Source organism: Specibacter sp. RAF43, from assembly GCF_052114065.1.
GTDB lineage: Bacteria > Actinomycetota > Actinomycetes > Actinomycetales > Micrococcaceae > Specibacter.
This window is the reverse complement of sequence record NZ_JBFREA010000001.1, coordinates 115,343-171,895: the sequence shown is the minus strand read 5'-3', so window position 1 is coordinate 171,895 and position 56,553 is coordinate 115,343. Positions and strand designations below refer to the sequence as shown.

The following is a 56,553-nucleotide window of genomic DNA, read 5'->3' as shown; positions in this document are numbered from 1 at the left end:
CACCACGCCCAGCCGCTTGGCCTCGGCCACGGCGGCGGCGGCCTCGGCCTCGGAACTGCCCGGGGCGTCCGGGATCTGGTCGGCATCGGCCACGAGGGACACCTGTTCCAGGAACCCGCCCAGGGTGCCGTCGGGATTGTCGCGCTCGTATTCGCGCACGACGGCGACCAGCTCGGCCAGGTTCTCCACGCGCGACTCGTCCTGGGGGTCGGTGCTTTTCCGCAGCGCCTCGAGGTAGCCGGTTTGTTCCAGCACGGCCTCCAGGGAGGTTGCCGCCCCGGTCGTGGCCGCAATCTCGCCCAGGTCCCCCATCATCTTGGCAAAGGCGTTGACCGCGTTCAGCGAGCGGGTGGCCATCCCCGGGGCGTCCCCGGCCCGGGCCAGGGCGGCGGAGAAGGAAATCCGTTCCCGCCCGGCCAGGGCGGCCAGGGCGCCCTCGGCCCGGTCGCCGATGCCGCGCTTGGGTTCGTTGAGGATCCTGCGCAGGTTCACGTCGTCGTCCGGGTTGACCAGGGCGCGCAGGTAGGCGAGGGCGTCCTTGATCTCCTTGCGCTCGTAGAAGCGGGTGCCGCCCACCACGCGGTAGGGCAGGCCGACGCGGACCAGGATGTCCTCGATGGCCCGGGATTGGGCGTTGGTGCGGTAGAAGATGGCGACGTCGCCGGGGCGGATGTCCATCTCGTCCTGCAGGCGGTCGATCTCCTCGGCGATGAAGCGGGCTTCCTCGTGCTCGGATTCGGCAACGTAGCCGACGATCTTCTCGCCGTCGCCCTCCGCCGTCCACAGCCGCTTTTCGCGTCGGTTCGGGTTCCGGGCGATGACGGCGTTGGCGGCGCTGAGGATGTTCTGGGTGGAGCGGTAGTTTTGCTCAAGCTTGATGGTTTCCGCGCTCGGGTAGTCCTTTTCAAACTCCACGATGTTGCGGATGTCCGCCCCGCGGAACGCGTAGATCGACTGGTCGGAGTCGCCCACCACGGTCAGCTCCGCCGGCGCCAAGGTCTCCCACCCGGCGGTTGCGGCTCCCAGGTCCGCGGGCTGCCCTCCGACGATCTCGCGCACCAGCGCGTACTGGGCGTGGTTGGTGTCCTGGTATTCGTCGACCAGCACGTGCCGGAAGCGGCGGCGGTAGGAGTCCGCCACGCCCGGGAACGCCCGGAACATGTAGACGGTCTGGGCGATGAGGTCGTCAAAGTCCATGGCGTTGGCTTGGCGCAGGCGCGAGGCGTAGCCCTTGTACACCTGCGCGACCGCCGCCTCGAAGGGCTCGTTGTGATTGGCGGTGCCGGAAAAATCGTCCTCGTCGATGAGGTCGTTCTTCAAGGCGGAAATCTTGTGCATGATGGCCTTGGGCGCGAACTTCTTCGGATCCAGGTCCAGGCCCTTGGACACCAGGGTGATCAGGCGCAGCGAGTCGGCGGCGTCATAGATGGAGAAGTTGGAATTTAGCCCGATGGTCTTGGCCTCCCGGCGCAGGATGCGCACGCACGAGGAGTGGAAGGTGGAAATCCACATGCTCTTGGCGGCGTCGCCAATGAGCGCGCCGATGCGTTCGCGCATTTCCGCGGCAGCCTTGTTGGTAAACGTGATGGCCAGGATCTGCCCCGGATGCGCCCGTCCGGTGGCCAGCAGGTAGGCGATCCGGTGGCTGAGCACCCGGGTCTTGCCGGAGCCGGCCCCGGCGACGATCAGCAACGGCCCCCCGGCGTGGACCACGGCGGCCTCCTGCTGCGGGTTCAGTCCCTCCAGCAGCCCGGCCGCATCCGGCCAGCGGCCGCGCCCGGAGCCGGATTCGGGCATGTCCTGGCCGGGGTCCTCCGCGCCGCCGTCGGGCTGCCACGCGGGGAGCCCGGGCGCCCGGTTCGCGACGGTGGGAGACTTCTTGGGGTACGGGTCAAACAACATATCCATGGTCCCTCCAGTCTAGTTGCCCCGGCCGACACTCTTCCCTCGGGCGCCGGCCCCTGTGCACAAACGGGGGCTACAGGCGCCCGGCCCGCAGCGCCGCCGAGATCGCGGCCACCGCCCCGGCGGGACCGGCCACAAACCAGTCCAGGTCATTGACGCGCACGACGCCGGTGTCCCCGCCCGCCGCGCGCACGATCCCCTTCCCGGGGAGCCAGTCCCAGGCCGGGCAGCTGTGCTGGAACCAGGCGCCCAATTCGCCCTGGCCCACCCGGCCCAGGTCGCACGACCCGGAGCCGAACATGCGCAAGGTGGCCGGAAGCTCCGCGGCGCGCTGCCACGGCACCGCCGCCCGGGGCTCCGCCAGCCACCCCGGGTGGATGTAGGTTCCGACGGACAGCAGCCCGATGTCGCCGCGGCTTTCAACCCTGATGGGCGAGCCGTTGAGGGTGGCCGGGTGCGACGTCCCGCCCAGCCACAGCCGGTCCTCCTGCGGTTGGTACACGGCGCCGAGCAGCACCTCGGCGTCGGCCAGGTGCCCGCCGCCGGAGGCTGCGCCGTCGGGCCCGCCGCCGGCCAGGGCCAGCGCGGAGCACCAGTAGGCGGAGCCGGAGAAAAAGTTCCACGTCCCGTCGACCGGGTCGATCACCCAGGTGCGTCCGCTGGTGCCGGTGAAGGCCGCGCCCTCCTCCCCGACGATGGAGTCGGCGGGGCGGAGGTGGCGCAGCTGTGCCACAACGTACGCCTCGGCGGCGGTGTCGGCCGCGGTGACGACGTCGGCCACGCCCGTCTTGCGCTCGGCCGTGCCCCGCAGCGCCGCCAGGCCCCGTTCACGCACCGCCAGCGCCAGGCCGGCGGCGTTTTTCACCAGGGCGGCGGCGAGCTCGGGATCGGAAAGTCGGGAATCCAGGTCTTTAGCCACACAACCACCCTAGTATCGGCGATAATGGGCGCATGGCTAAAACTCCCGCCCAGCGCGCCGCAAAGCACGGCAACCACCCCGTTCCGCCGAGCTCCGGGGTGGTCAACACCAGCACCACGCGCACCCCGCAAAAGGCGCAGGGGAACGCAAACCTGATCCTGATTGCCGGGGCCGTGGCCAGCCTGCTCCTGTTTTGGTACTTTCACCTGCTCACGCTGAACCAGCTGACGCAGCTCTCCGACGGGCTGGCCATGCCCGATTCCCTCGTGTTCGGCTTCGGCCAGGGGCATGTGGAGTCGTTGCGGGCGGCCATGGACGCCGACGCCCTCGGGCAGCTGCAATTTGTGCACAAGACGGCCGGGACGCTTTTCCCGCTGGTATTCGGCATCACGGCCATGACGCTGATTGCCATGAATGTGGCGAAAAAGGCACTGCGCCGGATCTTGTGGGTGTTCCCGGTCCTCTTTGCCGGCATCCAGCTGTGGGCCAACGTGACCATCGACGGGATGCTCTCGGCCGAGACCCTCGACCCCGGGGCGGTCACCCTGGCCTCGGTGCTGGTGGTTGCCTCATGGATCCTGCTGCTCGCCTCCCTGGTCGCCATGGGTGCGGCGCTGTTCCTGAGCCGGCGGCGAAAGGCCGCACCGGCGTCGGACGCGCCGTGAGCCGTTCCGACGGGATCGTTTTCCATCCTGGTATCCGGTTCCGCTAGGCTGGATCACGCGCCTCTGTAGTCCAATGGATAAGACAGCCCTCTCCTAAAGGGCTAATCCGGGTTCGATCCCCGGCGGGGGCACTTTTTCCTTGCCCGGCGGGCGCCGCTGCGGTGCGGTGTTCCGAACCCCGGGAATTCGCGTCCCGCGTGCCGGGGCTTTTTCGTTGAAGTGAGGGCCGGTTGATGAGCACCCGCGGCGCGGGGCGGGGCACGGCCGTCTCGATCGGGGCGTCGGCCCTCTTCGCCATCATCTTCCTGGTCGCCGGCCTGCTGTCCGGGTGGGGCGCCGGAGAGATCTTTGGCTGGCGGGTGGTGCTGACCCTGGCCACGCTGGCCCTCGTCTTGCCGTTGACGGTGTGGGGGCGGGAGGAGATCCGCACCATCCTGCGGCGCATCCGCCGCCGCCCAACCCTGGGGCTGCTGGGCATCCCGGCCGCCGGACTCGTTGGCGTCCAGCTGTGGCTGTTCATGTGGGCCCCGCTGAACAACATGGCCCTCTCCGTCTCCTTTGGGTACTTCCTGCTGCCGCTGACCATGGTGCTGGCGGGGGGCCTGTTCTTCCGCGACCGGCTGAGCCTGCTGCGCAAACTCGCCGTGGCGGCGGCCGCCGTGGGCGTCCTGCACGAGTCCCTGGCGGCCGGCGGGCTGGCGTGGCCCACCCTGGTGGTTTGCCTGGGCTACCCCGTGTACTTTGTGCTCCGGCGCAAGGCCGGCTTCGACACCCTGGGTGCCTTTGCCGCCGAGCTCGTCGTGCTCCTGCCGCTGGGCGTGCTGCTCATCCTCGCCGGTCCACACGGTCCCGGCGGGAGCGGGCCGGCCAGCGGCTATTGGGGCGCCGGCGCCATTGGGGTGCTTGGCGCCTTTGCGATGCTGCTGTACCTGTTGGCGAGCAAGTGGCTGCCGCTCTCCCTGTTCGGGCTGCTGGGCTATGTGGAACCGGTGTTGCTGTTGGGGGTCTCGCTGCTGCTCGGCGAAGTGCTGGGGTGGTCGGCGATGCTGACCTACGGGCCCATCCTGCTGGCCTTGATCTTCCTGGCCGCGGACGGCCGTCGCACCGCCTCCCCGGACCTCTTGAACTGACCCGCATTAGATGTCGGAAAAGGGGCGATTTCGCCCCTTTTCCGACATCTAATGCGGGTCAGTCGGCGGGTCAGGGGGTGGGGGCGGCGTCCTCGGCCGCGGCAACGGCCTGGGCAAACTGGGTGTCGTGCAATTCGGCGTAGCGGCCGCCAGCGGCCAGCAGTTCCTCGTGCGTGCCGCGCTCGATGATCTGCCCGGCCTCGACGACCAGGATGGCATCGGCGGAGCGGATCGTGGACAGCCGGTGGGCGATGACCAGGGCGGTCCGTCCCACCAGGGCCTCGGCCAGGGCGGCCTGCACGGCGGCCTCGTTCGTGGAGTCAAGGGCCGCCGTCGCCTCGTCCAGGATCACGACCGCCGGCTGCACCAGCAGCAGGCGCGCAATGGTCAGGCGCTGGCGCTCCCCGCCCGAGAGCCGGTAGCCGCGCTCCCCCACGACCGTGTCGAGCCCGTCGGGCAGGGCCCGGGCAAACGCCTCCAGCCGGGCCCGGCGCAGCACATCCCACAGCTCGGCGTCCGTGGCCGTGGGCTTGGCCAGGCGCAGGTTGGAGCGGATGGACTCATGGAAGAGGTGCCCGTCCTGGGTCACCATGCCGACGCCGGCGCGGAGCCCGTCGAAGGAAAGTTCGCGCACGTCGATGCCGCCGATCCGCACGGCGCCGGAGTCGACGTCGTACAGGCGGGACAGGAGCTGGGCGATGGTTGACTTGCCCGCGCCGGAGGAGCCGACCAGGGCGATGGTCTGGCCGGGTTCGGCCCGGAAGGACACACCGTGCAGCACGGTCTCGCCGCCGCGGGTGTCCAGCACGGCCACATCCTCCAGGGACGCCAGGGAGACCTTGTCGGCGGACGGGTAGGCGAAGCGGACGTCGGAGAATTCAACGCTCAGCGGCCCGCGCGGCACGGGCATGGCGCCGGGCTTCTCGGCGATCAGCGGCTTCAGGTCCAAAATCTCAAACACCCGGTCAAAGCTGACCAGGGCGCTCATGATGTCCACCCGCGCGTTGGCCAGCGCGGTGAGCGGGGCGTACAGGCGGGTCAGCAGCAGGGCCAGGACGACGACGTCGCCGGCGTTAAGCGTCCCGCCAATGGCGAGCGCGCCGCCCAGCCCGTAGACGAGCGCCAGGGCCAGGGAGGAGACCAGCATCAGGGCCGTGAAGAACACAAACTGCATGATGGCGGTGCGCACCCCGATGTCCCGGACCCGGTTGGCGCGGGCGGCAAACTCGCGTGATTCATCGGCCGGCCGGCCAAACAGCTTCACCAGCGTGGCGCCGGGGGCGGAAAACCGCTCGGTCATCTGCGTGCTCATGTCCGCGTTCAGGTTGGCCGCCTCACGCCGCAGCCCGGCCAGCCGGGTGCCGAAGCGGCGCGCCGGGACCAGGAAGACCGGCAGCAGCACCAACGCCAGCAGCGTGACCAGCCAGGAGGTGTTCAGCATGACGATCAGCGTCAGCACCAGCTGCACCGAGTTGGACACGATGCCCGAGAGCGTGCCGCTGAAGGCCTGCTGCGCGCCGATGACGTCGCTGTTCAGCCGGCTGACGAGCGCACCCGTGCGGGTGCGGGTGAAGAACGCGATCGGCATGCGCTGCACGTGGTCAAACACGGCGGTGCGCAGGTCCAGGATGACGCCCTCGCCCAGGTTCGCCGAAATCCAGCGGATCACCAGGTTCAGCCCGGCATCCAGGACGGCCACGACGGCAATGAGCAGGGCCAGGTTCAGCACCACGTCCACCGCGGTCTTCGCCACGATCGCGTCCACAACCTTGCCGGCGAGCACCGGGGTGGCCACGGCCAGCCCGGCCGAGACGACGGACAGCACCACGAACACCAGCAGCTTGCGGCTGTAGGGCCGGGCGAATTTGACGGTCCGGCGCAGCGTGTCCTTGGAGATGCCGTTGTTGCTTTTGTCCGAGCGCATGGAGCTCCACAGGGAGCTCCAAGCCGCGCCTTCCATGCTCATGCGTGAGGTCCTTTAATTGTTTGCGGGCAAGCTACCAGCTTAGGCCCGCCGCGGCCCGACCGGAACCCGCCGCCGGGTGGGAATCCGGGGTGAGCTATCGCACGGCGGCGGCGTGAGTCAAATCACTCCCGTCACAACCGCGTCATGTAGGGAAATACGCTCTCGGCGTTGGCCCGTGGCCGGTGGTAGCGTCACTGGTGATGCGGCCCGGCCAAACCACCGCGCCGTCGTAATATTCACAGCTAAGGAATTCGTCATGAACCGTCGTACTTTTGGTCTTGTTGGCATGCTCGCCGCGGCATCGATCGCCCTGGCGGCGTGCGGCGGCAGCACCGGCACCAGCACCAGCACCGCCGACGGCGACACGTCCCTGAGCAGCATCAAGTCGGCCGGGCAGATCGTCTTTGCCACCGAAGGCACGTACAAGCCGTTCAGCTTCCACGCCAACGGCGCGGGCGAACTGACCGGGTACGACGTCGAGGTGTCCAAGGCGGTGGCGGACAAGCTGGGCGTCAAGGCCAAGTTCGAGGAGACCCAGTGGGATTCCATTTTCGCCGGCCTGGAGGCCAAGCGCTTTGACGCGATCGGCAACCAGGTCACCGTCAACCCGGAACGGCAGCAAAAGTACAGTCTGTCCGCCCCGTACACCGTCTCCCAGGGCGTGATCGTCACGAAGGACGCCAACACGGCGATCAAGTCCTTCGAGGACCTCAAGGGCAAGACCACCGCCCAGTCGCTGACCAGCAACTGGTACACGCTGGCCAAGGACAGCGGCGCCAAGGTCGAGGCCGTCGAGGGCTGGGCCCAGTCCGTTGCCCTGTTGAAGGACGACCGGGTCGACGCCATCGTCAATGACAAGCTCACGTTCCTGGACTACCAGGTGACCAACCCGAACTCCGGGCTGAAGATCGCCGCCACCACCAAGGAGTCCTCCGATGCCGCCTTCGCGTTCCGGAAGGGCTCGACGGCGCTGACGGCCGCCGTCAACAAGGCACTGACCGAGCTGGCCGCGGACGGCACGCTGTCCAAGCTGAGCGAAAAGTACTTCGGCCAGGACGTTTCAAAGTAGTCGCCCGGTTCCCGGGCGCTAGAGTTCACCCATGGACGTCGATCTGTTCCGGAGTTCGCTGGGGCCGCTGGTACTCGGCGCGGTAAAGGGCACCATTCCGCTGGCGTTGGCCTCCTTCGCCATCGGGCTGGTGCTCGCGCTGCTGGTGGCCCTGATGCGGCTCAGCCGCAACAAGCTGGTCGCCGGCCTGGGCCGGTTTTACGTCTCGGTCATTCGCGGCACCCCCCTGCTGGTGCAGCTGTTCGTCATTTTCTACGGGCTGCCGGCCATCGGGGTGAAGCTCGACCCCTGGCCCAGCGCCATCATCGCGTTTTCGCTCAACGTCGGCGGCTATGCGGCGGAGGTCATCCGGGCGGCCATCCTGTCCGTGCCGGCGGGCCAGTGGGAGGCCGGGCACATGATCGGCATGTCCCGCGGGCAGGCGCTGCTGCGGATCATCCTGCCCCAGGCCGCCCGCGTGTCCGTGCCGCCGCTGTCCAACACGTTCATCTCGCTCGTGAAGGACACGTCGCTGGCCTCGCTGATCCTGGTCACGGAGATGTTCCGGGCCGCCCAGCAGGTGGCCGCGTTCAGCCAGGAATTCATGCTCCTGTATCTGGAGGCGGCGCTCATCTACTGGGTGATCTGCCTGGTCCTTTCCACCGCCCAAGCCCAGTTGGAAAAGAGGTTGGACCGCTATGTCGCCCACTGATTCCGCCGCCCCCGCTCCGGCCGTCCTGCAGGTTCGCGGGCTGACCAAGTCCTTCGGCGCCAACACGGTGCTGCGCGGCATCGACCTGGACGTCCCCCGGGGCAAGGTCGTGGCGCTGATCGGCCCGTCGGGCTCGGGCAAGACCACCATCCTGCGTTCCCTCAATGGCCTAGAGACGCCCGACGGCGGATCCGTCACCGTGGGCGCGCAGCTCGCCGGCGCCGGCCCCGAGGAACCGCGCAAGGGGCACGGCGTCAATCTCACCCTGGACTTTTCCGCCCCCGTCTCGCGCCGCGAGCTGGCGAGCCTGCGCGACCGAAGCGCCATGGTGTTCCAGCACTACAACCTCTTTCCGCACATGACCGTGCTCCAAAACGTGATCGAGGGTCCGGTGCAGGTTCAAAAGCGCCCGCGCCCCCAGGCCGTGGACGAGGCCGACAGGCTGCTCGAGCGCGTGGGGCTTCTGGAGAAGCGGGACGCCTATCCCTTTGAACTCTCCGGCGGCCAGCAACAGCGGGTCGGCATCGTGCGGGCCCTGGCCCTCAAGCCGCAACTGCTGCTTTTCGATGAGCCCACCTCCGCCCTGGATCCCGAGCTGGTCGACGACGTCCTGGCCGTCATCAAGGAACTGGCCGACGAAGGCTGGACCATGGTGATCGTCACGCACGAGCTTGCCTTTGCCCGCCAAACCGCCGACGAGGTGGTGTTCATGGACGGCGGCATCGTGGTGGAGCGCGGCCCCGCCAGCCAGGTGCTCCGCCAGCCGCGGGAGGAGCGCACCCGGCAATTCGTCCGCCGTCTGCTGCACGAACTCTAGCGGCACAGCGGGACGCAAATAATTAGAATATTTGTTCGGGGAACCATTTCATTTTGGTTACGGCGGCGGTATCCTGAGGGTATGGACAGTCCGGCGGGGTTCCCCGGGAAACGGGGCGAGACGGTCGCCACAGCGAATGTGGCGGCCCTGATCTCCGCGCTCACCCTTCCTGCCATTGAACGCTTCGCCACCGACAGTCCGTGGCTGGCCGGCCTGCCCGATTTCGCCCCCTTTGCCGACCCGTCCGACGGCGCGGAGTCGCCGCGGCTGACGAAGGTCGAGGTGGCCCGCGCGGTGATCGATGAGTGTGTGGCCGCCCTGGCGGCGTTGAAGGCGCTGACGGACTCCTCGGCGGCCTGCCAGGCCGCGGTGATCGAGCGGCTGGCCGCCGCGGCCGCCGTGGAGGCGTCCGCCCTGGCGTTTGATGCCTGGCAGCGGGACATCTCCGGGCTGGCGGCCCGCGCCGAGGTCGCCACCACCCTGGTCATCAGCGAGGGGGCGGCCGGCGCATTGATCGCGCAGTCCACCACCCTGGTGCAGGAGCGGCCGGCCACGTGGGAGCGCCTAAATGCCGGAGACCTGTCCTGGGGGCATGCGGTGGTCATCGCGGAGGAAACCGGCACGCTGCGGGCCGCCGGCATCGACGACGACGCGATCGCCGACTACGAACAGTCCCTGCTGGCCAAGGCCGCCGGGTGCCCGCTGCCGTCCTTCCGAGGCAAGGCGCGGCGGCTGCGGGAGCGGTCCCACCCGGAATCCATCGACGCCCGCACCCGGCACGCCTACGCGGGCCGGCGGCTCGCGATCGAGCGGGGCAGGGACGGCATGTCCTGGCTCAACCTGTACCTCCCCGCGCCCACCGCGGAGTGCATCTGGGACCAGTGCACGCTGCTTGCCCGCTCCGCCCAGGGTCCGGCGGAGGCACGCACCCTGGCCCAACTGCGCCTCGACATCGCCGCGGCCCTGCTGTTGTGCCAAACCCTGGCCGAAAACCACATCCACCCCACCCTTCCCACCCGCGTGCCCGGCCCGGCCGACGCCGTTTACCATGCCGATTACCACGCCGATCCCGGCGGCGTCCCGGGGCGCGGTCCCGCCTTTGTCCCCGGCCCCGAGCCTGCCCCGGACGGGCCGGATAGGCCGGACGGGCCGGACCCCGAGGATCACTTCCGGGAGGACGCCGGGAATCCCGTACGGGAGGACGGCGGCCTGGGGGACCCCGGCTTCGATGAGCGGGGGGATCCCTGGGAATACGAAACCCTGCCCGGAGGCACATCGCCCGGCGCCGGATATCCGGTCATCCCCTCCCCCGAGACCCTGCCCGTGTCCACGGGACCTGACACCACCCTCCCCGGTTCCGCCCCGAGCGGCGCGGTCGGTCTGCCCGAAGCGGCCGGGACGGTGCCGGCGTTTCCGCCGATGCCCAGGGTGCTCCCGATCATCACCATCCCCATGCTCTCGCTGCTGGGACTGGGCAACACCCCGGCGGAGCTGGAAGGCTACGGGCCGATCAGCCTGGACGTGGCGCGGCGGCTGACCGCCCACGCGCCGTCGTTCCTGACGATGCTGACGGACCCCGTCACCGGGGAGGCGTTGGCGCTGAACCCGCAATCGCGCCGGGTGAGCAAGAAGATGCGGGCCTTCCTGCGCTCCCGGGACGAGTACTGCCAATTTCCCGGCTGCACCGAAAAGGCCGTCCACGCCGACTACGATCACCTCACCGCCTGGGAAAAGGGCGGGCGGACCACCGCGGAGGGAACCGAACCCCTGTGCCGCAAGCACCACAAACTCAAGCACTTCACCGACGACCGGACGTCCACCGGACGCGCCCGTACCGACCAGTCCCCGGACCGGGCCGCCATGCGGCTGCGCGGCTGGACTCCGCGCATGACCGGGTCGGGCCGGCCCGGCTGGACGTCACCAACCGGCCGGTACCTGCCGCCGGAACCACGCGACGTCCGGGCCCCGTCGTACCCGAAGTGGCTGATGAAGCGCATCAACCGCACCCTGGCCGCCGCCCCTGCCCCGGCCCCCGCCCCGACCGGCGGCGGACGGGTGAACCTCAGACGGGTGAACCTCGGACCGGTGGACCTGAGCCCGGTGGACCTCAGCCCGGCCGAGGCCTTCCTCACCGACCACCTCAGGAAGTGAGCCGTGGCTGCGCCCGACGACACGGGACACCGGGCGGCCGGCGTAGTGGGTCAGTCGCCGATCCGGTCCCCGTGCGTGTAAATGTTCAGGGTCCGGCCCCGGCTGAACCCCACCAGGGTCACCCCCGCCTCCCGGGCCAGCTCCACCGCCAGCGACGACGGCGCACTCACCGCCGCGAGCACCGGCACCCCGGCCATCGCGGCCTTTTGGACGAGCTCAAAGGAGGCCCGGCCGGAGACCTGCAGGACGGTGTCATCCAGCGGCAGGCGGGCATCCCGGAAAGCGGAGCCCACCACCTTGTCGACGGCGTTGTGCCGGCCCACGTCCTCACGCAGGATCAGCAGCTCCCCGTCGGGGGCGAACAGCCCGGCCGCGTGCACCCCGCCGGTTTGTTCAAACAGCTTTTGCGCCTCCCGCAGCTCGGTCGGCAGTCCCGCCAGCACCTCGGCCTTGACCAGGGGCTGGTCCGTCGGGGCCGTGATCGAATAGTGCGAGGACTTCCGCACCGCGTCAATGGAGGCCGTGCCGCAGATGCCGCAGGCGCTGGTGGTCGTCACGTGGCGCTGGGCGGCCGCCAACGGCAGGGCGACGTCGGGCCGGAGCTGGGCCTCCACCACGTTGAACGTCTGGCGCCCGTCCTCATCCTCGCCGGCACAAAAGCGCAGTGAGATGAGCTGCGCGGGCTCAAAGATGATGCCCTCGGAGACCAGGAAGCCGGCCACCAGGTCAAAATCGTCGCCCGGGGTGCGCATGCTCACGGTGAACGGTTCATGGCCCAGCCGGATTTCCAACGGCTCCTCGGCCGCCAACGCCTCCTCACGCACCACCCGGCGTTGCGCGCCGACGTCCAGCCGCACTGCCTTGACCCGGTGAATAAGTCGTCCCATTGGTTCCTCCAGTTTGATTTGGCTCTCACTTCAGGTTAGATCGTCTACAAGACTTTGACAGCCCGGGACGGTCACCGGCGGGACGGGCTGCCCGCACCATCACACCAACGGCGATAAGGATCTGTCATGGCCGGCAAGGCTCCCTTGGAAAACATCGACGAGCAGCGGCTCACCGTTGGGCGGGTCCAAAACAAGGCCGTCGGCATCCCCGGCATCGCCCATGCCATGGCGGTCGCCCTGGACCAGATGGGTCCGCTGCGCACCGCCCAAACCCTGCTGAAGATCAACCAAAAGGACGGCTTTGACTGCCCCGGCTGCGCGTGGCCGGAGGAGGACAAGCGGCATGCGGCGGAGTTCTGTGAGAACGGGGCCAAGGCGGTGGCCGAGGAGGCCACGAAGAGGCGCGTGCCGCCGTCGTTCTTTGCCGAACACAGCGTCGCCGAGCTGCGCGAGTGGGACGATTTCCGGCTGGGCCAGCAGGGGCGCCTGACGGATCCCATGTTCCTGGCCGAGGGCAGCGACCACTACGTCCCGGTGTCCTGGGACCACGCGCTGGGACTGCTGGCGGCGGAGCTGCGCGGCCTGGCGGACCCGAACCAGGCCATCTTCTACACGTCCGGGCGCACGTCCAACGAGGCCGCGTTCCTGTACCAGCTCATGGTGCGCGGGCTGGGCACGAACAACCTGCCGGACTGCTCCAACATGTGCCATGAATCATCCGGGTCCGCGCTCACCGAGACCATCGGCATCGGCAAGGGCTCGGTGTCCCTGGAGGACCTGTACCAGGCGGAGCTGATCATCATCGCCGGGCAGAATCCGGGCACCAACCACCCGCGGATGCTCAGCGCGCTGGAAAAGGCGAAGAAAAACGGCGCCGTGATCGTGGCCGTCAACCCGCTGCCCGAGGCCGGGCTGATGCGCTTCGAGAACCCGCAAACCGTGCGCGGGCTGGTGGGCGGGGGCACCGCGCTGGCCGACGACTTCCTGCAGATCCGCCTCGGCGGGGACCAGGCGCTGTTCCAGGGGCTGGGCAAGTTCCTGCTGGAGGAGCAGCGTCGGCCCGGCTCCGCCCATGCCGGACGCGTCTTTGACACGGCGTTCATCGACGCGCACACCACCGGGCTCGCCGAGTGCCTCGCCCAGCTGGAGGCCGTCACGTGGGCGGAGATCGTCACGGCCACGGGGCTGACCGAGGCGCAAATCCGGGCCACCGGCGAGCGGCTGCTCGCCTCCAGCGCCACCGTGGTGTGCTGGGCCATGGGCCTGACGCAGCACAAGCATTCGGTGGCCACCCTGCGGGACGTAGTGAATGTGCTGCTGCTCCAGGGAAACATCGGCAAGCCGGGCGCCGGCGTGTGCCCGGTCCGCGGCCACTCCAACGTCCAGGGCGACCGCACCATGGGCATCTTTGAGCGCATGCCCGCCGCGTTCCACGACGCCCTGGACGCCGAGTTCGCGTTCGCCTCCCCCCGCGCCGACGGCTACGACACCGTGGCCGCCATCGAGGCCATGCGCGACGGCAAGGCCTCAGTGTTTGTCGGCATGGGCGGGAACTTCGTGCGCGCCACCCCCGATTCCTCGGTGACCGAGGCGGCGCTGGGCCGGCTCAACCTGACGGTGCAGATCTCCACGAAACTGAACAAGTCCCATCTGGTCACCGGCCGGCAGGCGCTGATCCTGCCCACGCTGGGGCGCACCGAGCGCGACACCCAGGCCGGCGGCGACCAGCGCGTCACGGTCGAGGACTCGATGAGCGCCGTGCACGCCTCCCGCGGCCGGCTCGCCCCGGCGTCGGACCGGCTGCTCTCCGAGGTCGCCATCGTGTGCCGGCTCGCCGCGCTGCTGTTTTCCACGGACGACGGCGGCACCCGCCCCGGCGCGCCGGTGGCGGATTGGTCCGCGCTCGCCGGCGACTATGCGCTGATCCGCGCCCACATCGCCGCCGTCGTTCCCGGCTTCGCGGACTTTGAGGCGAAGATCGACCGGCCCGGCGGCTTCATCCTCCCGCACGGCCCCCGGGACTCGCGCTCCTTCACCACGGCCTCCGGCAAGGCCCATTTCACGGGCAACGCGCTGGAATACCCCACGATTCCCGAGGGTCGCCTGCTGCTGCAGACGCTGCGCTCCCACGACCAATACAACACCACCATTTACGGCAAGGACGACCGCTACCGCGGCATCAAGGGTGGGCGCCGGGTGGTCTTTGTCAACCAGTCGGACCTTGACGCCTTCGGCATCGCCGACGGCGCCCTGGTGGACCTGGTCTCCGAATGGAGGGACGGCGTGGACCGCCGGGCCCCCGCATTTCGCGTCGTGGCGTATTCCACCCCCGTGGGCTGCGCGGCCGCGTACTACCCGGAGACGAACGTCCTGGTCCCGCTCGACTCCAAGGCGGACGTCAGCGGCACCCCGACGTCCAAGTCGGTCATTATCCGGCTCGAGCCGGTCGCCGGGTAGGCTCGCCGCCACGCAGCGTGCCTAGCGGCCCGGCCAGGTGCCCTCGCGCAGCCAGGCCAGGGTCGCCGGCCAGAACGAGTCCTCGTAGCTGCTGTGAAACAGGGCGAAATGGCCGAGCCGGGTTTGCCCGTAGTCCTCGGGCCTGAGCTGGATGATCGTGCTGGGGCTGGCCGGGCTGTAGTCGACGGCGCGTTCCATGGCCGCTCGGGTGGCGTAGGGGTCGTCGGCGGCGGCCAGGGCCAGGACCGGCGCCGTGAGGGCGCGCAGATGCGCGCGCAGCACGTCCCGTTCCTGCCCGCGGACCGCCGTGGTGAAATCGCGGCGGCTGCGGGCCCAGTCCAGGGCCACCCCGCGGGGCAGATCCTCCATCCAGTGCAGCCGCTTGCCGGGCAAATAGCCGCAGGCCAGGGTGAGGGGCAGCGCCAGGGCCCACACGAGCCAGTGCTTCACCCGGTCCGGGGCCCGGTAGTCCCCCCAGTAGGCGTGCTGCGCCCCGACCGTGAGAATCCGTGAAAGCCCGGTGGCGTGGGCGGCCAGTCCCACCCCAAATCCGCCGAAGCTGTGACCCACCAGGTGCACCGGCAGCCCGTCGGCGCGCTCCATCGCCCAGGCCAGCGCGGCGTCGATGTCCAGGAGCCCCCATTCGTGCCAGCGGATCCGCTGCCCACGCAGCGCCCCGCCCCGCGACGCGCCAATGCCGCGATAGTCAAACGTGAGCGCGGCATAGCCGTTCGCGGCCAGGTACGCCGCATAACGGTGGTAGTAGTCGGCCCGGACCGCGGTGGCGCAGGCGATGACCACGCTCCCCAGCCGCGCGGCACCTTCTTGGACGGGGAACCAGCGCCCCGCCAGCTCCCGCCCGTCCGCGCACGGGATCGTTACGTCCACGGCAGGGCGATGGCATGCAGGGTCTCCCCCATTTTGGCCCCGTGCGGCGGCACCACCATGACGCCGTCGGCCGCGGCGAGTCCGCGCATCATGGCGGAGTCCGTGAAGGCGCAGGGCGAGGCCAGGCCGTAGAGCAGCCGGTAGGGCATGAGCCGGGTGGGGCCGGCGTGTTCCTTGATGGGCGAACCGCAGGCCACCTCGATGGTTCCGGGCCGGGGCCGGCTGCCGAGGCCGGCGAGCAGCGGCGCGCCGATGGTGAACAGGGCGATCATGGCGGCCAGCGGATTTCCGGGCAGCCCCACCAGAAAGCGTCCGTCCGGCAGTTCGGCCAGGAACGCGGGGTGGCCGGGGCGCATGGCGACGCTGTTGATGTGGACGGTGCCGCCCATCGCCGTGACGGCGGCGCGCAGAAAGTCCGCGCGGGAGTGGCCGGTGGCGCCGGTGGTGATGACGACGTCGGCCGGGTCCTCCCCCGTGTCCGCCAGCGCCGCCAGCGTGGCCGGGAGGTTGTCCGCGGCCCGCCGCAGTCCCACGACGGTGCCGCCGAGGAGTTCCACGACGGAGCCGAGCTGGGGGGAGAAGGCGTCGCGGACCGTGCCGGGTTCCGGAATGCCGGCCTGGACCACCTCGTCCCCCGTGAGCACCAGGGTCACGGCGGGCCGGCCCAGGACCGCGAGCTGGTCGGCGCCGCCGAGCGCGGCCATGGCGATGTGCGCCGGGTTCAGCGTGACGCCGGCCTTGATCAGCAGCTCGCCCAGTGCCGCTTCCTGGCCGGGGAGGCGGATGTGCTGGGCGTTTTTGGGTTCCCCGGGGCGGGCCTGGCCGCTGAGGACCACCACCGGAAGGCCGTCGTCGTCCGTCGACAGGGTGCCCGACTCGCTGCGCAGGACGGCCTTGGCTCCGCGCGGGACCAGCCCGCCGGTGACGATCGGCAGCGCCTGGCCGGCCGCCAGCCGCTGTCCGGGCTCGCCGAGAATCCACGGCGGGCTCCCGGCCACCGCCCAGCCGTCCATGGCGGCGGAGGCGTAGTGGGGCATCTGGTGCAGGGCCAGGACGTCGGCCGCCAGGATCCGCCCGACCGCCCGGGCCAGCGGGACCTCGTGGGCGGGCAGCGGCCCGGCCACCTCAAACGCCCGGGCGCGCGCCTCCTCCCAGGTGTGCGGCAGCACGCGCGGCTCCGCGCCGGCCAGGGGCAGTGCGGGGTCCCGGGGTGCGGGGTCTTGGGGTGCCCGGCGCGCGTCGGCCGCTGGGCTTGCTGGCGCCGTCACCGGCTACTCGGCGGGATTTTCGGGGGCGGCTTCGGCCGCGGCAAGCTGCTTGGCCAGGGCAATGGCCGACTGCATGGCGGCGGCGTCCCCGGCCTGGCCGGAGCCGGCCGCCAGCCCGGCGGCCAGCCCGGCCACAAAGGTCGTCAAGGGGGCCGCGGGGCGCACGATCGAATGGGCGGCCACGCCGGCCAGGTTCAGCACGGCATGCAGGTCCACGTCAACGTCGGCAATTTCAAACGCTCCCAGCAGCTTCTCCAGCCACGCCTGCAAGACCTCGTCATGATTTTCCATTTACAGCCCTTTCGCCGGCCCGTCTACTCCGGGACGCGCACTCCGTGCGCCCGGGCGTCATCCCACGTGTCCACATCGGCCGTGGATCCGGGCGGAACAATGCATTCCTTGATGTTCACACTAGCAAGCAGGGAGAAGACGGACGCATTCTCCAGGCGGTGCGCCGCGCGCGCCGCGTCCACCGCGGCCAGCAGCGCGGGCACCGGATAGATGGCGGCCAGCGGTTGCCTGCGGCCGCCGTCCACGGCCATGACCGCGCCGTCGGCCCCGGCCGCCCCGACCAGCAGCAGGGCCAGCTCCCGCACGCCGGGCATGTCACACGCCAGCACCAGCACCCGGCCCTCGGCCACCCGCAGTGCGGCCAGTCCGGCCGCGATCCCGGCCGCCGGGCCGGCAAACGGCGGGTCCTCCTGGACCAGGAGCGTCCCCCCGTCCAGGCCGGGCAGTCCGGCCAGCTCCGCCACCGGGCCGACGACGGCGACACGCGGGTCCGGTGCCACCGCCCGGACGGCGTCGCGCGCGGCGGCGACGGAGCGCTCCAGGAGGGTTGCGCCGTCGAGCATCAACGTGGCCTTCGCGACCCCGCCCAGCCGGCACGACCGGCCCCCGGCCAGCACCAGCACGGCCATTTGCTCCTGCCCCGTCACTACCGCCTCCCCACCTTCTCCTCCCCCGATGGTACCGCCGGGGCACCCGTGCCGGCGTTCCCCGGGAAATCCCAGACACCGGCCCTAAGCTGCAGCTACTAAATATATGCAGTGCATGCACTTATTTGCGAGGAAACGAGGGACACCCATGATGCCGGACACGGAACCGGGGCTGCGCGCCCGCAAGCGCACGGCCACTCGGGCGGCCATCCAGAAGGCGGCCGTCTCCCTCGCCCTGGAACACGGCTATGAAAGCGTCACGGTGGAGATGATCTGCGAGGCCAGTCTCGTATCCCAGCGGACGTTTTTCAACTACTTCGGCTCCAAGGAAGGCGTCATCCTCGGTGGCGCGCTGCCGGCGCCGTCGGCCGCGGACCTGCAACGGTTTGTGGAGCACCCCGGGCCGAACATCCTGGCGGACCTGCTGAACCTGGTGGCCTCCGTCATCACCGCCAACGAGCCCAACCTTGAGGTCTTCGAGCTGCGGCGCAGGGTCATCCACGCCTCACCGGAGCTGATCAAGCGACAGAAGAACCGGATCGGAGAATTGGAGGGCCAATTCCGGCAATACGTGCTGGACCGGTTCACGGCACAGGGGCGCGACGCCGGCAGCCCGCCCAACCGTGAGGACGAGGCGGCCATGGTGGTGGCCCTGGCCGCCGGCGCCATGCACTTCGTCATGGCGAAATGGGTGGGCGGGAACTTCAGCACCACCTTGGACGAGCTCGCCGAACAGGCCGGCGGGCTCATTGCGCACATCACCACGGACAGCCGCCTGGCTGCCCCGCCTGTTCCCCGAGCCCAGATAAGGAAGCAAGCCCATGATTGAAGCACCACCCGAGGTCGCCGCCGAGGCGGCCGCCCGGCGGCGATCGGTCCTGCTGCTCTTTGCCGGGCTCATGCTGACCATGCTCCTGGCCTCCCTGGACCAGACCATTTTCAGCACGGCCCTGCCCACCATCGTCGGCGAGCTCAACGGCGTCAACGACATGCTGTGGGTCATCACCATCTACATATTGGCGTCCACCATCATGCTCCCGATCTACGGCAAGCTCGGCGATCTGATCGGCCGCAAGGGAATCTTCATCGCCGCCATTTCCGTGTTCATCCTCGGATCGATCGTGGGCGGCTTCGCCCAGGACATGACGTGGCTGATCATCGGCCGGGGCGTCCAGGGACTGGGCGGCGGCGGTTTGATGCTGCTCTCCCAGGCGATCATCGCCGACGTCGTCCCCGCCCGCGAACGTGGCCGGTACATGGGCGTCATGGGCGGCGTCTTCGCGCTGTCCTCCGTGGCCGGACCGCTCCTGGGCGGCTGGTTCACCGACGGCATCGGCTGGCGCTGGGGCCTGTGGATGAACATCCCGCTGGGCGTCCTGGCCATCGCGGCCGCCGTCTTCTTCCTCAAACTGCCCCCGCACCCCAAGATCAAGGCCCAGGTGGACGTGGCCGGGATGGCGCTGCTGGGCATCACCTCCACGCTGCTGGTGCTGGTGAGCACGTGGGGCGGCACAAAGTACGCCTGGGGCTCGCCGACCATCATCGCCATGATCGCCGGCACCGTGGTCGCCGCCGCCCTCTTCGTGTGGGTGGAGCACCGGGCCGAGCACCCCATCATGTCGCTGCACCTGTTCCAGGAGCGCAATTTCAACCTGACCACCTCCGCCGGGCTCATCACCGGCATCGCCATGTTCGGCACGCTCGCGTACCTGCCGACGTATTTGCAGATGGTCACCGGAGCCAACGCCACGCAGGCCGGCTTCCTGATGATTCCCATGATGGCGGGCCTGCTGGTGACCTCGGTTGCCTCCGGGGCGCTGGTGAGCAGGACCGGACGGTACAAGTGGCTTCCAATCACCGGCATGTTCATCGTGGCCGGGGCGCTGGTGCTCTTGTCCACGATGACCCCCTCGCTCCCGGTCTGGGTGATTTGCGCCTACCTGGCCCTCATGGGCATTGGCCTGGGCACCTGCATGCAGATCCTGGTCTTGATCGTCCAAAACCAGTTCCCCAACTCCCAGGTGGGCATGGCCACGGCGTCCAACAACTACTTTCGGCAAATCGGCGCGTCCCTGGGCTCGGCCGTGGTGGGCAGCCTGTTTGCCCACCGGCTGGCCCAGATCCTCACCGACCGCATGTCCGGCGGCGCCCAGGCCGCCGGGGGCATCAACTCGCTGACGCCGGAAATTGTGCGCAACCTGCCCGCACCGGTGCGCCACACCATCATCGAGGCCTACAACCAGGCTCTGACGCCGATCTTCATCTACATGGTGCCCCTGCTGCTGCTGGCGGCCATCCTGCTCTGCTTCGTCAAGGAGATCCCGCTGGCAACCACCATTGACCGGGCACCCGCGCCGGCCGGCACCGAGGCCGCCCCGGTGAGCGGGTCATAAACGACATTGAACCCCGTCCATCAGGACGGGGTTCATGTGTCGGTGTTCGACTTGGTGCTTAGTGGCCGATCGCGATGAAGACCGGGCCCGAGCCGACGTTGACCGAGAACAGCGCGGTGGTGCCGCCGCCCCAGCCGCCGTGAACGGCCGTGCCGTTGCCAACGTAGACAGCGATGTGGGCCATGCCCATGCCGCCGTCGGCGTAGTAGACCAGGTCGCCCGGCTGTGCCTCAGCCTGGGAAACCGTGCGTCCCAGGGAGAGGTAGCCCGCCGGCCAGCCGTGGTAGTTGATGCCTGCCGCGGCCAGCGAGTTGGTCGCCAGGGCGGTGCAGTCCTGGGCCACGCCGAGCTGGGCGTAGGCCGCGGCCGCGATGGTTGCACCCACGCCGCTCTTGACAGCCGGCTTGGCGGCGGCCGGAGCCTCGGTGGTGGTGATGACGGGAGCTTCCGCGGCGGGAGCAGCGTCGGCCTGGACCTCGTTGCTCTGCGCGGCAACCACAGGTTCCGCGGCGACGGGCGCCGGGGTTGCGGAGACCGCGATGGGAGTGAAGGTGACCTTCACCTTGGAGCTGGCCGTCACGGCGGAGGCAACGGAGGAGTTGAGGCTAAGCGTGGTTCCACCATCGGAGGCGCGCTCCACGGTGGGGGTTGAGGCATTCGCGGCAATTCCGGAGGTAAGTACGAGCCCGGATGCTGCTGCGATGACTGCAGCCTGTCGCCCGACACCGCCGACGTTGGAGCTGACGGCTTTCGTGATGACGGAGATCGGGCTGGTCTTAACAACTTCGGCGCGGTGGCGCCCAAGGGCAGTGTTTGAAGACAAGAAGGATCCTCTCCCAAAGCCTGCGAGGTAAGCTGTCGGATTCGGATGGGAGTCACCCGGCCGCTCCACACTCACTTTCGGAATTTCTTCCTTATGCGAGCGCTTCGCGGCTTCACCCCTAGGACTTCTGTGGAAGAAGTCCGATTATTGGTTCCCCCGCCTCTGCCAGACGATTGGTACGAACGGACCATGGGCAGCGGCAGAGTTTGGCAATCCGCTCATGGACGCCAGCTTGATTCGAAGCTGGCGCGATTACGACGTTACAACAGATTTTTACGAATGTCACGTTCAGGTCACGGTAGCGTCTCTACTTCGTGACCTAAGCCCCGGTGGAGGACTTACAGCCAGCCCGTGGGATCGACGGTCTCGTCGTTGACCATGACCTCAAAGTGCAGATGGCAGCCCGTGGAGGCCCCTGTGGTGCCGCTGAGGGCCACCAGGTCCCCGCGCTCCAGCTGCGTCCCCACGGCGACGCTGATCGAGCTCAGGTGGTTGTACGACGTCGAGAGCCCGTTGCCGTGGTCGATCACGACGCGATTGCCGCCGCCATACGGGTGCCAGCCGGCAAAGGTCACGGTCCCGCCGGCCGCGGCAAAGACGGAGGTGGAGCAGGCCACGGCAAAGTCCTGGCCGGTATGGATCTCCCCGAGTTCCCCGGTCAGCGGATTCAGGCGGGCCCCAAAGGGTGAACTGGTGTTGAGTTCCTTCAGGGGGGCGGACAGGGTGCCCTTGGAGGCCTGCGGCGCCACATTGGCGGCCTCGACCTTCAAGGTCTCCTGGAGCTGGCCGTCCGCATTGAGCGCGCTGGCCACGGCGGGGGCCGCGAAGGTGACGGGCACATCGGCGGCCGCGGAGACCACGGCGGGGGCGGTCGGGGCAGGGGCGTCCACGCTGGCAAGGGTCATTCCGGTGGAGGGCAGGGTGACCGCAAGGGCCAGTCCCGTGGCCGCCAGCACCATCCCGGCCTTTTGGCCGATGCCGCTGCGGAGCCCGGAGCCGACCAGCTGGCTGATGCCTCCGGTGGGGACGGCGCGTGTGCGCTCTGCCGCCAGGGCATCGCGGCGGCTTGGCAAATCCGCGGCGGGCGCCTCGAATTCGGGCACGGGGGCGCGACGGCGCCCGTGTTCTTTGACGTCTAACACGTACTTGTTACCTCTCTATAAGGCACCTGCGAAGTTAGCTGTCGGATTCGGATCAGAGAGTCAAGCGTTTGATCCGGACCGGTTCCGGGCAAACTGGATCCACGGCGCGCCCTTGTGGACGCCAAGTGTGGATTCGTGTGCTGTGGAACCGGGCTTCACCCCAAGACCGACCAAGCGGCCCGTCAAAAGTGGTTCCTCCGCCCCTGCCTTTGTGACATAAATCCAGCCATGCGAAGACAGGGTTCGGTGTCGCATGGATGGTAACGCTTTGGTTACGGCGCTGGTTTTTACTATACGGGAAAAATCGTCACCGTAACAATTCCGTTACATTAGCTTCGGGTGGATCCGCGTCGCGCGGGAGATCAGCTCATGGAGACAAAGACGTGCGCGGCGACCTCCGGCGGCAGCTCCAGCGCCCCGTCAATGCCGGGCACCCGGACCGAGATGTACTCCCCGGCACGGGCCAGGGAAATTTGCGCCCCGGGGCGCAGGCCGCCCTCGTCGAGCTGGGTGAGCAGCTCCGGTTCCACCTGGATGCGCTCCGAGAGGCGGTGGATGGTGACCGATTGGTCGGGCGAGTAGGTGGCCATGGCGTCAACGAGAGTGAGAAGTCCGGCCGCGAAGTTCGGCGACACTCTCCCGCCCAGTTCCTCCAGCCCGGGAATCGGGTTGCCGTAGGGAGATTCGTCGGGCTGGCCCAGGATGTCAAAGAGGCGCTTTTCCACGCGCTCGCTCATCACGTGCTCCCACCGGCAGGCTTCCTCGTGGACGTAGGCCCAGTCCAGGCCGATCACATCGGAGAGGAGGCGTTCGGCCAGGCGGTGCTTGCGCATGACCCGGGTCGCCTTGTCCCGGCCCGCGGGGGTCAATTCCAGGTGCCTGTCACCCGAGACGATGACCAGGCCGTCGCGTTCCATCCGGCCGACGGTCTGGGACACGGTCGGACCGGAATGGTGCAGGCGCTCGGCAATGCGCGCACGCAGCGCCACAATGTTCTCCTCTTCCAACTCCAGAATGGTCCGCAAATACATTTCCGTCGTGTCGATCAGATCTGTCACGTCAGCATCCTCCTGATATTGAGCTGGATTCCGGGCATGGGCTTAGACCTCTACGTTATCGTGCTTAATTCAAGGGAGGAAAACCGTCGTTTGTTCCCGCACGCCCACCCGCCGGAGCCCGGCACCGGCCCCAACGACCCCGCGATCGATTTGTTTCACCATGCGGCCACCGTTTCGGCCCGGGACCGGTTCTGCGGCAGAATTGGCACCAGCCCTCGGCCCCCACTTTCCGTCGCCTAATTTTTGGAGCAACTTGTGAGCGAAACCCCACCCCTCACCATCCCCGCAGCCCTGCGACCGGTCGACGGCCGCTTTGGTGCCGGCCCCTCCAAGGTTCGCCCCGACCAGGTCGCCGCGCTCTCCGCCGCCGGAGCCTCGCTGTTGGGCACCTCCCACCGGCAGGCGCCGGTGAAGAACCTGGTGGGCGAGGTCCGCAGCGGGTTGATGGACTTCTTTCGCGCGCCGGCCGGTTATGAGGTGATCCTGGGCGTGGGCGGATCCACGGCGTTTTGGGATGTCGCCGCCTTTGGCCTGGTGGAGAAGAAGGCCCAGCACCTGTCCTTTGGCGAGTTTGGCTCAAAGTTTGCCGCGGCCACCAACAACGCCCCGTTCCTGGAGGCCTCCTCCATCCGCACGGCGGAGCCGGGCACCCGCTCGGAGTCCGTGGCCGAGGCCGGCGTGGACGTTTACGCCTGGCCGCAAAATGAAACCTCCACCGGCGTGGCCGCTCCCGTGAGGCGCGTGGAGGGGGCCGACGACGGCGCCCTGGTCGTGGTGGACGCCACCTCCGCGGCGGGCGGGCTGGCCGTGGATGTCGCCGAGGCGGACGTCTACTACTTCGCCCCCCAAAAGAACTTTGCCTCCGACGGCGGACTGTGGCTGGGACTGTTTTCTCCCGCCGCCCTGGAGCGGGCCAAGCGGGTGGGCGCCACGGGACGCTGGGTGCCGGACTTCCTGAACCTGAACACCGCGATCGAGAACTCCCTGAAGAACCAGACCTACAACACGCCGGCCCTGTCAACGCTGGTCACCCTCAACGAGCAGGTCAAGTGGCTCAACGCCAGCGGCGGGCTGGACTTTGCCGCCAAGCGCACCGCGGACTCCGCCGGCCGGCTGTATGCCTGGGCCGAGGCCTCCGCCGTCGCCACCCCGTTCGTCGCCCGGACCGAGGACCGCTCCAACGTCATTGTCACCATCGACTTTGACGAGTCCGTGGACGCCGCGGCGGTCGCCAAGGTGCTGCGCGCCAACGGGATTGTGGACACCGAGCCCTACCGCAAGTTGGGCCGCAACCAGCTGCGCATCGCCACCTTCGTGGCCATTGAGCCGGCGGACATCACCGCATTGACCGCCTGCATCGACTACGTGATCGAAAACCTCTAACCCGCCAGCGGCGGGGCGGTGCGCCCGCGGTGCGCCCGCCGGGCCGGGCCGTCCTAGTCCTCGGGCAGCTCGTCCACGCCGGCGTCGTCCTCGGCCTCGTGATCGGCGTCGTGCTCGGGCTCGTCCTCGGGCTCGGCAGGCTCCGCCGCCGGCTCCTGGGCCTGGGCGTCCTCGGGGCGGACGCGCTCGGCCCAGGGGACCCAGGGCGGGGCCAGCACGGAGTCATTGGTGGGCAGCAGGCCCACCTCGTCGACGGTTGCGTCCTTGGCCCGGGACACGCGGGTCAGCGTGGCAAACCAGGTCCAGCCCGCGTAGCCGGGCAGCTTGCACTCGAAGAGGTGCGTGACCACCCGAACGCCCTCGCTTCGGGCACCGACGTAGCTGCCGATGTTTTCATCGGTGGCAATCTCTCCGACGGCGGTGCGGGCGGCGGCCACGGCCGCGGCCAGGACGGCGTCGGGCTTGCCCACCCGCCAAACCGGCACGCCGGGGCGCATCGGTACGGCTGGGGCGGTTGAATTCGTGGAAAGTTCGGTCATGGTGGGCACCGTTACGCGTCGAAGTTGTCGGCAACCTTGCGCAATGCCGCGGCAATCTTGGCGGCATCACCTTCCGGGTACTTGCCGTTGGTCAAAGGTCCCACGGAGTGTTCGAGCAAGGACACCAGGTCCTGCACGATGGGGGCGAGGTCGCGGGCCGGCATCCGCTTGGCCTTGGCCACGGACGGGCCGCGATCCAGGATTCGGGCCGCCATGGCCTGGGCGCCCTTGCGGCCGTCGGCCACCCCAAACTCCATGCGCATGCCGGGCTTGATGTCGCCGGCGTCCGCGGGCAGCGCGTTGGCGCGCAGGAAGACCTCCCGGCCGTCGTCGGCGGTCAGGATGCCAAAACCTTTTTCGTTGTCGTACCACTTAACTTTGCCGATTGGCACGTGAATTACCTCGCCTATTTCATCATTGTCGGAACTCGCCCGGCGCCCGCGCGAAGGTTATCGCCGTACCGGTAAGCCGTGAAATATGCAGCTGGTACTGACAGGCACCAGAGGAACTGGTCGATTAGCCTCTAGATTACCGCCTTGGCGGCAGGGCGGCGGCTTTGCGCCGCACCTGTCCGCTGTTAGCGTTATGTCCATGATCCCCTTGAGCAGCAGGCCCCAGCCCGGCGACCGCGGCTGGCAGGTTTTCAACCTGACCGCCGTTGTCCTTGCCTTGGCCGCGCTGGTCTCCCTAATCATCGTGTTGCTCTCGAAGTGGGCCGGGGCCGCGCCGTGGACCGGATTCAACTGGATCGCCATGCTCGCCCTGCCCGCCGCCTTCGTCATGATGGGCGGCAGCGTGCTGCGCTCCGTGGCCCGCCGCCGCCGCTTGTAGGCGGTGCGGGAGGTAGCGTTGAGCTGATGTCCACCCTGCGGCAATTGACAACCGAGCTCGCGGCCCGAACCGATCCGGCGCTGCTGCGGCTATTTGCGCTGCGCCCGGAGCTGATGGAGCCGCCGGTGGCCGATTTCGCCGCCCTGGCCGCCCGGGCCTCCAGCCGGGCCGGCCTGGCCCGCGCCCTGGACCGGCTCAACCAGCCGCAGCTGCAGGTGCTCACGGCCCTATTTGTCACCGCCCCGGACGCCGGCGCCACCGCCGCCGAACTGGCGGCCGCCGTCGCCGGCACCATGGCGGCCGATCTCGCCCCGCTCCTTGACCAGCTGTCCGAGCTGGCCCTGGTGGTCCCGGCGCCCAACGACGCCGGCCCCTGCCGCTTCCTGCCCGTCGCCTCCCTGCGCGATGTGCTGGGGGCGCACCCGGCGGGGCTGGGACGCAGCTACGGGGAGCTCGCCGACTCCCTCCCGGGCTGCCGGGACCGGCTCGCCGGCATCGCGGCCGCCCACCGGTCCGCCGTTGCGGGCGACCCGGCCGCGGTGCTGCACCAGGCCGTCACCTCCTGCCCGGATCCGGGGCTGTTGCTGGCGGACGCCCCCGCCGGCACGGCGGAGCTGCTGGCCAAGTTCCGGCACGGCCCGATGGGGCTGGTGGGCCACGCGCTGCGGGGGGTCGCCGCGGGCACGAAGCCGCCGACGGGCGAATCCTCCAGCCGGGACATCATCGACTGGCTGCTGGCCCGGGGCCTGCTGATCCCCCTGGACGACGACCACGTGGAGCTTCCCGCCGAGGTGGGCCTGCTGCTGCGCCGGGGGCACGTGATCACGGACTTTGCCCCCGCTCCCCCCGTGCTTTCGCTGGACGGCATGCGCACGTCGCGCCGGGACAACGCGGCCCTGGGCGCCATCGCCGCCGTGCTGCGCACCATGACGCGGCTGCTGGATTCCGTGGAGTACCGGCCGCTGGACACGCTGCGCACCGGCGGGGTCGGCGTCCGCGCCGTGCGCACCGTGGCCAGGGACCTGGACGTCGATGTGGCACAGTCGTACTTTTACCTGGAGCTGGCCGCCGCGGCCGGGCTCATCTCCCTCGACCCCGACACCTCGCGGTGGCGGGCCGCCGCGGCCGGGTGGCGGGCGCGGGACCGGGCGGAGCAGTGGTTGTGGCTGGCCGCCGCCTGGCTCGACGCGGACAGGCTGCCGTCGCTGATCGGCACCGGATCTCCCGCCGTGAACGTGCTGGCCGGCGAGGCCTTCCGCCCGGATGCCCCACAGCTGCGGGAGTCCTCGCTGCGGGTGCTGGCCACGCTGTACCGGGGCCCGGCCCGCGCACTGCCGCCCGGGACGGTGCCGGCGCCGACGCTGCCGCAGCTCATGGCCCACTTTGCGTGGCACCATCCCCGGCCGGCCCGGCGGATCGCCAAGGCGCTGGCCGGATTCCTGGCGGAGGCGGAAATCTTGGGGCTGACGGGCGCCGGCGCCCTGACGGACATTGGCCTGGCGGTGATCGATCGGGACTGGGACACGGCACTCGCCCGGGTCGCCGAGGCCCTGCCGGCTCCCGTGGAGCATGTGCTCCTGCAGGGGGACCTCACCGCGGTGGCGCCGGGCTTCCTTTCCCCCGCCGTGGCCGCGGAGCTGGCGCTGCTGGCCGACGCCGAGGGGAAGGGTACGGCGGGCGTGTACCGGTTCAGCGCCGCGTCCATCCAGCGGGCCCTCGCGGCGGGGCGCACCGCCGAGGGCATCCTGGCATTTCTCGCCGCGCATTCGGCCACGCCGGTGCCGCAGCCGCTGGACTACCTGCTCAAGGAGGCGGCGTCCCGCCACGGCCGGCTCACGGTGGGCACGGCGGGCACGTATGTCAGCAGCGACGACGCGGCTCTGCTGGCCGAGCTGCTGGCCGGGGACGTTGCCGCCGCCCTGGAGTTTACCGCCGTCTCGCCCACCGTCGTGGTGACGCCGCTGGCTCCGGCGGAGGTGGTGGCCGCCCTGCGCGCCGCCGGGCTGTCCCCGGCCCTGGCCGGCGGAACCAGCGCCGAGCGGGAGGCGCCGCACCGCCGCAGTACCCGGGCGGGTGGGACCGCACTGGCCCTCAACCAGGCCGTGGCCCCCTATGAGGCGGCCCGGCTCCTGGCCGGCGAGGAAGCCACGGCCGGGGACGACGCCGTCGTCCCCGGCTCAGCGGCCGCGGCACAGCTGGGCCTGTTGCGCAGCCGGCCGGCCTTCACGCCCGGACGGGGCGAATCGGCGCCGGCCCTGGTGCTCGAACAGCTGCGCGCGGCCATTCGTCACCAGCAGGTGGTTTGGGTGACCACCGTCAGCGCCGACGGCCGGCCCGAGAGGCTGCGCCTGCATCCCGTGTCCGTGGCCGAGGGCCGGCTGCGCGCGTTCGAACCCGCGCGCGAGCGCGAACGGGTCGTCAGCATCCACCGCGTGATGGATGTGGAACCGGTGGAACCCCAAACGAAAGGGACGCCGTGAGCGACGGGCCGCTGATCGTCCAAAGCGACAAGACCATCCTGCTGGAGGTGGACCATCCGCAGGCCACCGCGGCGCGCCACGCCATTGCCGCCTTTGCCGAGCTGGAGCGGGCACCGGAACACGTGCACAGCTACCGGATCACGCCGCTGGGGCTGTGGAACGCGCGCGCCGCCGGGCTCGACGCCGAACAGGTCCTGGACACGCTGCTCACCTACTCCCGCTTCCCGGTCCCGCATCCGCTGCTGATCGACATCGAAGAGGTCATGTCCCGGTACGGGCGGTTGCGGCTGGAAAAGGACCCCCTCCACGGGCTGGTCATGCGCACCACCGATTTTCCCGTGCTGGAGGAAGTGATCCACGCCAAGAAGATCGGCCCGCTGCTGGGCCCGCGCATCGACCCGCTGACCGTGGTGGTGCACTCCTCCCAACGCGGAGCCTTGAAGCAACTGCTCCTGAAGGCCGGCTGGCCGGCGGAGGACCTGGCCGGGTACGTGGACGGCACTCCGCACCCGATCGCCCTGACGGCCGGGGACGCCGACGCCCAGGCACCCAAGGACGGCGCCTGGTCCCTGCGCCCCTACCAGAAGCTGGCGGTGGAGAACTTCTGGGCGGGCGGCTCCGGCGTCGTGGTGTTGCCCTGCGGGGCGGGAAAGACCCTGGTGGGGGCCGCGGCCATGGCCGCCTCCGGCACCACCACGCTGATCCTGGTCACCAACACCCTCTCGGCCCGGCAGTGGAGGGCCGAGCTGCTGCGGCGCACCACGCTGACCGAGGCCGAAATTGGCGAGTACTCCGGCGCCGCCAAGGAGGTCCGCCCGGTCACCATCGCCACCTACCAGGTGCTCACCGTGCGCCGCGGGGGCCTGTACCCGCATCTGGAGCTGCTCGACGACCACGACTGGGGCCTGATCATTTACGACGAGGTCCACCTGCTGCCGGCCCCCATCTTCAAGATGACGGCGGATCTGCAGGCCCGGCGCCGGCTCGGCCTGACGGCCACGCTGGTGCGCGAGGACGGCCGCGAGGGCGAGGTGTTCAGCCTCATCGGGCCCAAGCGGTACGACGCGCCGTGGAAGGACATCGAGGCGCAGGGCTACATTGCCCCGGCGGACTGCGTCGAGGTGCGCATTGACCTGCCGCGGGACGAGCGCATGGCCTACGCCATGGCCGACGACGCCGACAAGTACCGTCTGTGCGCCTCCAGCGACAGCAAGTCCATCGTGGTGGAGCGGCTGGTGGCGGCCCATGCCGGTGAGCAGATCCTGGTGATCGGCCAGTACATTGACCAGCTGGATGAAATTGCCGACCGGCTGGGGGTCCCGCTGATCAAGGGCGAGACCTCCGTACGGGAGCGCGAGCGCCTCTTTGACGAATTCCGGCGCGGGCTCATCCACACCCTGGTGGTCTCCAAGGTGGCGAACTTTTCCATCGACCTGCCGGAGGCGTCCGTGGCCGTCCAGGTGTCGGGTTCGTTCGGGTCCCGGCAGGAGGAGGCCCAGCGGCTGGGCCGGCTGATGCGGCCCAAGGCCGACGGCCGCACGGCCCGGTTTTACACCCTCGTGGCCCGGGACACGATCGACGCCGACTTCGCGGCCAGGCGCCAGCGCTTCCTGGCCGAGCAGGGGTATGCGTACCGGATTCTCGATGCGAAGGATTTACCCACCGCCGCCGGTGACCGACCGGAGTAGGATCGGCGTCATGAGCTACGAGGAATCCGTCGCGGCACACTACGGGCGCGACAATATCGAGGATCAGCTGCTGGCCGCCGTCCGGGACGCCGGCAAGGACCCGGACCACTTTTCCCCCGCCGACCTGCACGGGGCGGACCAGCTCCACATGGGCGGGCCGGCCGCCACCGCCCGCGTGGCCGCGCGCGCCGGCATTAGCGCCGGCCGGCGGGTGCTGGACATCGGGTCCGGGATGGGCGGGGTGGCCCGCCACCTGGCCCATGAGTTTGGCGCCACGGTGCACGGGGTGGACCTGACCCCGGAACTGGTGGCCACCGCACGGTCCATTACCCGCCGCACCGGGCTGGAGGGCTCCGTCACCTTCAGCCAGGGCAGTGCCGTGGCCCTGCCGTTCGAGGATTCCTCCTTTGACACCGCGCTGATGATCCATGTGGGCATGAACCTGCGCGAGAAGGACCGGGTGTTTGCCGAGGCCGCCCGGGTGCTGCGGCCCGGCGGGGTCCTGGCCGTGTACGACATCATGCTGCTCGGCGGGGACATCGAGACCTACCCGCTGCCCTGGGCGGAGACGGCGGAGACCTCCTTCGTTCAGCCGCCGCTGGCCTACACGGACGCACTTGAGGCGGCCGGCTTCGACGTCGACCTGGAGGCAAAAACCGTCGAGGAGGGCATCGCGTTCTTGGAGCAGGCCGTGGCCGGGGACGCCCCGGTGGGGCTGGACGGGCAGGCCGTGCCGAACCTGATGGCGGCCTTCCGGGCCGGCATCCTGGCCCCGGTGGAGATCTACGCCCACCGGCGCGCCTGAGCCACGCGCCTGAGCCGCGGGGCCGAACGGCCCAATCCTCACTGGCCGCTGGGAACTCCCTGAGCGTATGCTGACAGGAACTATCCTGGGAATATTCAGCTTATTACCAGCCAATGGTCGGAGACTTAAATGGTGAAGAAGACTGGACCTGAAGCAAAGCTGCTCGTTGTTGACGACGAGCCCAACATTCGCGAACTGCTCTCCACCTCGCTCCGGTTCGCCGGATTTGAAGTGGTGGCCGCCGCCAACGGCCGCGAGGCCCTCGCCGCCGCCGAGGAACACTCCCCGGACCTGGCCGTGCTGGACGTCATGCTCCCGGACATGGACGGATTCACCGTCACGCGCCGCCTGCGCGCCGCGGGCCGGCACTTCCCGGTGCTGTTCCTGACCGCCCGCGACGACACCGAGGACAAGGTCACCGGCCTGACCGTGGGCGGCGACGACTACGTGACCAAGCCGTTCAGCCTCGATGAGGTGGTGGCCCGCATCCGCGCCGTGCTCCGGCGCACCCAGCCGCTCCAGGACGACGACGCCGTGCTGCGCGTGGCCGACCTGGAACTCGACGACGACGCCCACGAGGTCCGCCGCGCGGGCCGGACCGTGGAGCTCTCCCCCACCGAGTTCAAGCTGCTGCGCTACCTGATGCTCAACCCGAACCGGGTCCTGTCCAAGGCGCAGATCCTGGACCACGTGTGGGAGTACGACTTCAACGGGGACGCCTCGATCGTGGAATCCTACATCTCCTATCTGCGCCGCAAGGTGGACACGGACACGTCGCTGCCGGCCCTCATCCAAACCAAGCGCGGCGTCGGATACGTGTTGCGAACGGCAGATAAGCGCTAGCCGTTGTTTACGTTGTGGAAGAACGCCTCGCTGCGCTCTCAGCTGGTCGCCACCATCAGCGCCCTGCTGACCGTGTCCCTGCTGGCGCTGGGGGCCACAACCTTCTTGCTGCTGCGCTCCTTCCTGGAAGACCAGATGGATTCCCAGCTCACCACCTACCAGCGCTCCATTGCCGTGCTGGGCACGATCGACTTTGAAAGCACCGGGCAGTCGCCGTTTGGCTTTGACTACTACGTGGCATTCCACTATTCCGACGGCGGGCTGGCGGACCAAAACCGGTCCGGCAACGACAAACCCATCTACCCCAGCTACACGATGAATCAGGCCACCGCCATCAGCGGCCGCAAGCTCACCGTGGCCAGCACCGACGGCGGCTCACCCTGGCGGATCACCGTCATCGGCCCGCAGCAGTTCCAGATCACCGACAACCAGGGCGTCAAGCGCGCCTACCCCGGCTATGTGGTGGTGGGACTGCCCTACGAGCCGCTCGAGGCCACCATGGAGCGGCTGGCGGTGGTCATTGCCGGCGTCGTCATCCTCACGGTCACCCTGGGCACCATGATTGCGTATTGGACGGTATCCCGCTCGTTCCGGCCGTTGCGCCGGGTGGAGCGAACCGCCGCGGCCATTGCCGCCGGGGACTTGTCCCGACGGGTGGACATTGAGAACCCGGGCACCGAGGTCGGCCGGCTCTCGGGCTCCCTGAACACCATGTTGGCGCACATTGAAAACGCGTTTGCCGTGCGCACGGCTTCCGAGACGCGTATGCGCCGCTTTGTGGCCGACGCCTCCCACGAGCTGCGCACCCCGCTGGTGACGATCCGCGGTTTCTCCGAGCTGTTCCGGCACGGGGCCCTGCAAACGCCGGAGGACGTGGGCACGGCCATGAGCCGGATCGAGAGCGAGGCCAAGCGCATGGGCGAGCTGGTGGAGGACCTGCTCATGCTGGCTCGGATCGACGAGCAACGGCCGCTCCAGCGCAAGCCCGTGGACCTGCTCATCATCGGCCACGACGCCGTGCTGGACGCCCGGGCCTCCGCACGTGACCGCAAGTTCACCGTCGTCGGCCTCGACGACGGGCCGGGCACCCCCGCACCCGCCGTGGGCGACGAGGCCAAGCTGCGCCAGGTGGTGGCGAACCTGATGGGCAATGCGCTGCGTTACACCCCGGACGGGTCGCCGGTGGAAATCATGGTGGGCACGCGGGTCAACGGGACGCAAAAGTCCTCCGTCATCAAGGTCCGCGACCACGGCCCGGGCATCTCCGAGGAGGAGGCGCCGCGCATCTTCGAGCGGTTTTACCGGGCCGACACCTCCCGGGACCGCAACACGGGCGGAAGCGGACTGGGATTGGCCATCGTGGCGGCGATCGTCGCCTCGCACGGGGGCACGGTGCGCCTGGAGGCTACGCCCGGCGGCGGCGCGACCCTGGCGATCGAGCTGCCGTTCGCCACCCCGGACGACGACGGCCCGCAGGACTCCCGGCCGGAGGAATGGCAGGACTTCCCCGCCGAGCCCACGGTCCCGCCCCTGCCGCGCACCGCACCGCGGTCCGCGGACTCCGCCGGGACGGCGGCGGGGACCGACGCCGCGTCCTCCACAGGGCCGGCCGCCCTGTAGCCGGTCCCCAGCCGGGCGACGGGTCCCGCCGGCGGGCCAAGGCGGGTTCTATCGTGGAGGCATCTCTATCGAATCCCCCGCAGCGGGGACCTCAACCAAGGAGCCGCGCCATGGCCCAATTCAACGTCAACAGCGACGACCTCGCCCTGAAAAGCACCGCCGTGAAGGGGTCCGTGGACCGGATCCGGATGGAGGTGGACGCCATGAAGCGAAACCTGCTGGACCTGCAGTCCACCTGGACCGGGGCCGCGGCCACCAACTTCCAGGCACTGCTCCAGGAATGGCATGCCACGCAGGTGAAGGTCGAGGCCTCCCTGGAGAGCATCAACACGGCCCTGTCCATGGCCGCCACCCAATACGCCCAGGCCGAGGAGGCCAACACCCGCATGTTCACCACGCGCTGACGGGCACCGGTGCGACTACCGGGTTTCGAGGGTGCCCTGGTGGAAGCGCAGCCGCCATTGGCCGCCGTCGTGGCGCCACAGCGAGCTGCGCAACACACTGCCGCGCTTCTCCAGGGTGCGGTACGTCAGCAGGGCGGTGGCCGGGTCAAGGCGGCTGAGGGTCAGCACGTCCAGGGTTGCCGCGGCTGACTCCTCGTCGCTGAAGGCGGACATGATGTCCTGGCGCGTCCACACGCGGCCCGAGGCGCCGATCTCCTCAAAGTCCGGGTGCAGCAGCATTCCGACCCGGATGCTGTCGGTGCGTACCACCGGATCCATGAGTTCGCGCTCCAGCTCCACCAGGGCGGCGAGGGAGTCATCGGCCACCGGCGCATAGGCCGGATCCAACTCGTCGTCGGGGAGTTCGGAGAACAAGTCCAGCTGCAGCGCGTCGTCGTCCGCCGCGGGCGCGGGCGTCGGGGCGGGCGTCGGGGCGGGCGCAGACTTCCCGGCGCCGGGGAAGCCCGGCCCCTCGTTGGGGGCGCGCCCGGCCTGGAAAGCGGTGGCGGCGTCGCGGGCGCGGTCGTCCGCGGCCTCATTGAGGTCGTGCCCGGCATGGCCCTTGACCCATTCGAACGTGTAGTTGCGTCCCACGATCGCGGCGTCAATCTGTTTCAGGAGGTCAATGTTGAGCACCGGCTTGCCGTCTGCCTTGCGCCACCCCTTGCGCTTCCAGCCCGGCATCCACTTGGTGATGCAGTTGATGACGTATTGGCTGTCGCACAAGATGTGCAGGGGTTCCGCGGACAGGTGCGCGGTGGAGTTGAGTAGATCCAGCACCGCCATGAGTTCGCCCATGTTGTTGGTGCCGTGCGGCCAGCCTCCCGCACGCCAGCAGGAGTCATCCACATACCAGGCCCAGCCCGCAGGTCCGGGATTTCCCAAAGCCGATCCATCGGCCGCCGCAACAATTGTCATGACACCATACTTTCAGACTCGACCGACACTTAACGCGCAAAGGGCGCCCCCTCCACAGTGGAGGGGGCGCCCTTCGCGTTACGGCGTTACAGCTTTACAGCGTTGCGACCGGGGAGGGCGTGGGGATTAGAACCCGCCCATGCCGCCCATGTCGTCGCCGCCGCCGCCGACCGGTGCGGACTTCTCCGGCTTGTCGGCAACCACTGCCTCGGTGGTCAGGAACAGCCCGGCGATGGAGGCCGCGTTCTGCAGTGCGGAACGGGTCACCTTTACCGGGTCGTTGACGCCGGCGGCCAGCAGGTCCTCGTAAACGCCGGTTTGGGCGTTCAGGCCGTGGCCCACGGGCAGGCCGCGGACCTTATCGACTACCACGCCGGGCTCGAAGCCGGCGTTGAAGGCGATCTGCTTGAGCGGGGCGTCGATGGCGACCTTGACGATGTTGGCGCCAGTGGCCTCGTCACCGGTCAGGTTCAGGCCTTCGAAAGCCTTCACGCCGGCCTGGATCAGGGCCACGCCACCGCCGGGGACGATGCCTTCTTCAACAGCGGCCTTTGCGTTGCGGACGGCGTCCTCAATGCGGTGCTTGCGCTCCTTGAGCTCAACCTCGGTTGCGGCACCGGCCTTGATGACCGCAACGCCGCCGGCCAGCTTGGCCAGGCGTTCCTGCAGCTTCTCGCGGTCGTAGTCCGAATCGGAGTTTTCGATCTCGGCACGGATCTGGGCGACGCGACCGGCGATGGCGTCGGCTTCGCCGGCACCTTCGACGATGGTGGTCTCGTCCTTGGTGACAACAATCTTCCGTGCCCGGCCCAGCAGGTCCAGCGTGGTGTTTTCCAGCTTCAGGCCGACTTCCTCGGCGATGACCTGGCCACCGGTGAGGATGGCGATGTCGGCGAGCTGGGCCTTGCGGCGGTCACCGAAGCCCGGGGCCTTGACGGCAACGGACTTGAACAGGCCGCGGATCTTGTTCACGATCAGCGTGGCCAGGGCCTCGCCTTCAACGTCCTCGGCGATGATCAGCAGCGGCTTGTTGGACTGCATGACCTTCTCCAGGACGGCAACAAGGTCCTTCACGCTGGAGATCTTGGAGTTGACGATCAGGATGTACGGGTCTTCAAGAACCGTTTCCTGGCGCTCGGTGTCGGTGACAAAGTAGGCGGAGATGTAGCCCTTGTCGAAGCGCATGCCTTCGGTGAGCTCCAGTTCCAGGCCGAAGGTGTTGGACTCCTCGACCGTGATGACGCCTTCCTTGCCGACCTTGTCCAGGGCCTCGGCGATGAGCGCACCGATCTCGGTGTCACCGGCGGAGATGGAGGCCGTGGCCGCGATCTCTTCCTTGGTCTCAATTTCCTTCGCGGAAATGAGCAGCTGCTCGATGACGGCCGCAACGGCCTTCTCGATGCCGCGCTTGAGGGACAGCGGGTCGGCGCCGGCCGCAACGTTGCGCAGGCCTTCCTTGACGAGGGCCTGGGCCAGGACGGTGGCCGTCGTCGTGCCGTCGCCGGCGATGTCGTCGGTCTTCTTGGCAACTTCCTTGACCAGCTCGGCGCCGATCTTCTCGTAAGGATCCTCGAGCTCGATCTCCTTGGCGATGGACACGCCGTCGTTGGTGATCGTGGGGGCGCCCCACTTCTTTTCGAGAACGACGTTGCGCCCGCGCGGGCCCAACGTGACCTTGACGGCGTCGGCGAGGATGTTCAACCCACGCTCAAGGCCGCGGCGCGCCTCTTCATCGAATGCAATGATCTTGGCCATGTAGGCTTCAGTCCTTTCGGGACAGTCATTTATGGACTCAGGTTCCCATCCGTGGTGCCCGCGACGGACGGACTCCTTGCCGACGATCTCTTTACGCCGACCCGAAATCCTCACCACAGTAGGAAAGTTCTACCTCCGATGGCGGCGAACTGACTAGGAACTAGCAGTCACCACCTCAGAGTGCTAACTCAATAATTAGCACTCTGCACCCGAGAGTGCAAGCGCAATTGGCTTTGTGTGCTCCCGGCGAAACCGGCCGGATGGGCGGGCGGCACCCGGAATGCGGACGGACCCGCGCCATCCTTCCCCTGCCCGTGGGAAGCGGCTAGCGTGGAGGTTGCAGTATTTCGGCCAGCGCACAACACTTTCCTGCGCACCGATCCCCGTCGTTCGCAGTAATGAAGGAGCAAGCATGAGTGAGAACCCGAAGCCCGAGGAGCCGGCCGATCCCCACGGCCAGCCGGCCCCCGTGGATCCGCCGAGCCCGGCCGAGACGCCCGTCGCCGACGCCGCACCGGTGGCGCCCGGCTACGGACCGCCCGCGTACCCCCAGCAGCCCGGCTATGCACAGCCCGGTTATGGCCAGCCCGGCCCGGGCCAGCAGGGCTACCCGCCCCAGGCCTACCCGCCGCCGGGTTATCAGCAGCCCTACCCGCCAGGGTACGGCTACCAGCCCGGCGTGGAGCAAAAATCCAAGATCGTCGCCGGCATCCTGGGCATTTTGCTCGGCTACTTGGGCATCCACCGTTTCTACCTGGGCTACACGAAGATCGGCATTATCCAGATCGTCGTCACGTTCCTGACGTTTGGCCTGGGCGGACTGTGGGGCTTCATCGAGGGCATCATGATCCTCGTGGGCGCCGACCCGTTCAAGCGTGACGCGGCCGGGATCCCCTTGAAGGACTGACGACCCCCGGGACCGCACGGGGTGAAAATGGCGGCCGCCCCATCCGGGGCGGCCGCCATCCTTGTGTCTGGCCATGGGGTGGGCCGGTGCTACATTGCCCCGGGTCCCAGCACCACGGCCAGCGGCAACTGGAGTTCGGCGGTGTCTACCAGGGCGGTGATGTTCAGCAGTTTGCCGAGGGCCTGGGCGTTGGCCTTTTGGGCGGGGCCGTTGTAGAAGATGACGGACGTCTGCTGCGGCTGCCCGGCCCAGTTCGCCGCCTGGGAGACGGTCCAGCCGTCGGCCGTCACGGTGGCCGCATACTTGGCGGCGAGGCCGCCCACGCCGGTGGCGTTGAAGACGCCCACCGGTGTGCTCTTGTCCACCCCGGACGCGGGCGTCGGCGTCTGTGTCGGCGTTGCGGACGGGGTGGGCGTTGCGGACGGCGCGGGCGCGGACGTGGTGGTGGGGGGCGCCGACGTGGGCGACACGGGCGCCGTCGTGGTGGTCCGGCTTCCGGCAACCGGCGGCTGCACGCCGTTGTCGGCGGTCAGCTTGGGCACAATCAAGAACGCCAGCAGGCCAATGCACAGCGCGACCACGCCGAAGATCATCAGCGGCACCAGAGTGCGCGACGGCTCTTCCAGGGTGGTCCGGTGAACGCCGTGGCGCGCGGAGTTTTCCGGGACACGGTCAAATTCGTCCCGCGGGTAATTACTCATTGTGCAGTGCTGTCCTTGTGCGTGAGGCAGTGTAGGCGGGCGTCAATTCCCGAGCCGGCGTGCGGTCCGTGCTTTTTGACGCGACGTACGTAGTCTACGCAATCGCTTGACCAGCATGGGGTCGTGTGTCAGGGCGGCGTCCGTGTCGATCAAGGCATTGAGGATTTGATAGTAGTGCGTGGCGGAGAGGTCGAAGATGTCCCGGATGGCCTGTTCCTTGGCGCCGGCGTACTTCCACCACTGGCGTTCCAGCGCCAGCATCTGCGCATCCCGGTCGCTGAGCCCGGACCGGTCGCTGAGCCGGGAGGGGTCGCTGGGCCCGGACTCCGGGTCCGTCCCGGGCCGGTGCGGCACCTCGGGCATGCGCCTTGCTGCTTCGGCCACAACACACTCCAACTTTTCCGCGCGGCGGCATGCCGCGCATGCCGTCCTTTCCCTCCATGATAATGGCGAATCACAGGCGTGTCATTCGCGGTGCGGTGGACAGGGCGGCGCGGTGCACCCCCTGTGGAGGATCCGGCCGGGCGGCAGCCATGGCGGACAATGGAGGCATGGACTCCCTCCCCGGCCTCTTTGAGCTCCCCGCCGCCCACTCCGCCGCCGCGTGGGACGAGGCCGAATTGCGGGCCCTGGACCTGCTGGCGCACGATCCGCTGGCCCTCGTGGCCCCCGATTGGGCGCCGACGCTGGAGGCGCAGTCTGCCACGTTACGCCGGCTGGGCCGGATGCTGCGCGCCGAGTACGACGCCGGCACCGGGTTCCTGCCCCCGCCCACCAAGGTGTTGCGTGCGTTGACGACCCCGCTCGCCGGGGTCAAGGTGCTGCTGGTGGGCCAGGACCCGTACCCCACGCCGGGGCACTCGGTCGGGCTGGCCTTCGCCGTGGACCGGCGGACGCGGCCGCTGCCGCGGAGCCTGAACAACATCTACAAGGAATTGCAGACCGATCTGGGCATCGCCCCCGCCACCCATGGCGACCTGTCCGCCTGGGCCGGCCAGGGCGTCCTGCTCCTGAACCGGGTGCTCACGGTGGCGCCGGGAGCGACGGGATCGCACCGGCGTCGTGGGTGGGAAGAGGTGACGGAGGCCGTCATCACCGCCCTGGCCGGCCGCGACCGGCCCCTGGTCAGCGTGCTCTGGGGCCGGGATGCGCAACGGCTGGCCCCGCTGCTGGCCGGGACCGCCGTGATCGAATCCGCCCATCCCAGCCCGTTGTCCGCCTCGCGAGGGTTCTTCGGCTCACGTCCGTTCAGCCGCGTGAACGAGCAGCTGGCGGCCCAGGGGGCCCCTCCGATCGACTGGGCCCTCCCGGCCGTCTAGGATGGTAAGGACTGCCTAACTTGGCCCGCGGGATTCACCGACCCGCCACGGCCCCACCCCAGGAGTGATGTGTGAATACTGCCGAATCCAGCCCGGAGACCGTCGTTGCGCCGGCCGTGAAGCGCCGCGCCCAGTTCACGCTGCGCGTGCTGCGGACCGAACGGCTCAGCCCGCACATGGTCCGCGTGGTGGCCGGGGGGCCCGATCTGGCCCGCTTTGAGGCCAAGGACGCCACCGACATGTACGTGAAGATCCACTTCCTGCACCCCGGCGTGGACTATGCGGAGCCCGTGGACGTTTTCGGACTGCGGGATAGCATGCCGCGCGAGCAGTGGCCCGCCACCCGCACCTACACGCTGCGGTGGGTGGACATGGCCGCCCAGGAGGTCGCCATCGACTTTGTCGTGCACGGCGCCGACGGCCTGGCCGGGCCGTGGGCCGCCGCCGCCGCCCCCGGGGACCGCATCATCTTCTCCGGCCCGGGCGGGGCGTACCGGCCGGACCCGGACGCCGACTGGTTCCTGTTTGCCGGCGACGAGGCCGCGCTGCCGGCCATCGCCGCCGCCCTCGAGGCGCTGCCGGCCGACGCCGTGGGCCGCGCCTACCTTGAGGTGGACACCGCGGCGGACGTGCAGCCGGTCTCGGCCCCGGCCGGGGTGGCCGTGGCCTGGCTGTTTCGCGACGGCGCCACCCCCGCCGACAGCACGGTGCTCCTTGACGCCGTGGCCGGCGGGCCCTGGCCCGCGGGCCGGGTCGACGCGTTTGTGCACGGCGAACGCGAGTACATGAAGCAACTTCGCGACCTGTTGTTCAAACAGCGCGGCCTGGAACGCGCCCAGGTCTCGCTCTCCGGCTACTGGGCCTACGGCCGGACCGAGGACTACTTCCAGGCCGAGAAAAAGCAGCCCATCGGCAAGATTCTGTAGCCGCCGGGCTACCGCCGCCGGTTGCGGCGGCGGTCCTGGCGTCCCTGCCCGCGCGTGAGCGGGCGGGCCATGTTGTCGCCCAGCACCACCCCGGCCGCCACGGCCAGGATGATGATCAGGGCGTTGAAGATGCCCACGGCGCCGGTCACGGAGTCCTCCGGCGTCAGCGTCATGACGAACATGGCCCGGAAGATGGACAGCCCCACCAGCAGGAACACGATCGACGGCACGGCCACCACCAGCTGGGGCGCCTTCAGGCGCAGGGCGATCACCCGGGCCAGGATGCCCACCAGGACCGCGGCCAGGGCCGGCGCAAACCGGCCGCCCAGGCCCAGCTCGATGCCGATGAAGTACGCCACGTAGCCGGCCACGGCCACCACCATGGTGGGCAGCAGCAGCTTCACGGCCGTTTGTTCGGCGATGCAGATGGCCACGGTGGCCAGAGCCACCAGCGGCAGCTGGACGTAGAGCGGCTGCGAGGCGGCGATGGGCTCGGCCACGTTCAGCCGGTCGGCGCCAAAGAGCGCGCCGGTGACCAGGGCGACGGCGATGCCCGCCACGATGGCGCCAAAGGTCAGGAACGCGGAGAGGAACCGGCCGGCGGCCGTGACGGGGAAGCCGTTGATCGCGTCCTGGACGGCCGAGACGAGCCGTCCCGAGGGAAGCAGGAGCAGGATCCCGCCGGCCACCACCACGGACGGGCTGAGCGGGACGTGCAGGATGAAGCAGAGCACCGCCACCACGGTGACGATGAAGGAGCTGATGGCGGTGACGAAGAAGTCCGGGACCCGCCACTTGCCCAGCCCCCGGGCCACCTGCCCGGCCAGCAGGATGGTCAGCAGCGCCACCAGCATCCCAAACGCCGACCCGCCGATCACCCCGACGACGGCCGCCGCAAAGACGGCCTCGGCCACGGACACCAGCCAGCGCGGGAACGGCTTGGAGCGCTTGATGATGGTGTCGAGCCGGCGGTACGCCTCCTCCCGGGTGACGCCGCCGCTGACGACGTCGGTGACCAGTTCGTGGACCTCCACCAGCCCGGCATAGTTGTTGGTCCAGGACCGCACCACGCGCAGCAAGGTGATGGGCACGCCGTCGCGGTGGGCGTAGTTGATGATGACGGACTGGTTGGTGATGTCGACCTCGATGTTGCGCAGCCCCAGCGCCGCCGTGACGGCAATGATGCTCGTCTCCACCTCCAGGGCGCCGGCCCCGTAACGGAACATGGTCTCGGCCAGGCGCAGGGCGAAGTCAATGGTCTTGCGGGCGGACTCGTCGGCCTTGCCGACCTGGATGGTCAGGTTCGCGTAGGGGCTGCCGGCCAGCCGGTCCACGATGTTCATGGGTGCGGTGGGTGGCGCCTCCCCCTGCACCAGGCGCCGCAGCACGTTGCGGGCGGCCCTGTTGGGCCGCGGCGCCGGCACCAGCGGAATCATCCCGGCCGCGGGCGCGGTGCCGCTGCCGGAATCCCGGTCCTTGGGGTTCTCGCTCATGCGTTCTCCTGTGGCCCCGCCTGGTTAGTAGAACTGTTTCCCGGTGCGGCGCGTGTAGAGCTGGCGGAAGACCCGCTCCCCCGCCGCCATCCAGATCTTGTAGCGCAGCGGGTGCAGCGCCAGGTCCCAGCAGCCGACAAAATCGGTGACCGTCTTGGAGAAGCTGGTCTTGAACAGGCCCAGGCCGTGGTGCGGGTGGGTGGGGTCCTTGAGCCGGGCGGAGGGGGGCGTGCCGCAGAAATCGTACTGGACCGCGCCCAATTCCTTCATGTCGTTGATGGCCACCCACTGCACCAGGTGGGAGTCGCCGTACTGCGAGCGCTTTTGCAGCGACCCGCCGTCCTTGTAGGTGGCCTTGGCGCCGTAGTTGATGACGAACGCGCCCACGGAGGCGACGCCGTCCTCGTAGACGAAGTAAAACCGGCCCTGGCCGCGGCCGGCGAACTCCGTCCAGAACTGGCGGTAGTAGTCGTAGCCGCGGGCCTGGCTGGTGGACTTGGCGGTGATGGTGCCCACCATGAGGTCGTACATGGTCCGCATGGTGGACTCGGTGGGGTCCATGCGCACCACGTCCACCTCCTCGCGGAGGGCCCGGCGGACGGCGTTGCGCCCGCGCGAGTGCAGCTTGCGCAGCAACTCGTTGGCGTCCGGGGAGATGTCCAGCAGCGCGGTGCTGTCATTGGGCTGCAGGTCCGCCACCTTGACCAGGCCGGCCCCGGCGAGCACCGCGCGGGCCTCGGCGGAGTCGATCACATCCGGTTCGACCTTGACGGCGAACACACCGAGCCGGGCCGCCGCGGTGAAGGTGCGCAGGGCCTGGAGCATGGCCGGCAGGTCCGCCACGTCGGCGGCGTCGGGGCCCTTGATCAGGTACCAGAGCGCGCCTAGAACGGGAAACTTCTTCTCCAGCACCAGGTTGTAGCTGGTGTAGGCGGGGCCCTCGAGCGCGATGAATTGGGTGTTCCAGCCATGGTTTTTCTTCACGGCGGCAAACGCGGCGGACTGCAGCAGATTGCCGCCATTGGGGTTCGCGGTGACCAGCGTGTCCCACTGGTCAATCTCGGCTGCGGTGGCAAATCGGGCGGTAAATTCCAGCAAGGGACCCTCTATTACATTGGCATGTGTTCGCGTCCCCCAGTCTACCGGGCCAGATTCTCACAGCCCACGCACAGCCCACGCTCATAGTTCGTCCTGCCGCCCGCCAGAGCATGGGATCCGGAGGACCACCGCCAAGGTGGTCACAGTCGTAGGGAGCAAGTCATGGGTGTGGTTTCCCGAAGCGTGGGCAACGCGTTTCGCAACAAGGTGCGCAGCGGCGCCGTCGTGGTGATCCTGGCGGTGGCGATCGGACTGGCCCTGGCCATGCTGGTGGCCAACCAGGCCGTCGGCGCCAAGGTCGATTCGCTCAAGGCCTCCGTGGGCACCAATCTCACGGTCAATCCGGCCGGTTCACGCGGCGGCCTCGGCGGCGGGGAGCCATTGACGACGGCGGAGCTCACCCGGGCGGCCGGCGTCGCACACGTCACCTCGGTCACCGGTTCGCTGACCGTCCGGCTCGCGAACGCCGCCCAGTCGGCGGCCACGGGCACCGGGGCGGGGCAGGGCGGCCAGACCCAGGCCGCCGGACCCGGCCGGTTCGGCACCAGCGGCACCACCAGCCTGCTCTCCGCCGTGGACCCCGGTACCCTGGGCAACCGCAACACCACCGAGGGCGGCGGCACTTCCACCCCGCGGCGGGCGTTCACCATCCCCATCCAGGCGACCGGCGTGGCGGCCTCCGTCACGGCGGCCGGCGCGGCCGTCAACGTCACCGGCGGCGCCCAGCTGACGGACTTCACCGCGAATTCCACGCAGGCCCTGGTCGGCACCACGCTGGCCGCCAAGAATTCACTCAAGGTGGGCTCAACCTTCACGGTGGCGGACCGCACCCTGAAAGTCACCGGCATTTTTGACGCCGGCACCGTGTTCGACAACAACGCCATCTACCTGCCGCTGGCGGCCACCCAGACGCTCACCGGCCAGGCGGGCCAGCTGAGCAGCCTGACCGTGGCCGTGGACAGCATCGAGAACGTCGCCGCCACCCAGACCGCGCTGACCGCGGCCCTGGGCGCGGACAAGGTGGATGTCACGAGCGGCTCCGCCAACCTGCAATCGGCCATCACGTCGCTGGGCAGCGTCCAAAGCATCTCCTTCATCGCGTTCATTGCCTCCCTCGTCACGGCCGGGCTGATCGTGCTGCTGATCATGATCATGGTGGTGCGTGAACGGCGCCGGGAGATCGGCGTGTTGAAGGCGATCGGCGCCTCCAACCGCACCATCGGCGTCCAGTTCGTGTTCGAGGCGCTCGTGCTGGTGGTTCTGGGCACCGTGGTGGGCGCGGCGGTGGCCTCCCTTGCCAGCAACCCGATCGTCGGCGCCCTCGTGGCCGGCAACACCTCCTCCGGCGCCGGGGCCGGCCCGGTGCGCACCGCCGCGGGCGGGCCGGCCGTCGGGTTCGGCGGCGGATTCACCCGGGCGCGGGGCGTCTTTGCCGGCGCCGACCAGCTGATCGGCACCATCAGCACCTCCGTCGGCTGGCAGACCGTGGCCATCGGCGCCGCCGGCATCGTGCTGATCGCCGTCGTCGGCGCGCTTGTTCCCGCCCTGCTGACCGCCAAGGTCCGCCCCATCGAAGTCCTGCGAGGAGAGTAAGACCATGTTGACCGTGACAAACGTAGTAAAGGCATTCAATTCGGGGGACCGGACCATCAAGCCTGTCAACGGCGTGAGCTTCAGCCTGGCGCAGGGCACGTTCGCGGCCATCCTGGGCAAGAGCGGCAGCGGCAAAAGCACGCTGCTCTCGCTCCTGGGGGCCCTGGACAAGGCGACGTCCGGCGACGTCGTGGTGGACGGGGTGAACATCTCCGCCCTGCCGGACGGGAAGCTGACCGCCTACCGATGCCACGACATCGGGTTCGTCTTCCAGCAGTACAACCTGATCCCGAACCTCTCGGCCAAGGAGAACGTCATGCTGCCGATGGAGTTTGCCGGCGTGTCGCACGCCGAGCGGAGCAGGCGGGCCGCGGAGCTGTTGAACCAGGTGGAGCTGACCGAGGAGATGCACGCCCGGAAGGCGAACCGGCTCTCCGGCGGCATGCAGCAGCGCGTGGCCATTGCCCGGGCCCTAGCCAATCAGCCGAAGCTGGTCCTGGCCGATGAACCCACCGGGAACCTGGATGATGAAACGGGCGAGCTCATCATCGCCCTGCTGCGCCAGCTGGCGCACGAGAAGAAGACCACCATCTTGGTGGTCACGCACGACCACGCCCTCGCCGCCGAGGCGGACCGGAAGTTCCGCCTGGCCCGCGGCACCCTCACCGAGGACCCCGCCCCGGGGGGCGACGCCGGCTAGGGGCGCGGGTCGGGGCCGGCCGCGGCGTCGTCCCGGCTGAGGTCCTGCTCAAACTCGGCGAGCTCGGCAACGTCCACGGGGGTTTCGCGGTCGATCTTGGTCGCCAGCGGGACCTCCTTGAGGAAGCAGAGGACGACGGCGGCGAGCACGGCCACCGGCACCATCCACAGGAACAGCGGGATGAGGGCCTCGTTGTAGGACTCGATGACGACCGCCTTCAGCGGCGCGGGCAGGCCGTTGACCAGGTGCGGGGTGAAGGAGTTGCTGGCTTCCCCGGTCCCGCCGGGCATGCGCGCCGCGATGAGGTCCTTGAGCCGGGAGGCGAAGACGGCGCCGACGACGGCGGACCCCAGGGTGGCGCCGACCTGGCGGAAGTAGTTCTGCCCGGCGGTGGCGGTGCCTACAAACTTCAGCGGGAACGAGTTTTGCGCCACGAGGGTCAGGATTTGCATGCTGGCGCCGAGGCCGACGCCCATGAGCCCGAGGTAGATGCAGATCAGGTAGACGGGCGAGTCCGCATGGATGGTGGCCAGCAGGACCAGCGCCGCGGCCAGGATGAGCGACCCCACGATCGGGGCGAGCTTGTAGCGCCCGGTGATGGACACGCGCCGGCCGATGATCACCGAGGCCACCAGCAGGCACCCCATCATCGGAATCATGAGCAGCCCGGCCTCGGTGGCGGAGTAGCCGGTGGCCATTTGCATGTACGTGGGGATGTAGCCGATGACGCCAAACATCGCGATGCCGGTCAGCAGGCCCGCCACCGTGGTCAGGTTGAAGTTGCGGTTGCGAAAGAGCATCATCGGCATGACCGGTTCGCTGACCTTGTTTTCCACCACCACGAACAGCACGCCGGTGACGACCGCCATGACGCCCAGGCCGATGATTTCCGGGGAATTCCAGGCGTACTGGGAGCCGCCCCACGTGCCCACGAGCACCAGGGCCGTGGTGGCCAGGGCGATGAGCATCATGCCCAGGTAGTCGATCTTGGGCCGGACGGCGTTGACCACCCTGGGCACGTGCAGCAAGAAGATGGTGGCCAGAATGGCCAGCACGGCCAGTGGCACGTTCATCCAAAACGTCCAGCGCCAGCCCGGCCCCTCGGTCAGACCGCCGCCAATGAGCGGTCCGGCGACGGAGGAAAACGCGAAGACGCCGCCCATGATGCCCATGTACTTGCCGCGTTCCCGGGCGGGCACGACGTCGGCGATCGTGGCCTGCGAGAGAATCATCAACCCGCCGCCGCCCAGACCCTGCACCACGCGGGCCACGATGAGCACGGTCATGTTCGGGGCAAGCGCGCCCAGCACCGAGCCAATCATGAAGATCCCGATCGCTGCCAACAGCATGGGCTTGCGGCCCAGCAGATCCCCAAGCTTGCCGTACACGGGCATCATGATGGTCGAGGCCAGGATGAACGCCGTGATGACCCAGGCCATGTGTTCGACGCCGTTGAGCTCCCCCACCAGCGTGGGCAGGGCGCTGGAAAGCATCGTCTGGTTCAGCGACGCCAGCAGCATGGTGACCATCAGGCCGGAGAACAAGAGGGCAATGCTGCGTTTGGCGCCGGGATCCGCCGGCGCCGCAGCTTCAGGTGTCAGGCTCATAGGGTTGCTTGGACTGCCTTTCTAAAGATTTCAATGGATTCGTCCACGGTCGCACTGCCCTCGACAAAGGGGGCCGCGGGGTCCCGCCGGTAGGCGAAGCGCAGCACGGTTCCGGCCAGCATCAGCAGCGCGCTGGCTCCCTCGCGGCCGACGGGGAAGCCGGCCCGGGCCGCATCGTCGTCGTACCGTTCCATCAGCACGGATTCCACCAGTTGTTCGGCGGCGCTCACGTGCTGGGACATCCGGGTGCGCAGCTCCGGGAACTTCGCCGTGAGCTCCTTGCGCCGGACCGCGGAGGACGCGTCGGGGAACATGGTGCGGATCACGTCCAACATCAGGTGCACCGTGCGGCCAAACGTGTCGGTGCCCTCGCCCGCCCGGAATGCCGCGACGGCGTCCTCGGTCAGGGACGGCGCCTGGGTGCCCAGGACGGCATCTTCCTTGGTGGCGAAGTAGTTGAAGAACGTCCGCTTCGAGACCCCGGCGGCCTCGGCGATGGCCTCCACGGTGGCGTGGATCGGCCCCTCTTTCAAGACCAGCGACGACGCGACGTCGTGGATCAGGGCCCAGGTGTCCAGCCGGTTTCGCTCGCGCAGCGGGACGGGAGTTTTTTGCATGATTACAGCTTATGCACCCGAGCAAAAGTTGCACAAGTGCAAAGTTTGCTTCGGTGCATGTGATTGCTCACAGTCCGACCGGAGGGGAGGCCCAACGCGAACCAACGTCTACCAACGCCCACCAACGCGAACCAACGCGAACCAACGCGAATCAATGCGAACCACCCCCAACGCCCACCAACGCGAACTGACCCGCAAAAGATGTCGAAAAATCGCGAGAATTCGCGATTTTTCGACATCTTTTGCGGGTCAGTTGCGGGACGGGGTCAGTTGCGGAACGGGGTCAGCGGAATGGGCCAGTCAGCGGGAGGGGCGGAGCCAGGTGAACTGCGGGGTCCCCTTGGCCAGGAACGCGGCGATGCCGATCCGCGGGTCCGCGCTGGCGGCCATCTCGCGCTGCCAAAAGCCGTTGCGCTCGGCCAGCTCGGACTCGCCCACGCCGCCGCTGATGGCATTGACGAGGTCCTTTTGCGACTGGATGGAGAATTGCGAGCGCCCGGCCAGGTGCAGGGCGTACGCGTGGACATCCTCCCAGAAAGCGTCCACGCCCATGACGCGGGCGGCCAATCCCAGCCGCACCGCCTCCAGGGCGTTGACGAAGTCGCCACCGAACAGCAGGTACTTGGCGGTCGCGGGTCCCACGAGTTCCACCAGCCGGCGGATGCCGGAGAGCGGGTACACGATCCCGATCTTGGCCGGGGTGATGCCGAAGATCGCATTTTCGGAGGCCAGGCGGATGTCGCACGCCCCGGCGATCTGCCAGCCGCCGCCCACACAATAGCCGTCAATGGCCGCGATGGTGGGCTTGCGGACCCCGGCCAAGGCCTCCTCGGCGACGGTGATGTCGCCGCCGTCGTGCTGGCCCGTGGCGGGGTCGTGCAGGATGCTTTCCAGCGAGGCAATGTCCGCCCCGGCGGAGAAGTGCCGGCCCGCGCCGCGGACCACCACCACCTTCACGGAGTCGTCCGCGTCCAGCCCGGCCAGGAGCTCGGCGAACTGCTGCCACATGTCCTGGGTGATGGCGTTGCGCATGCCGGGGTTGTCCATGACCAGCGTGGCCACCGGCCCGGACTGCTCAACCCGCAGCCGGCCCGGCGCCTTCGCCGCGGCCCGGGGCGGACTCGCGCCCGTCCCGGTGGACACGGCGGCCCCGGCGCTCATGCCCGCACGTCCGTCGCCGGCATGGCCGTCCCGGAAGCGGCCGTCGCCGGCACGGGCGCCAGCACGATGCCGGCGTCCACCAGCCCGGCGATCTGCTCCGCACTCAGGGACAGGCCCTCGAGCACGGCCAGGGTGTCCTCCCCCAGGGCGGGCGGGGCCTTGCGGATCACGGGTGCGGTGCGGTTGACGGAGATGGGTCCGCGGATCAGCGGCAGGGCGGTGCCGTCGCTGCGGTGCACGGTTTGGACCATCTCCAGCGCCCGGACCTGGTCGTCGGCGAAGGCCTGCTCGTAGTTGTAGATGGGGCCGGCCGGGATCTTGGCCGCCCGCAGCTCCAGGAGCCAGCGGCCCGCCGCGCCCTTGGCCAGGAGGTCCTCCAGCACGGACTTGAGCGCATGCCGGTTGACGTTGCGCAGCTTGCCCGTGAGGTAGTCCGGGTGGTCGGCCAGCTCCGGATCCCCCAGCAGCCCGCACAGGACCCGCCACTGGGTCTGGTTGCCGACGGCGATGATGATTGGGATGTCCCCGGTGCGGAATACCCCGTAGGGGGAGAGCACCGGGTGGTTGTTGCCCTGCGGCACCGGCACCTCGCCGCTGCTAAGGAACTTTTGGCCCTGGAAGGCGGCCAGCGCCAGCCCGGTTTCCAGCAGCGACGTCGAGACCTCCATGCCCTCGCCGGTGCGGTGCCGGCCCACCAGGGCCGCGGCGATGCCGAGGGCGGTGTTGATGCCCGAGACCATGTCCACGATCGGCACGCCCACCCGGTACATGGTCGAGGCGTCGGCGCCGGTGACGGACATCAGCCCGGTCATGCCCTGGGCCACCTGGTCCAGCCCCGGCGCCTGGCTCAGCGGGCCGGTGGCACCAAAGCCGCTGACGGAGGCGATGATGATCCCCGGCTTGGCCTCGCGCAGCAGGTCCGGATCCAGCCCCATGGTGCTCAGCACGCCCGGGCGGAAGTTCTCCACCACGACGTCGGCGCTCAAGGCCAGCTGCCAGAGCAGCTCCCGGCCCTCGGGGCTGTAGAAGTCGATCGCGATGGACTGCTTGCCCCGGTTGGTCGAGTCAAAGTACAGGCTGTGGTCGTTTTCAAACGGCGGCCAGGACCGGCTGGAGTCGCCGCCCTTGATGCTTTCGGTCTTGATGATCTCGGCGCCGAGGTCCCCCAGCAGGGCGGTCGCGTAGGGGCCGGCCAGCGCGCGGCTGAGGTCCAGGACGCGGATCCCCTCCAACGGCAGGGCGGTGCCAGGCTTACCCATTGGACACCCCGCGCAGGGCCACGTTGATCTGCTTGGTCTGGGTGAACCCGGCCAGCATGCCCTCCAGGGACACCTCGCGGCCGAGGCCGCTTTGCTTGTAGCCGCCGTAGGACTGCCCCACGACCTGCCCGCCGCCCTGGTTGACCTGCACCCAGCCGGCGTCGATCCGGTGGGCGGTGTTCAGCGCGTTGTCCAGGTTGTGGCTCCACACGTACGCCGCCAGCCCGTAGTTGGTGTCGTTGGCCATGCGGATCACGTCGGCGGTCTCCCGCCACGGGATCGCGACCAGGACTGGGCCGAAGATTTCCTCCTGGGCCAGCCGGAACTCGTTGTGGGCGCCGCTGAACACGGTGGGCAGGTGGTAGTAACCCTCGGTCAGGGCCCCCTCGCTGGGGGCGTTGCCGCCCAGGACCGCCGTCATGCCGGGGGTGGCGCGGCCCTCGTTGAGGTAGTCGGTGATGGAGGAGTGCTGCTTGAGGTTGATGACCGCACCCATGTCGGTGGCCTCGTCCAACGGGTCCCCCACCTTCAGGGCGCCGAGCTTGGCGGTGAGCCGGGCCAGCACGTCGTCGTAAATGTCCTCGTGCAGGAACAGCCGGGAGCCGGCCGTGCAGCTTTGGCCCTGGCGGGTGAAGCGGGAGGCCATCAGCAGGCCGTCGATGAGCTGGTCGTCGACCGCGTCCGGGAACACGATGGACGGGTTCTTTCCGCCCAGTTCCAAGGACATGTGCGCCAGGCGCGCCCCGGCCTGGGCCGCAACCTGCCGGCCCACCTCGGTGGAGCCAGTGAAGGAGACCTTGTCGACGCCGGGGTGGTTGGCCAGGGCGTCCCCGATCACGGAGCCGCGGCCGGTCAGGGCGTTGACGACGCCGGCCGGCAGGTGCTTGTTGCAGACCTCGGCCAGCAGCAGGATGGTCAGCGGGGCGTCGTCGGCGGCCTTCATGATGACCGTGTTGCCGGCCGCGAGCGCCGCCGGGATCTTGAACGCGGCGATCATCAGCGGCGAGTTCCAGGGCAGGATGCAGGCCACCACGCCGAGCGGTTCCAGGCGGGTGTACTGCAGCTGGTTCTCCCCGGCCGGAAGCGTGGTGCCCTTGACCTCCCCGGCGATGCCGGCAAAGTAGCGGAACAGCGAGACCATGGTGGTGGCCTCCGGGCGGGCCTGGGTGCGCAGGGCGTTGCCGGTGTCCAGGGCGGTCAGGCGGGCAAATTCCTCGATGCGCGCCTCGAGCTCGTCGGCGATCGCCAGCAGGGCCTTGGCCCGGCCGGTGAAGTGCTGGCCGCGCCAGGCCGGGAAGGCGGCGCGGGCGGCCTCGACGGCCCGGTCGACGTCCTCGACGGTCCCGGCCGGGACCCGGCCGATGACCGTTTCGCGGCGGGCCGGGTTGAAGACGTCGCGCCACTGCGAGCCGGCGGAAACCGTCTGCGAACCATTGATCCACATCGGGTAGTCCTGGATGGCGGGTGCGGCGTGCGTTGAAACATCAGTCATGGCAAATTACCTTCTTTATCCGAGGAGGGTGGAGGAGCCGGCGACTGCCGGGCTGGGCAGGGTCCCGTCCACCAAAGACACGATCATGGTGCAGTCCTTGCCGCCCTGGTCCGCGTCGATCAGGCGCTGGAACAGCTGCTGGACATGCTCGCCGATTTCCAGCGGGGTGTCCGTGCTGCGGGCCGCGGCAATGGCCAAGTTAATGTCCTTGTTGGCCAGCTCCGCGGTAAAGGTGGGGGCAAAGTCGTGGTTGGCGGCCGAGTTGGCGACGACGCCGGCAATCGGGTACCAGGTGCGCAGCGCCCAGCTGTCGCCGGAGGAGACGGAGGCGATGTCCCAGAACACCTTCTTATCCAGGCCCAGGCGCTCGGCCAGCACCGCGCCCTCGGAGGTGGAGGCCAGGTTGATGAAGAGCATCAGGTTGTTGCAGATCTTCGCGGCCTGGCCGGTGGTGGCGCCGCCGGTGGGGATGATGTTCGCGGCCATGGGCTTGATGTATTCGGAGGCGTCGGACACGGCGCCGCCCTCCCCGCCGATCATGAAGGTCAGGGTGCCGGCGGTGGCCCCGCTCATGCCGCCCGAGACCGGGGCGTCCACAAATCGGAAGCCGGCCGCCGCGGCGGCGTCGTGCACGGCCTGTGCGGAGTCGATGTCGATCGTGGAGGAATCAACCAGCAGTGTTTTGGTGACCGCGTTGGCGAGGATGCCGGCGTCGCCGAAGTACACGGCGCGCACGTGATCGCCCTTGGGCAGCATGGTGAAGACGACGTCGGCGCCGGCCACTGCCTCGGCGACGCTGCCGACGGCCGTCACCCCGTTCTCCACCGCGGCGGCCAGCGCGGCCGCGCTGAGGTCAAAACCCTTGACGGTATGCCCCGCCTTGACCATGTTGGCGGTCATGGGCCCACCCATGTTGCCCAAACCAATCCACGCCACAACTGCCATGATGAAAGCCCCTTCGCTCACTTGTCTCATTATGCCCCGGCCAGAAACGATTTATCCGGGCATGACAACCATCACATCCTGCTAGAGTGCAAACAAGACCGAAAACGGCAGAGTACCTGTGCAAGGATGCACTTCGAGGAGGAGCCCGGTGGAGTTCAAGCGGTTTCCGAGCCCGGATGACTTGTTGATCCTGCTCACCGTGGCCCGCCTGGGCCGCTTTACGGCCGTCGCGGACGCGCTCGAGACCACGCACACCACCGTGTCCCGCCGGATCCTGGCCCTGGACAAGCAGCTGGGCGGGCGGACCCTCGAGCGCACGCCCCAGGGGTGGGAGCTGACCGAGCTGGGCCGGGCGGCGGTCACGGCCGCGGAGGGGATCGAGCTCAGCCTGGGCACCCTGGCGGCCGGGCTGGAGGCGGGCGTGGACATCGTCTCCGGCGTGGTGCGGGTGAGCACGTCGGACGGTTTCGGCGCGCTGATCGCCACCCCGGCACTGGTGCGGCTGCAGAAGAAGCATCCGCTGTTGCGGGTGGAATTGCTCAGCGCCACGCGCCGGCTGAGCCAGAACCGCTCCGGCGTCGACCTGGAGGTCGTGGCGGGGCGGGTGGAGGCGGGCCGGGCACAGACCATCCTGCTCTCCGAGTACACGCTGCGGCTGTACGCCGGCGTGGGGTATGCCCGCGACTACAAGATGCCCCAGACCGTGGCCGAACTGAAGAACCACCGTTTCATCTCCTATGTGGAGTCAACGCTGCAGGTGGCCGAGCTGGGCCACCACCCCAAGACGCTCACCACGGATCCGGCCGAGTTCCAGTCCACCAGCGTGTTTGCCCAGATCGAGGCCGTCCGGGCCAATGGCGGGATCGGCATGCTGCCGGCCTTCATGGTGGACCACCTGGACGGGCTGGTCCGGGTGCTGCCGCGGGAGGTGGAGCAGCGGGTGGGGTATTGGGCCGCCGCCCGGCAGGAGTCGCTGCGTTCTCCGGCCGTGCAGGCCGTCGTGGCCGCCTTCTTGCACGAAACCCGCCGCCGGCGCAGCGACCTGCTGCCCGACGACGGGTCCTGATCCCCGCCCGGGGCGCGGCTCAGGCCGTCCAGCCGCCGTCCATGACGTAGGAGGAGCCGGTGACCATGGCGGACTGGTCGGATGCGAGCCAGGACACCAGGTTGGCGATCTCCTCCGGCTCGACGAGCCGCTTGATCGCGTTCTTGGCGAGCATGACCTCGGCCAGCACCTGCTCGGCCGGGATGCCGTGGGTTTTCGCCTGGTCGGCGATCTGGCCTTCCACCAGGGGCGTGCGCACGTAGCCGGGGTTCACGCAATTGCTCGTGACGCCGTGTTCGCCGCCCTCGCGGGCGGTGACCTTGGAGAGCCCCTCCAGCCCATGCTTGGCCGCCACATACGCGGATTTGTAGCTCGAGGCGCGCAGGCCGTGGATGGAGGACATATTGATGATCCGGCCGTGGCCCTGCGCGTACATGTGCGGCAGGGCGGCCCGGATGAGCAGGAACGGCGCCTCGAGCATGATGGTCAGGATGCGCCGGAACGCGGCCGGATCAAAGTCCTCAAGGGGGCTGATGGTCTGGATGCCGGCGTTGTTGACCAGGATGTCGACCTCCAGGCTCAGCGATTCCAGGGCGGAGGTCTCCAGCAGGTCCACCTCCCAGGACTCGCCGCCGACCTGGGCGGCGACCGCCGCGGCGGCGGCCCCGTCCCGGTCGGCGACGATTACGTGGGCGCCCCGGGCGGCGAGCGCCCGGGCGCAGGCGGAGCCCAGGCCGCCCGCGCCGCCGGTGATGAGCGCCCGCTTTCCGGCCAGGCCGTCAGGCGCGGGTGCGCCTGGGCGGGCTTGGGCGGCGGGGGCGGCCTCGGTTCCTAGCGTGGGCATCGCTTAGACGGCCTTTGCTGCGGCACTGGCCAGGGCCAGCGTGCCGGCGGCGTCGGCCTCGTCGACATCCTGCAGCGAAATGCCCTTGGTCTCCTTCAGGCACAGGACGGCGACGGCGGTCACCATGCAGGCGCCGAGCAGGTACAGGGCCACCGGGACGGAGGACTTGTAGTGTTCCAGCAGGGCGGTGGCGATGATGGGGGCCATGGACCCGGCCACAATGGAGGTGACCTGGTAGCCCAGGGACACGCCGGAGTAGCGCATGCGGGTGGGGAACATCTCCGCCATGATGGACGGCTGGCCGGCATACATGAGCGCGTGGAACATCAGGCCGATCGTGACCGACGCCAGGATCATGAAGTCGTCCTTGGTGTCCATCATCGGGAAGGCGAAGAAGCCCCACGTGGCACCGGTCAGGGCGCCCAGCATGTAGGTGGGCTTGCGGCCAATCGCATCGGAGAGCTTGCCGACCAGCGGGACCACGCAGAAGTGGATGCCGTGGGCCACCAGGAGCAGCAAGAGGATGCGGGACGTGTCGAGGTGGAGGATGACCTTCAAATAGGTGACGGAAAAGGTGACCACCAGGTAGTAGAGGATGTTCTCGGCAAAGCGCAGGCCCATGGCGGTGAACACGCCGCGGGGGTAGCGGCGCAGCACCTCAAAGACACCGTAGCCGGCATTCGGGTTGGTCTGGATTTCCTCGTGCGCCTTCAGGAAGATGGGGGCGTCGCTGACCTTGGTGCGGATGTAGTAACCGATCAGCACGATCACGGCGGAGAGCCAGAAGCCCACGCGCCAGCCCCAGCCCAGGAACGCGGCCTCGCTGAGGGTGGAGGAGAGGAAGAGCAGGACGCCGGTGGCGAGCAGGTTGCCCATGGGCACGGCCGACTGCGGCCAGGAGGCCCAGAAGCCGCGGGACTTGTTGGGGCTGTGCTCGGCGACCAGCAGGACGGCACCGCCCCATTCACCGCCGACGGCGAAGCCCTGGAGGAACCGCAGGGCCACGAGCATGGCCGGGGCCCAGTAGCCGACCTGGTCAAAGCCCGGCAGGCAGCCCATCAGGAAGGTGGCGACACCGACCAGGATGATGCTCAGCTGCAGGAGCTTCTTGCGGCCGTACTTATCGCCAAAGTGGCCAAAGACGATCCCGCCGATCGGCCGGGCAACGAAGCCGACGGCGTAGGTCAGGAACGCGGCCATGATGCCGTCGAGCTCGGATCCGGCATTGGGGAAGAACATCTTGCCAAAGACCAGGCTCACGGCCGTGGCATACAGGAAGAACTCATACCACTCGACCACGGTGCCGGCCATGGAGGCCGCGACGACCTTGCGCAGCCCGGACTCCCTGGTCGATTGCTTCGGCACGTTGTTTGTACTCATGTATTCCTCCTGAGGTGCCGGGCACCGGCACGCATGTCTTCTTTGACGGAATGGGGCCATCCCGGCGTCCGTGGTGTAATCCGTGGTGTGACACGCGCCACGCCTCGCGAGGGCCCTGATGAGTATGGCAGGGCCTACGGGCCGGTAACAAGCCCAATTCGTGCAGACGCCGTGCGCAAGAATGCACAGCCGGGCGAGCTTCCGTGCGGACGGCGCCGCGGGCGGTTACTATGGTGGGGCTCCGGTCCGCCCCGTTCGATCCCCCTCCACAGCTAGGCGATTCACATGCGCACGTTTCTCGGGCTGGTCATGGCACTGGCGATGTCGGCGGCCCTGCTGGTCACCGGCGTCGCCCCGGCCGCGGCCGCCACGCCGCCACCGCCGGCCGATCCCTACCTGGCCAAGATCCTCTCGGCGACCAACGTCGAGCGCGCCCTGAACGGCGCCGGACCGCTGGTCTGGAACACGACCATCGCCACCGGGTCCCAGCAATGGGCCGTGACCCTGAACGACCGGGCCAACAAGGGCACCCTTGATATGAAGAAGCTGCACCGCACCGACGCCGGGCTGTCGATCCTGCCCAAGGGCGCGGACATGTATTCGGAGGTCATCGCGTTCAACACCTCGGCGCAGGAGACCGTCGATTGGTGGATGCGCTCCCCCGCCCACCGGGCGGCCCTGCTGGACAAGCGCGCCACGGACATGGGCGCCGGCCACGTCAAGACGACCAAGGCGGACTACCACGGGTTGACGCTGACCGTGGCGAACCTGGCCGGCTATGCCGAATCCCGCAAGCACCAGCCCCAGCCCCAGCCGGTGCCGGTGGTCCACGAAGGAGACATTGCCGCCGTGGACACCGACGGCGGCCTGTACATCTACCCGTCGGCCAAGGGCGGGGACCTATGGAAGCGCAAATTCGTCTCCCTGGGCTGGGCCGGCACGCAGCAGCTGGAGGTTGCCGATTTCAACTCCGACGGCCTCCAGGACGTCATTG

51 protein-coding genes, 1 tRNA gene and 2 riboswitches (2 of these 54 only partly in view) are annotated in these 56,553 nt (G+C 69.0%); of the genes, 25 read left to right on the top strand and 27 right to left on the bottom strand.

Annotation, left to right across the window (positions count from 1 at the left end):
* Both pcrA and AB4Y80_RS00760 read right to left on the bottom strand, forming a co-directional pair.
* Positions 1 to 1,908 carry the 5' portion of a DNA helicase PcrA gene (gene pcrA / locus AB4Y80_RS00765; RefSeq protein ID WP_442211345.1) on the bottom strand. Its footprint begins 606 nt before the window's first position, so only the first 1,908 of its 2,514 coding nucleotides appear in the window; its start codon is at positions 1,906 to 1,908; its stop codon lies beyond the left edge, outside the window.
* 70 nt (positions 1,909 to 1,978) lie between these two features.
* Positions 1,979 to 2,824 carry an inositol monophosphatase family protein gene (locus AB4Y80_RS00760; protein ID WP_442211344.1) on the bottom strand — a complete coding sequence of 282 codons (846 nt, stop codon included), beginning with the start codon at positions 2,822 to 2,824 and terminating at the stop codon, positions 1,979 to 1,981.
* Between the two features lie 32 nt (positions 2,825 to 2,856).
* Here AB4Y80_RS00760 and AB4Y80_RS00755 point away from each other — a divergent pair, with 32 nt between their 5' ends.
* The 3 genes from AB4Y80_RS00755 to rarD all read left to right on the top strand — a co-directional run bounded on the left by AB4Y80_RS00755 (position 2,857) and on the right by rarD (position 4,619).
* Positions 2,857 to 3,489 (top strand): hypothetical protein, encoded by a 633-nt coding sequence (locus AB4Y80_RS00755; RefSeq protein WP_442211343.1) that lies wholly within the window; start codon positions 2,857 to 2,859, stop codon positions 3,487 to 3,489.
* Positions 3,490 to 3,548: 59 nt separating this feature from the next.
* Positions 3,549 to 3,620: transfer RNA gene (locus AB4Y80_RS00750), tRNA-Arg, on the top strand.
* 102 nt (positions 3,621 to 3,722) lie between these two features.
* A complete protein-coding gene (gene rarD / locus AB4Y80_RS00745) occupies positions 3,723 to 4,619 on the top strand; it encodes an EamA family transporter RarD (protein ID WP_442211342.1) in 897 nt (298 codons plus the stop codon).
* 70 nt (positions 4,620 to 4,689) lie between these two features.
* Here rarD and AB4Y80_RS00740 read toward each other — a convergent pair whose 3' ends face one another.
* Positions 4,690 to 6,585: an ABC transporter ATP-binding protein gene (locus tag AB4Y80_RS00740; protein ID WP_442211341.1), complete on the bottom strand. Its 1,896-nt coding sequence runs from the start codon at positions 6,583 to 6,585 to the stop codon at positions 4,690 to 4,692.
* A gap of 256 nt (positions 6,586 to 6,841) precedes the next feature.
* Here AB4Y80_RS00740 and AB4Y80_RS00735 point away from each other — a divergent pair, with 256 nt between their 5' ends.
* The 4 genes from AB4Y80_RS00735 (at position 6,842) to AB4Y80_RS00720 (ending at position 11,313) form a co-directional block, all read left to right on the top strand.
* The gene (locus tag AB4Y80_RS00735; protein WP_442211339.1) at positions 6,842 to 7,654 is read left to right on the top strand and encodes an amino acid ABC transporter substrate-binding protein; all 813 of its coding nucleotides are present in this window, start codon (positions 6,842 to 6,844) and stop codon (positions 7,652 to 7,654) included.
* Between the two features lie 31 nt (positions 7,655 to 7,685).
* A complete protein-coding gene (locus AB4Y80_RS00730) occupies positions 7,686 to 8,345 on the top strand; it encodes an amino acid ABC transporter permease (protein WP_442211338.1) in 660 nt (219 codons plus the stop codon).
* A complete protein-coding gene (locus tag AB4Y80_RS00725; protein WP_442211337.1) occupies positions 8,332 to 9,162 on the top strand; it encodes an amino acid ABC transporter ATP-binding protein in 831 nt (276 codons plus the stop codon). Before AB4Y80_RS00730 ends, AB4Y80_RS00725 begins: the two co-directional genes overlap by 14 nt.
* Before the next feature lie 81 nt (positions 9,163 to 9,243).
* Positions 9,244 to 11,313, top strand: coding sequence for a DUF222 domain-containing protein (locus AB4Y80_RS00720; RefSeq protein ID WP_442211336.1), 2,070 nt, complete (start codon positions 9,244 to 9,246; stop codon positions 11,311 to 11,313).
* A gap of 50 nt (positions 11,314 to 11,363) precedes the next feature.
* Here AB4Y80_RS00720 and fdhD read toward each other — a convergent pair whose 3' ends face one another.
* Entirely contained in the window at positions 11,364 to 12,200 is an 837-nt protein-coding gene (gene fdhD, locus AB4Y80_RS00715; RefSeq protein ID WP_442211335.1) for a formate dehydrogenase accessory sulfurtransferase FdhD, read from the bottom strand.
* A 126-nt stretch (positions 12,201 to 12,326) separates the two neighbouring features.
* Between fdhD and AB4Y80_RS00710 the strand changes: the two genes are divergently transcribed.
* Positions 12,327 to 14,657 carry an FdhF/YdeP family oxidoreductase gene (locus tag AB4Y80_RS00710; RefSeq protein WP_442211334.1) on the top strand — a complete coding sequence of 777 codons (2,331 nt, stop codon included), beginning with the start codon at positions 12,327 to 12,329 and terminating at the stop codon, positions 14,655 to 14,657.
* Between the two features lie 21 nt (positions 14,658 to 14,678).
* Here the strand turns inward: AB4Y80_RS00710 and AB4Y80_RS00705 are convergent, their stop codons facing one another.
* The 4 genes from AB4Y80_RS00705 to mobA are packed head-to-tail and all read right to left on the bottom strand — an operon-like array spanning position 14,679 to position 17,751.
* Positions 14,679 to 15,545 carry an alpha/beta hydrolase family protein gene (locus tag AB4Y80_RS00705; RefSeq protein ID WP_442211333.1) on the bottom strand — a complete coding sequence of 289 codons (867 nt, stop codon included), beginning with the start codon at positions 15,543 to 15,545 and terminating at the stop codon, positions 14,679 to 14,681.
* Entirely contained in the window at positions 15,536 to 16,813 is a 1,278-nt protein-coding gene (locus AB4Y80_RS00700; protein ID WP_442211332.1) for a molybdopterin molybdotransferase MoeA, read from the bottom strand. Before AB4Y80_RS00700 ends, AB4Y80_RS00705 begins: the two co-directional genes overlap by 10 nt.
* 3 nt (positions 16,814 to 16,816) lie before the next feature.
* On the bottom strand, positions 16,817 to 17,104 hold the full coding sequence (locus tag AB4Y80_RS00695) for a DUF6457 domain-containing protein (RefSeq protein WP_442211331.1): 288 nt from the start codon (positions 17,102 to 17,104) through the stop codon (positions 16,817 to 16,819).
* 23 nt (positions 17,105 to 17,127) lie between these two features.
* On the bottom strand, positions 17,128 to 17,751 hold the full coding sequence (gene mobA, locus AB4Y80_RS00690) for a molybdenum cofactor guanylyltransferase (RefSeq protein ID WP_442211330.1): 624 nt from the start codon (positions 17,749 to 17,751) through the stop codon (positions 17,128 to 17,130).
* 148 nt (positions 17,752 to 17,899) lie between these two features.
* Here mobA and AB4Y80_RS00685 point away from each other — a divergent pair, with 148 nt between their 5' ends.
* A complete protein-coding gene (locus tag AB4Y80_RS00685; RefSeq protein WP_442211328.1) occupies positions 17,900 to 18,580 on the top strand; it encodes a TetR/AcrR family transcriptional regulator in 681 nt (226 codons plus the stop codon).
* Complete coding sequence (locus tag AB4Y80_RS00680; protein ID WP_442211327.1) at positions 18,573 to 20,144, top strand: MDR family MFS transporter; 1,572 nt, start codon at positions 18,573 to 18,575, stop codon at positions 20,142 to 20,144. Before AB4Y80_RS00685 ends, AB4Y80_RS00680 begins: the two co-directional genes overlap by 8 nt.
* A gap of 58 nt (positions 20,145 to 20,202) precedes the next feature.
* Here the strand turns inward: AB4Y80_RS00680 and AB4Y80_RS00675 are convergent, their stop codons facing one another.
* From AB4Y80_RS00675 to AB4Y80_RS00665, 3 genes are all read right to left on the bottom strand, one after another.
* Complete coding sequence (locus tag AB4Y80_RS00675; RefSeq protein ID WP_442211326.1) at positions 20,203 to 20,967, bottom strand: NlpC/P60 family protein; 765 nt, start codon at positions 20,965 to 20,967, stop codon at positions 20,203 to 20,205.
* A gap of 3 nt (positions 20,968 to 20,970) precedes the next feature.
* A riboswitch (cyclic di-AMP (ydaO/yuaA leader) is annotated at positions 20,971 to 21,156 on the bottom strand.
* A gap of 149 nt (positions 21,157 to 21,305) precedes the next feature.
* Complete coding sequence (locus tag AB4Y80_RS00670; RefSeq protein WP_442211324.1) at positions 21,306 to 22,109, bottom strand: M23 family metallopeptidase; 804 nt, start codon at positions 22,107 to 22,109, stop codon at positions 21,306 to 21,308.
* 6 nt (positions 22,110 to 22,115) lie between these two features.
* Positions 22,116 to 22,347: riboswitch (cyclic di-AMP (ydaO/yuaA leader) on the bottom strand.
* Between the two features lie 124 nt (positions 22,348 to 22,471).
* A complete protein-coding gene (locus tag AB4Y80_RS00665; RefSeq protein ID WP_442211322.1) occupies positions 22,472 to 23,167 on the bottom strand; it encodes a metal-dependent transcriptional regulator in 696 nt (231 codons plus the stop codon).
* Between the two features lie 255 nt (positions 23,168 to 23,422).
* Here AB4Y80_RS00665 and serC point away from each other — a divergent pair, with 255 nt between their 5' ends.
* On the top strand, positions 23,423 to 24,550 hold the full coding sequence (gene serC / locus AB4Y80_RS00660) for a phosphoserine transaminase (protein WP_442211320.1): 1,128 nt from the start codon (positions 23,423 to 23,425) through the stop codon (positions 24,548 to 24,550).
* 53 nt (positions 24,551 to 24,603) lie between these two features.
* Here the strand turns inward: serC and AB4Y80_RS00655 are convergent, their stop codons facing one another.
* Positions 24,604 to 25,089, bottom strand: coding sequence for a DUF3027 domain-containing protein (locus AB4Y80_RS00655; RefSeq protein ID WP_442211318.1), 486 nt, complete (start codon positions 25,087 to 25,089; stop codon positions 24,604 to 24,606).
* Positions 25,090 to 25,100: 11 nt separating this feature from the next.
* Positions 25,101 to 25,481 carry a cold-shock protein gene (locus AB4Y80_RS00650; protein ID WP_442211317.1) on the bottom strand — a complete coding sequence of 127 codons (381 nt, stop codon included), beginning with the start codon at positions 25,479 to 25,481 and terminating at the stop codon, positions 25,101 to 25,103.
* A 208-nt stretch (positions 25,482 to 25,689) separates the two neighbouring features.
* Here AB4Y80_RS00650 and AB4Y80_RS00645 point away from each other — a divergent pair, with 208 nt between their 5' ends.
* The 7 genes from AB4Y80_RS00645 (at position 25,690) to AB4Y80_RS00615 (ending at position 33,760) form a co-directional block, all read left to right on the top strand.
* Positions 25,690 to 25,920, top strand: coding sequence for a hypothetical protein (locus tag AB4Y80_RS00645; protein WP_442211316.1), 231 nt, complete (start codon positions 25,690 to 25,692; stop codon positions 25,918 to 25,920).
* Between the two features lie 26 nt (positions 25,921 to 25,946).
* Positions 25,947 to 28,400 carry a helicase-associated domain-containing protein gene (locus AB4Y80_RS00640; protein ID WP_442211315.1) on the top strand — a complete coding sequence of 818 codons (2,454 nt, stop codon included), beginning with the start codon at positions 25,947 to 25,949 and terminating at the stop codon, positions 28,398 to 28,400.
* Positions 28,397 to 30,088 (top strand): DNA repair helicase XPB, encoded by a 1,692-nt coding sequence (locus tag AB4Y80_RS00635; protein ID WP_442211314.1) that lies wholly within the window; start codon positions 28,397 to 28,399, stop codon positions 30,086 to 30,088. Before AB4Y80_RS00640 ends, AB4Y80_RS00635 begins: the two co-directional genes overlap by 4 nt.
* A gap of 10 nt (positions 30,089 to 30,098) precedes the next feature.
* Positions 30,099 to 30,893 (top strand): class I SAM-dependent methyltransferase, encoded by a 795-nt coding sequence (locus tag AB4Y80_RS00630; RefSeq protein WP_442211313.1) that lies wholly within the window; start codon positions 30,099 to 30,101, stop codon positions 30,891 to 30,893.
* Positions 30,894 to 31,025: 132 nt separating this feature from the next.
* Positions 31,026 to 31,736, top strand: coding sequence for a response regulator transcription factor (locus tag AB4Y80_RS00625; protein ID WP_442211542.1), 711 nt, complete (start codon positions 31,026 to 31,028; stop codon positions 31,734 to 31,736).
* Positions 31,737 to 31,739: 3 nt separating this feature from the next.
* Entirely contained in the window at positions 31,740 to 33,356 is a 1,617-nt protein-coding gene (locus tag AB4Y80_RS00620; protein WP_442211312.1) for a sensor histidine kinase, read from the top strand.
* A gap of 110 nt (positions 33,357 to 33,466) precedes the next feature.
* Complete coding sequence (locus AB4Y80_RS00615; protein WP_442211311.1) at positions 33,467 to 33,760, top strand: WXG100 family type VII secretion target; 294 nt, start codon at positions 33,467 to 33,469, stop codon at positions 33,758 to 33,760.
* A 15-nt stretch (positions 33,761 to 33,775) separates the two neighbouring features.
* On the opposite strand, the gene AB4Y80_RS00610 is transcribed toward AB4Y80_RS00615, so the two are convergent.
* Positions 33,776 to 34,717, bottom strand: coding sequence for an RNase H family protein (locus tag AB4Y80_RS00610; RefSeq protein ID WP_442211309.1), 942 nt, complete (start codon positions 34,715 to 34,717; stop codon positions 33,776 to 33,778).
* 126 nt (positions 34,718 to 34,843) lie between these two features.
* A complete protein-coding gene (gene groL, locus AB4Y80_RS00605; RefSeq protein ID WP_442211308.1) occupies positions 34,844 to 36,472 on the bottom strand; it encodes a chaperonin GroEL in 1,629 nt (542 codons plus the stop codon).
* 412 nt (positions 36,473 to 36,884) lie between these two features.
* On the opposite strand from groL, the gene AB4Y80_RS00600 reads away from it, so the two are divergent.
* Positions 36,885 to 37,379: an NINE protein gene (locus AB4Y80_RS00600; RefSeq protein ID WP_442211306.1), complete on the top strand. Its 495-nt coding sequence runs from the start codon at positions 36,885 to 36,887 to the stop codon at positions 37,377 to 37,379.
* An 89-nt stretch (positions 37,380 to 37,468) separates the two neighbouring features.
* On the opposite strand, the gene AB4Y80_RS00595 is transcribed toward AB4Y80_RS00600, so the two are convergent.
* Both AB4Y80_RS00595 and AB4Y80_RS00590 read right to left on the bottom strand, forming a co-directional pair.
* The gene (locus tag AB4Y80_RS00595) at positions 37,469 to 38,080 is read right to left on the bottom strand and encodes a LytR C-terminal domain-containing protein (protein WP_442211305.1); all 612 of its coding nucleotides are present in this window, start codon (positions 38,078 to 38,080) and stop codon (positions 37,469 to 37,471) included.
* A 42-nt stretch (positions 38,081 to 38,122) separates the two neighbouring features.
* On the bottom strand, positions 38,123 to 38,464 hold the full coding sequence (locus AB4Y80_RS00590; protein WP_442211304.1) for a DUF3263 domain-containing protein: 342 nt from the start codon (positions 38,462 to 38,464) through the stop codon (positions 38,123 to 38,125).
* A 167-nt stretch (positions 38,465 to 38,631) separates the two neighbouring features.
* Here AB4Y80_RS00590 and AB4Y80_RS00585 point away from each other — a divergent pair, with 167 nt between their 5' ends.
* A complete protein-coding gene (locus tag AB4Y80_RS00585; RefSeq protein ID WP_442211302.1) occupies positions 38,632 to 39,399 on the top strand; it encodes a uracil-DNA glycosylase in 768 nt (255 codons plus the stop codon).
* Positions 39,400 to 39,470: 71 nt separating this feature from the next.
* Entirely contained in the window at positions 39,471 to 40,325 is an 855-nt protein-coding gene (locus AB4Y80_RS00580; protein ID WP_442211301.1) for a siderophore-interacting protein, read from the top strand.
* Between the two features lie 8 nt (positions 40,326 to 40,333).
* On the opposite strand, the gene AB4Y80_RS00575 is transcribed toward AB4Y80_RS00580, so the two are convergent.
* Together AB4Y80_RS00575 and AB4Y80_RS00570 are read right to left on the bottom strand one after the other, a co-directional pair.
* The gene (locus AB4Y80_RS00575; RefSeq protein ID WP_442211300.1) at positions 40,334 to 41,818 is read right to left on the bottom strand and encodes a threonine/serine ThrE exporter family protein; all 1,485 of its coding nucleotides are present in this window, start codon (positions 41,816 to 41,818) and stop codon (positions 40,334 to 40,336) included.
* A gap of 24 nt (positions 41,819 to 41,842) precedes the next feature.
* On the bottom strand, positions 41,843 to 42,916 hold the full coding sequence (locus AB4Y80_RS00570; RefSeq protein WP_442211298.1) for a lipid II:glycine glycyltransferase FemX: 1,074 nt from the start codon (positions 42,914 to 42,916) through the stop codon (positions 41,843 to 41,845).
* A 162-nt stretch (positions 42,917 to 43,078) separates the two neighbouring features.
* Here AB4Y80_RS00570 and AB4Y80_RS00565 point away from each other — a divergent pair, with 162 nt between their 5' ends.
* Together AB4Y80_RS00565 and AB4Y80_RS00560 are read left to right on the top strand one after the other, a co-directional pair.
* Positions 43,079 to 44,509, top strand: coding sequence for an ABC transporter permease (locus AB4Y80_RS00565; RefSeq protein ID WP_442211297.1), 1,431 nt, complete (start codon positions 43,079 to 43,081; stop codon positions 44,507 to 44,509).
* 4 nt (positions 44,510 to 44,513) lie between these two features.
* Complete coding sequence (locus AB4Y80_RS00560; protein ID WP_442211296.1) at positions 44,514 to 45,209, top strand: ABC transporter ATP-binding protein; 696 nt, start codon at positions 44,514 to 44,516, stop codon at positions 45,207 to 45,209.
* On the opposite strand, the gene AB4Y80_RS00555 is transcribed toward AB4Y80_RS00560, so the two are convergent.
* The 6 genes from AB4Y80_RS00555 to mmsB all read right to left on the bottom strand — a co-directional run bounded on the left by AB4Y80_RS00555 (position 45,206) and on the right by mmsB (position 52,290).
* A complete protein-coding gene (locus tag AB4Y80_RS00555) occupies positions 45,206 to 46,816 on the bottom strand; it encodes an MDR family MFS transporter (protein WP_442211295.1) in 1,611 nt (536 codons plus the stop codon). The two genes, AB4Y80_RS00560 and AB4Y80_RS00555, sit on opposite strands and share 4 nt — an antisense overlap.
* A complete protein-coding gene (locus AB4Y80_RS00550) occupies positions 46,813 to 47,433 on the bottom strand; it encodes a TetR/AcrR family transcriptional regulator (RefSeq protein WP_442211294.1) in 621 nt (206 codons plus the stop codon). The genes AB4Y80_RS00555 and AB4Y80_RS00550 overlap by 4 nt, the downstream gene beginning before the upstream one ends.
* A gap of 300 nt (positions 47,434 to 47,733) precedes the next feature.
* A complete protein-coding gene (locus AB4Y80_RS00545; protein WP_442211292.1) occupies positions 47,734 to 48,594 on the bottom strand; it encodes an enoyl-CoA hydratase/isomerase family protein in 861 nt (286 codons plus the stop codon).
* A complete protein-coding gene (locus AB4Y80_RS00540) occupies positions 48,591 to 49,853 on the bottom strand; it encodes a CaiB/BaiF CoA transferase family protein (protein WP_442211290.1) in 1,263 nt (420 codons plus the stop codon). The genes AB4Y80_RS00545 and AB4Y80_RS00540 overlap by 4 nt, the downstream gene beginning before the upstream one ends.
* Positions 49,846 to 51,345: an aldehyde dehydrogenase family protein gene (locus AB4Y80_RS00535; RefSeq protein ID WP_442211288.1), complete on the bottom strand. Its 1,500-nt coding sequence runs from the start codon at positions 51,343 to 51,345 to the stop codon at positions 49,846 to 49,848. Before AB4Y80_RS00535 ends, AB4Y80_RS00540 begins: the two co-directional genes overlap by 8 nt.
* Positions 51,346 to 51,360: 15 nt before the next feature.
* Positions 51,361 to 52,290 carry a 3-hydroxyisobutyrate dehydrogenase gene (gene mmsB / locus AB4Y80_RS00530; protein ID WP_442211287.1) on the bottom strand — a complete coding sequence of 310 codons (930 nt, stop codon included), beginning with the start codon at positions 52,288 to 52,290 and terminating at the stop codon, positions 51,361 to 51,363.
* 148 nt (positions 52,291 to 52,438) lie between these two features.
* On the opposite strand from mmsB, the gene AB4Y80_RS00525 reads away from it, so the two are divergent.
* Positions 52,439 to 53,356 (top strand): LysR family transcriptional regulator, encoded by a 918-nt coding sequence (locus AB4Y80_RS00525; protein ID WP_442211286.1) that lies wholly within the window; start codon positions 52,439 to 52,441, stop codon positions 53,354 to 53,356.
* Positions 53,357 to 53,375: 19 nt separating this feature from the next.
* On the opposite strand, the gene AB4Y80_RS00520 is transcribed toward AB4Y80_RS00525, so the two are convergent.
* Positions 53,376 to 54,179: a 3-hydroxybutyrate dehydrogenase gene (locus AB4Y80_RS00520; protein WP_442211285.1), complete on the bottom strand. Its 804-nt coding sequence runs from the start codon at positions 54,177 to 54,179 to the stop codon at positions 53,376 to 53,378.
* A 3-nt stretch (positions 54,180 to 54,182) separates the two neighbouring features.
* Positions 54,183 to 55,559 carry an MFS transporter gene (locus AB4Y80_RS00515; RefSeq protein WP_442211283.1) on the bottom strand — a complete coding sequence of 459 codons (1,377 nt, stop codon included), beginning with the start codon at positions 55,557 to 55,559 and terminating at the stop codon, positions 54,183 to 54,185.
* Positions 55,560 to 55,844: 285 nt separating this feature from the next.
* Here AB4Y80_RS00515 and AB4Y80_RS00510 point away from each other — a divergent pair, with 285 nt between their 5' ends.
* Positions 55,845 to 56,553: the 5' portion of a CAP domain-containing protein gene (locus AB4Y80_RS00510; protein WP_442211282.1), read on the top strand. It continues 560 nt past the right edge of the window; the window shows 709 of its 1,269 coding nt (coding positions 1–709); it begins with the start codon at positions 55,845 to 55,847; its stop codon lies beyond the right edge, outside the window.

Coding starts and splice junctions, on each gene's coding strand:
- AB4Y80_RS00755 (WP_442211343.1), top strand. CDS start 2,857: ATGGCTAAAACTCCCGCCCAGCGCGCCGCAAAGCACGGCAACCACCCC.
- rarD (WP_442211342.1), top strand. CDS start 3,723: ATGAGCACCCGCGGCGCGGGGCGGGGCACGGCCGTCTCGATCGGGGCG.
- AB4Y80_RS00740 (WP_442211341.1), bottom strand. CDS start 6,585: ATGAGCATGGAAGGCGCGGCTTGGAGCTCCCTGTGGAGCTCCATGCGC.
- AB4Y80_RS00735 (WP_442211339.1), top strand. CDS start 6,842: ATGAACCGTCGTACTTTTGGTCTTGTTGGCATGCTCGCCGCGGCATCG.
- AB4Y80_RS00730 (WP_442211338.1), top strand. CDS start 7,686: ATGGACGTCGATCTGTTCCGGAGTTCGCTGGGGCCGCTGGTACTCGGC.
- AB4Y80_RS00725 (WP_442211337.1), top strand. CDS start 8,332: ATGTCGCCCACTGATTCCGCCGCCCCCGCTCCGGCCGTCCTGCAGGTT.
- AB4Y80_RS00720 (WP_442211336.1), top strand. CDS start 9,244: ATGGACAGTCCGGCGGGGTTCCCCGGGAAACGGGGCGAGACGGTCGCC.
- fdhD (WP_442211335.1), bottom strand. CDS start 12,200: ATGGGACGACTTATTCACCGGGTCAAGGCAGTGCGGCTGGACGTCGGC.
- AB4Y80_RS00710 (WP_442211334.1), top strand. CDS start 12,327: ATGGCCGGCAAGGCTCCCTTGGAAAACATCGACGAGCAGCGGCTCACC.
- AB4Y80_RS00695 (WP_442211331.1), bottom strand. CDS start 17,104: ATGGAAAATCATGACGAGGTCTTGCAGGCGTGGCTGGAGAAGCTGCTG.
- AB4Y80_RS00685 (WP_442211328.1), top strand. CDS start 17,900: ATGATGCCGGACACGGAACCGGGGCTGCGCGCCCGCAAGCGCACGGCC.
- AB4Y80_RS00680 (WP_442211327.1), top strand. CDS start 18,573: ATGATTGAAGCACCACCCGAGGTCGCCGCCGAGGCGGCCGCCCGGCGG.
- AB4Y80_RS00655 (WP_442211318.1), bottom strand. CDS start 25,089: ATGACCGAACTTTCCACGAATTCAACCGCCCCAGCCGTACCGATGCGC.
- AB4Y80_RS00640 (WP_442211315.1), top strand. CDS start 25,947: ATGTCCACCCTGCGGCAATTGACAACCGAGCTCGCGGCCCGAACCGAT.
- AB4Y80_RS00630 (WP_442211313.1), top strand. CDS start 30,099: ATGAGCTACGAGGAATCCGTCGCGGCACACTACGGGCGCGACAATATC.
- AB4Y80_RS00615 (WP_442211311.1), top strand. CDS start 33,467: ATGGCCCAATTCAACGTCAACAGCGACGACCTCGCCCTGAAAAGCACC.
- AB4Y80_RS00610 (WP_442211309.1), bottom strand. CDS start 34,717: ATGACAATTGTTGCGGCGGCCGATGGATCGGCTTTGGGAAATCCCGGA.
- groL (WP_442211308.1), bottom strand. CDS start 36,472: ATGGCCAAGATCATTGCATTCGATGAAGAGGCGCGCCGCGGCCTTGAG.
- AB4Y80_RS00600 (WP_442211306.1), top strand. CDS start 36,885: ATGAGTGAGAACCCGAAGCCCGAGGAGCCGGCCGATCCCCACGGCCAG.
- AB4Y80_RS00595 (WP_442211305.1), bottom strand. CDS start 38,080: ATGAGTAATTACCCGCGGGACGAATTTGACCGTGTCCCGGAAAACTCC.
- AB4Y80_RS00585 (WP_442211302.1), top strand. CDS start 38,632: ATGGACTCCCTCCCCGGCCTCTTTGAGCTCCCCGCCGCCCACTCCGCC.
- AB4Y80_RS00575 (WP_442211300.1), bottom strand. CDS start 41,818: ATGAGCGAGAACCCCAAGGACCGGGATTCCGGCAGCGGCACCGCGCCC.
- AB4Y80_RS00565 (WP_442211297.1), top strand. CDS start 43,079: ATGGGTGTGGTTTCCCGAAGCGTGGGCAACGCGTTTCGCAACAAGGTG.
- AB4Y80_RS00560 (WP_442211296.1), top strand. CDS start 44,514: ATGTTGACCGTGACAAACGTAGTAAAGGCATTCAATTCGGGGGACCGG.
- AB4Y80_RS00555 (WP_442211295.1), bottom strand. CDS start 46,816: ATGAGCCTGACACCTGAAGCTGCGGCGCCGGCGGATCCCGGCGCCAAA.
- AB4Y80_RS00550 (WP_442211294.1), bottom strand. CDS start 47,433: ATGCAAAAAACTCCCGTCCCGCTGCGCGAGCGAAACCGGCTGGACACC.
- AB4Y80_RS00545 (WP_442211292.1), bottom strand. CDS start 48,594: ATGAGCGCCGGGGCCGCCGTGTCCACCGGGACGGGCGCGAGTCCGCCC.
- AB4Y80_RS00540 (WP_442211290.1), bottom strand. CDS start 49,853: ATGGGTAAGCCTGGCACCGCCCTGCCGTTGGAGGGGATCCGCGTCCTG.
- AB4Y80_RS00535 (WP_442211288.1), bottom strand. CDS start 51,345: ATGACTGATGTTTCAACGCACGCCGCACCCGCCATCCAGGACTACCCG.
- mmsB (WP_442211287.1), bottom strand. CDS start 52,290: ATGGCAGTTGTGGCGTGGATTGGTTTGGGCAACATGGGTGGGCCCATG.
- AB4Y80_RS00520 (WP_442211285.1), bottom strand. CDS start 54,179: ATGCCCACGCTAGGAACCGAGGCCGCCCCCGCCGCCCAAGCCCGCCCA.
- AB4Y80_RS00515 (WP_442211283.1), bottom strand. CDS start 55,559: ATGAGTACAAACAACGTGCCGAAGCAATCGACCAGGGAGTCCGGGCTG.